The 54698-nt window shown below is 63.4% G+C and carries 58 protein-coding genes and 1 tRNA gene (1 of these 59 running past the window's edge); 33 read left to right on the forward strand and 26 right to left on the reverse strand.

Translation table 11 applies throughout. The features are described from left to right. Nucleotides 1–366: 366 nt before the first annotated feature. Entirely contained in the window at nt 367–1734 is a 1368-nt protein-coding gene (locus tag ACI0FO_RS25460) for an RsmB/NOP family class I SAM-dependent RNA methyltransferase (protein WP_416031566.1), read from the forward strand. A gap of 24 nt (nt 1735–1758) precedes the next feature. On the opposite strand, the gene ACI0FO_RS25465 is transcribed toward ACI0FO_RS25460, so the two are convergent. Next, the gene (locus tag ACI0FO_RS25465; protein ID WP_416031341.1) at nt 1759–2109 is read right to left on the reverse strand and encodes a hypothetical protein; all 351 of its coding nucleotides are present in this window, start codon (nt 2107–2109) and stop codon (nt 1759–1761) included. A 404-nt stretch (nt 2110–2513) separates the two neighbouring features. Between ACI0FO_RS25465 and ACI0FO_RS25470 the strand changes: the two genes are divergently transcribed. Genes ACI0FO_RS25470 through ACI0FO_RS25480 form a run of 3 tightly spaced genes read left to right on the forward strand, consistent with a single transcriptional unit; the run spans nt 2514 to nt 6321 of the window. Beyond that, complete coding sequence (locus ACI0FO_RS25470; protein WP_105557635.1) at nt 2514–3722, forward strand: DesA family fatty acid desaturase; 1209 nt, start codon at nt 2514–2516, stop codon at nt 3720–3722. Beyond that, nucleotides 3719–6013, forward strand: a complete 2295-nt coding sequence (locus ACI0FO_RS25475) for a UvrD-helicase domain-containing protein (RefSeq protein WP_416031343.1) — start codon at nt 3719–3721, stop codon at nt 6011–6013. Before ACI0FO_RS25470 ends, ACI0FO_RS25475 begins: the two co-directional genes overlap by 4 nt. 2 nt (nt 6014–6015) lie before the next feature. After that, entirely contained in the window at nt 6016–6321 is a 306-nt protein-coding gene (locus ACI0FO_RS25480) for a chorismate mutase (protein ID WP_416031345.1), read from the forward strand. Between the two features lie 41 nt (nt 6322–6362). Here the strand turns inward: ACI0FO_RS25480 and ACI0FO_RS25485 are convergent, their stop codons facing one another. The 9 genes from ACI0FO_RS25485 to dapC form a co-directional block, all read right to left on the reverse strand. Beyond that, nucleotides 6363–7466 carry a cytochrome-c peroxidase gene (locus ACI0FO_RS25485; protein ID WP_416031347.1) on the reverse strand — a complete coding sequence of 368 codons (1104 nt, stop codon included), beginning with the start codon at nt 7464–7466 and terminating at the stop codon, nt 6363–6365. Nucleotides 7467–7600: 134 nt separating this feature from the next. Then, nucleotides 7601–10225, reverse strand: coding sequence for a TonB-dependent receptor plug domain-containing protein (locus ACI0FO_RS25490; RefSeq protein WP_416031349.1), 2625 nt, complete (start codon nt 10223–10225; stop codon nt 7601–7603). 128 nt (nt 10226–10353) lie between these two features. Next, nucleotides 10354–11277, reverse strand: coding sequence for a FecR family protein (locus tag ACI0FO_RS25495; protein WP_416031351.1), 924 nt, complete (start codon nt 11275–11277; stop codon nt 10354–10356). Continuing rightward, nucleotides 11277–11765: an RNA polymerase sigma factor gene (locus ACI0FO_RS25500; protein ID WP_416031353.1), complete on the reverse strand. Its 489-nt coding sequence runs from the start codon at nt 11763–11765 to the stop codon at nt 11277–11279. The genes ACI0FO_RS25495 and ACI0FO_RS25500 overlap by 1 nt, the downstream gene beginning before the upstream one ends. A 124-nt stretch (nt 11766–11889) precedes the next feature. Continuing rightward, nucleotides 11890–13824, reverse strand: coding sequence for an ABC-F family ATP-binding cassette domain-containing protein (locus ACI0FO_RS25505; RefSeq protein WP_416031355.1), 1935 nt, complete (start codon nt 13822–13824; stop codon nt 11890–11892). Then, on the reverse strand, nt 13821–14717 hold the full coding sequence (prmB, locus tag ACI0FO_RS25510; protein ID WP_416031357.1) for a 50S ribosomal protein L3 N(5)-glutamine methyltransferase: 897 nt from the start codon (nt 14715–14717) through the stop codon (nt 13821–13823). The genes ACI0FO_RS25505 and prmB overlap by 4 nt, the downstream gene beginning before the upstream one ends. A 109-nt stretch (nt 14718–14826) precedes the next feature. Then, a complete protein-coding gene (gene dapE / locus ACI0FO_RS25515) occupies nt 14827–16044 on the reverse strand; it encodes a succinyl-diaminopimelate desuccinylase (protein ID WP_416031359.1) in 1218 nt (405 codons plus the stop codon). After that, nucleotides 16044–16865 (reverse strand): 2,3,4,5-tetrahydropyridine-2,6-dicarboxylate N-succinyltransferase, encoded by an 822-nt coding sequence (dapD, locus tag ACI0FO_RS25520; protein WP_105557644.1) that lies wholly within the window; start codon nt 16863–16865, stop codon nt 16044–16046. The genes dapE and dapD overlap by 1 nt, the downstream gene beginning before the upstream one ends. 24 nt (nt 16866–16889) lie before the next feature. After that, nucleotides 16890–18086 carry a succinyldiaminopimelate transaminase gene (dapC, locus tag ACI0FO_RS25525; RefSeq protein WP_416031362.1) on the reverse strand — a complete coding sequence of 399 codons (1197 nt, stop codon included), beginning with the start codon at nt 18084–18086 and terminating at the stop codon, nt 16890–16892. A gap of 47 nt (nt 18087–18133) precedes the next feature. On the opposite strand from dapC, the gene ACI0FO_RS25530 reads away from it, so the two are divergent. Then, nucleotides 18134–18220, forward strand: a tRNA-Leu gene (locus ACI0FO_RS25530). A 318-nt stretch (nt 18221–18538) separates the two neighbouring features. On the opposite strand, the gene ACI0FO_RS25535 is transcribed toward ACI0FO_RS25530, so the two are convergent. Next, complete coding sequence (locus ACI0FO_RS25535; protein WP_416031364.1) at nt 18539–18898, reverse strand: sulfite:cytochrome C oxidoreductase subunit B; 360 nt, start codon at nt 18896–18898, stop codon at nt 18539–18541. Between the two features lie 10 nt (nt 18899–18908). Further along, complete coding sequence (locus ACI0FO_RS25540) at nt 18909–20144, reverse strand: molybdopterin-dependent oxidoreductase (protein ID WP_416031366.1); 1236 nt, start codon at nt 20142–20144, stop codon at nt 18909–18911. 309 nt (nt 20145–20453) lie between these two features. Here ACI0FO_RS25540 and ACI0FO_RS25545 point away from each other — a divergent pair, with 309 nt between their 5' ends. The 6 genes from ACI0FO_RS25545 to ACI0FO_RS25570 all read left to right on the forward strand — a co-directional run bounded on the left by ACI0FO_RS25545 (nt 20454) and on the right by ACI0FO_RS25570 (nt 27998). Then, complete coding sequence (locus tag ACI0FO_RS25545; RefSeq protein ID WP_105557648.1) at nt 20454–20903, forward strand: hypothetical protein; 450 nt, start codon at nt 20454–20456, stop codon at nt 20901–20903. A gap of 283 nt (nt 20904–21186) precedes the next feature. Continuing rightward, complete coding sequence (locus ACI0FO_RS25550; protein WP_416031368.1) at nt 21187–22644, forward strand: MFS transporter; 1458 nt, start codon at nt 21187–21189, stop codon at nt 22642–22644. Continuing rightward, nucleotides 22641–24182 carry an FGGY family carbohydrate kinase gene (locus ACI0FO_RS25555; RefSeq protein WP_416031370.1) on the forward strand — a complete coding sequence of 514 codons (1542 nt, stop codon included), beginning with the start codon at nt 22641–22643 and terminating at the stop codon, nt 24180–24182. Before ACI0FO_RS25550 ends, ACI0FO_RS25555 begins: the two co-directional genes overlap by 4 nt. After that, nucleotides 24179–25858 (forward strand): glycerol-3-phosphate dehydrogenase/oxidase, encoded by a 1680-nt coding sequence (locus tag ACI0FO_RS25560; protein WP_416031372.1) that lies wholly within the window; start codon nt 24179–24181, stop codon nt 25856–25858. The genes ACI0FO_RS25555 and ACI0FO_RS25560 overlap by 4 nt, the downstream gene beginning before the upstream one ends. Continuing rightward, the gene (locus ACI0FO_RS25565) at nt 25855–27411 is read left to right on the forward strand and encodes an FAD-binding oxidoreductase (protein ID WP_416031374.1); all 1557 of its coding nucleotides are present in this window, start codon (nt 25855–25857) and stop codon (nt 27409–27411) included. The genes ACI0FO_RS25560 and ACI0FO_RS25565 overlap by 4 nt, the downstream gene beginning before the upstream one ends. A gap of 2 nt (nt 27412–27413) precedes the next feature. After that, nucleotides 27414–27998 (forward strand): glycerol-3-phosphate responsive antiterminator, encoded by a 585-nt coding sequence (locus ACI0FO_RS25570; protein ID WP_006225339.1) that lies wholly within the window; start codon nt 27414–27416, stop codon nt 27996–27998. A gap of 1 nt (nt 27999) precedes the next feature. On the opposite strand, the gene ACI0FO_RS25575 is transcribed toward ACI0FO_RS25570, so the two are convergent. Further along, the gene (locus ACI0FO_RS25575) at nt 28000–29007 is read right to left on the reverse strand and encodes a Bug family tripartite tricarboxylate transporter substrate binding protein (protein WP_416031376.1); all 1008 of its coding nucleotides are present in this window, start codon (nt 29005–29007) and stop codon (nt 28000–28002) included. Between the two features lie 246 nt (nt 29008–29253). Here ACI0FO_RS25575 and ACI0FO_RS25580 point away from each other — a divergent pair, with 246 nt between their 5' ends. Beyond that, nucleotides 29254–29514, forward strand: a complete 261-nt coding sequence (locus ACI0FO_RS25580) for a transposase family protein (protein ID WP_416031378.1) — start codon at nt 29254–29256, stop codon at nt 29512–29514. Next, nucleotides 29483–30472: an ISL3 family transposase gene (locus ACI0FO_RS25585; RefSeq protein ID WP_416031380.1), complete on the forward strand. Its 990-nt coding sequence runs from the start codon at nt 29483–29485 to the stop codon at nt 30470–30472. The genes ACI0FO_RS25580 and ACI0FO_RS25585 overlap by 32 nt, the downstream gene beginning before the upstream one ends. A 55-nt stretch (nt 30473–30527) precedes the next feature. Here ACI0FO_RS25585 and ACI0FO_RS25590 read toward each other — a convergent pair whose 3' ends face one another. From ACI0FO_RS25590 to ACI0FO_RS25610, 5 genes are read right to left on the reverse strand one after another with little or no spacing between them, the layout of a single operon-like run. Then, on the reverse strand, nt 30528–31238 hold the full coding sequence (locus tag ACI0FO_RS25590) for an immunity 52 family protein (protein ID WP_416031382.1): 711 nt from the start codon (nt 31236–31238) through the stop codon (nt 30528–30530). 10 nt (nt 31239–31248) lie between these two features. Next, on the reverse strand, nt 31249–31875 hold the full coding sequence (locus ACI0FO_RS25595; protein ID WP_416031384.1) for a restriction endonuclease fold toxin 5 domain-containing protein: 627 nt from the start codon (nt 31873–31875) through the stop codon (nt 31249–31251). Nucleotides 31876–31881: 6 nt separating this feature from the next. Next, nucleotides 31882–32238, reverse strand: a complete 357-nt coding sequence (locus ACI0FO_RS25600) for a hypothetical protein (protein WP_416031386.1) — start codon at nt 32236–32238, stop codon at nt 31882–31884. Then, entirely contained in the window at nt 32228–32734 is a 507-nt protein-coding gene (locus ACI0FO_RS25605) for a DUF4123 domain-containing protein (protein ID WP_416031387.1), read from the reverse strand. Before ACI0FO_RS25605 ends, ACI0FO_RS25600 begins: the two co-directional genes overlap by 11 nt. Nucleotides 32735–32738: 4 nt before the next feature. Next, nucleotides 32739–33122 (reverse strand): PAAR domain-containing protein, encoded by a 384-nt coding sequence (locus ACI0FO_RS25610; protein ID WP_416031389.1) that lies wholly within the window; start codon nt 33120–33122, stop codon nt 32739–32741. Nucleotides 33123–33323: 201 nt separating this feature from the next. Here ACI0FO_RS25610 and ACI0FO_RS25615 point away from each other — a divergent pair, with 201 nt between their 5' ends. Beyond that, nucleotides 33324–33716 carry a VOC family protein gene (locus ACI0FO_RS25615; RefSeq protein ID WP_416031391.1) on the forward strand — a complete coding sequence of 131 codons (393 nt, stop codon included), beginning with the start codon at nt 33324–33326 and terminating at the stop codon, nt 33714–33716. Nucleotides 33717–34002: 286 nt separating this feature from the next. After that, nucleotides 34003–34716, forward strand: a complete 714-nt coding sequence (gene aqpZ, locus ACI0FO_RS25620; protein WP_416031393.1) for an aquaporin Z — start codon at nt 34003–34005, stop codon at nt 34714–34716. 11 nt (nt 34717–34727) lie between these two features. Here the strand turns inward: aqpZ and ACI0FO_RS25625 are convergent, their stop codons facing one another. Beyond that, nucleotides 34728–35945 carry a hypothetical protein gene (locus tag ACI0FO_RS25625; protein WP_416031395.1) on the reverse strand — a complete coding sequence of 406 codons (1218 nt, stop codon included), beginning with the start codon at nt 35943–35945 and terminating at the stop codon, nt 34728–34730. A 258-nt stretch (nt 35946–36203) separates the two neighbouring features. Here ACI0FO_RS25625 and kdsA point away from each other — a divergent pair, with 258 nt between their 5' ends. Beyond that, complete coding sequence (gene kdsA, locus ACI0FO_RS25630) at nt 36204–37061, forward strand: 3-deoxy-8-phosphooctulonate synthase (protein ID WP_416031398.1); 858 nt, start codon at nt 36204–36206, stop codon at nt 37059–37061. Between the two features lie 66 nt (nt 37062–37127). Further along, a complete protein-coding gene (locus tag ACI0FO_RS25635) occupies nt 37128–37436 on the forward strand; it encodes a carbohydrate isomerase (protein ID WP_416031400.1) in 309 nt (102 codons plus the stop codon). On the opposite strand, the gene ACI0FO_RS25640 is transcribed toward ACI0FO_RS25635, so the two are convergent. Then, complete coding sequence (locus ACI0FO_RS25640; RefSeq protein ID WP_416031402.1) at nt 37433–37924, reverse strand: GNAT family N-acetyltransferase; 492 nt, start codon at nt 37922–37924, stop codon at nt 37433–37435. The two genes, ACI0FO_RS25635 and ACI0FO_RS25640, sit on opposite strands and share 4 nt — an antisense overlap. A gap of 173 nt (nt 37925–38097) precedes the next feature. Between ACI0FO_RS25640 and ACI0FO_RS25645 the strand changes: the two genes are divergently transcribed. Both ACI0FO_RS25645 and ACI0FO_RS25650 read left to right on the forward strand, forming a co-directional pair. Then, nucleotides 38098–39738 carry an intermembrane transport protein PqiB gene (locus tag ACI0FO_RS25645; RefSeq protein WP_416031404.1) on the forward strand — a complete coding sequence of 547 codons (1641 nt, stop codon included), beginning with the start codon at nt 38098–38100 and terminating at the stop codon, nt 39736–39738. A 169-nt stretch (nt 39739–39907) separates the two neighbouring features. Further along, nucleotides 39908–40165: a hypothetical protein gene (locus ACI0FO_RS25650; protein WP_416031406.1), complete on the forward strand. Its 258-nt coding sequence runs from the start codon at nt 39908–39910 to the stop codon at nt 40163–40165. 7 nt (nt 40166–40172) lie between these two features. Here the strand turns inward: ACI0FO_RS25650 and ACI0FO_RS25655 are convergent, their stop codons facing one another. From ACI0FO_RS25655 to ACI0FO_RS25665, 3 genes are all read right to left on the reverse strand, one after another. Beyond that, nucleotides 40173–40481 carry a hypothetical protein gene (locus tag ACI0FO_RS25655; protein ID WP_416031408.1) on the reverse strand — a complete coding sequence of 103 codons (309 nt, stop codon included), beginning with the start codon at nt 40479–40481 and terminating at the stop codon, nt 40173–40175. A gap of 113 nt (nt 40482–40594) precedes the next feature. After that, on the reverse strand, nt 40595–42028 hold the full coding sequence (locus ACI0FO_RS25660; protein WP_416031410.1) for an MFS transporter: 1434 nt from the start codon (nt 42026–42028) through the stop codon (nt 40595–40597). A gap of 92 nt (nt 42029–42120) precedes the next feature. Next, nucleotides 42121–42705: a TetR/AcrR family transcriptional regulator gene (locus tag ACI0FO_RS25665; protein ID WP_416031411.1), complete on the reverse strand. Its 585-nt coding sequence runs from the start codon at nt 42703–42705 to the stop codon at nt 42121–42123. Nucleotides 42706–42799: 94 nt separating this feature from the next. Between ACI0FO_RS25665 and ACI0FO_RS25670 the strand changes: the two genes are divergently transcribed. Both ACI0FO_RS25670 and ACI0FO_RS25675 read left to right on the forward strand, forming a co-directional pair. After that, nucleotides 42800–43990 (forward strand): MFS transporter, encoded by a 1191-nt coding sequence (locus ACI0FO_RS25670; protein WP_416031413.1) that lies wholly within the window; start codon nt 42800–42802, stop codon nt 43988–43990. 66 nt (nt 43991–44056) lie between these two features. Continuing rightward, nucleotides 44057–44455 (forward strand): RidA family protein, encoded by a 399-nt coding sequence (locus tag ACI0FO_RS25675; RefSeq protein ID WP_416031415.1) that lies wholly within the window; start codon nt 44057–44059, stop codon nt 44453–44455. Nucleotides 44456–44461: 6 nt separating this feature from the next. On the opposite strand, the gene ACI0FO_RS25680 is transcribed toward ACI0FO_RS25675, so the two are convergent. Further along, the gene (locus ACI0FO_RS25680) at nt 44462–45373 is read right to left on the reverse strand and encodes a LysR family transcriptional regulator (protein WP_416031417.1); all 912 of its coding nucleotides are present in this window, start codon (nt 45371–45373) and stop codon (nt 44462–44464) included. A gap of 126 nt (nt 45374–45499) precedes the next feature. Here ACI0FO_RS25680 and ACI0FO_RS25685 point away from each other — a divergent pair, with 126 nt between their 5' ends. Genes ACI0FO_RS25685 through ACI0FO_RS25695 form a run of 3 tightly spaced genes read left to right on the forward strand, consistent with a single transcriptional unit; the run spans nt 45500 to nt 47412 of the window. Beyond that, entirely contained in the window at nt 45500–46654 is a 1155-nt protein-coding gene (locus ACI0FO_RS25685) for a DSD1 family PLP-dependent enzyme (protein ID WP_416031419.1), read from the forward strand. A 37-nt stretch (nt 46655–46691) separates the two neighbouring features. Further along, nucleotides 46692–47087 (forward strand): RidA family protein, encoded by a 396-nt coding sequence (locus tag ACI0FO_RS25690; protein WP_416031421.1) that lies wholly within the window; start codon nt 46692–46694, stop codon nt 47085–47087. 52 nt (nt 47088–47139) lie between these two features. Next, nucleotides 47140–47412 carry a hypothetical protein gene (locus ACI0FO_RS25695; RefSeq protein ID WP_416031423.1) on the forward strand — a complete coding sequence of 91 codons (273 nt, stop codon included), beginning with the start codon at nt 47140–47142 and terminating at the stop codon, nt 47410–47412. Between the two features lie 17 nt (nt 47413–47429). Here ACI0FO_RS25695 and ACI0FO_RS25700 read toward each other — a convergent pair whose 3' ends face one another. Further along, nucleotides 47430–47732: a DUF2513 domain-containing protein gene (locus tag ACI0FO_RS25700; RefSeq protein ID WP_006225318.1), complete on the reverse strand. Its 303-nt coding sequence runs from the start codon at nt 47730–47732 to the stop codon at nt 47430–47432. 120 nt (nt 47733–47852) lie between these two features. Between ACI0FO_RS25700 and ACI0FO_RS25705 the strand changes: the two genes are divergently transcribed. The 5 genes from ACI0FO_RS25705 (at nt 47853) to ACI0FO_RS25725 (ending at nt 50459) form a co-directional block, all read left to right on the forward strand. Then, nucleotides 47853–48251 carry a hypothetical protein gene (locus ACI0FO_RS25705; RefSeq protein ID WP_416031425.1) on the forward strand — a complete coding sequence of 133 codons (399 nt, stop codon included), beginning with the start codon at nt 47853–47855 and terminating at the stop codon, nt 48249–48251. A gap of 95 nt (nt 48252–48346) precedes the next feature. Continuing rightward, nucleotides 48347–48667, forward strand: a complete 321-nt coding sequence (locus tag ACI0FO_RS25710; RefSeq protein ID WP_416031427.1) for a hypothetical protein — start codon at nt 48347–48349, stop codon at nt 48665–48667. Nucleotides 48668–49037: 370 nt separating this feature from the next. Then, nucleotides 49038–49241 (forward strand): cold-shock protein, encoded by a 204-nt coding sequence (locus tag ACI0FO_RS25715; RefSeq protein WP_006220190.1) that lies wholly within the window; start codon nt 49038–49040, stop codon nt 49239–49241. Between the two features lie 107 nt (nt 49242–49348). Beyond that, the gene (locus tag ACI0FO_RS25720; protein ID WP_416031429.1) at nt 49349–49912 is read left to right on the forward strand and encodes a DUF924 family protein; all 564 of its coding nucleotides are present in this window, start codon (nt 49349–49351) and stop codon (nt 49910–49912) included. Nucleotides 49913–50252: 340 nt separating this feature from the next. Continuing rightward, nucleotides 50253–50459, forward strand: a complete 207-nt coding sequence (locus ACI0FO_RS25725) for a cold-shock protein (protein WP_006225311.1) — start codon at nt 50253–50255, stop codon at nt 50457–50459. Between the two features lie 134 nt (nt 50460–50593). Here ACI0FO_RS25725 and ACI0FO_RS25730 read toward each other — a convergent pair whose 3' ends face one another. Then, entirely contained in the window at nt 50594–51139 is a 546-nt protein-coding gene (locus ACI0FO_RS25730; RefSeq protein WP_416031432.1) for a TIGR00645 family protein, read from the reverse strand. A 264-nt stretch (nt 51140–51403) separates the two neighbouring features. Between ACI0FO_RS25730 and ACI0FO_RS25735 the strand changes: the two genes are divergently transcribed. The 4 genes from ACI0FO_RS25735 to clpX all read left to right on the forward strand — a co-directional run. Further along, the gene (locus ACI0FO_RS25735) at nt 51404–52159 is read left to right on the forward strand and encodes a M48 family metalloprotease (protein WP_105557676.1); all 756 of its coding nucleotides are present in this window, start codon (nt 51404–51406) and stop codon (nt 52157–52159) included. A gap of 165 nt (nt 52160–52324) precedes the next feature. Further along, nucleotides 52325–53635 (forward strand): trigger factor, encoded by a 1311-nt coding sequence (gene tig, locus ACI0FO_RS25740; RefSeq protein WP_416031434.1) that lies wholly within the window; start codon nt 52325–52327, stop codon nt 53633–53635. A 4-nt stretch (nt 53636–53639) separates the two neighbouring features. Next, the gene (clpP, locus tag ACI0FO_RS25745; protein ID WP_105557678.1) at nt 53640–54293 is read left to right on the forward strand and encodes an ATP-dependent Clp endopeptidase proteolytic subunit ClpP; all 654 of its coding nucleotides are present in this window, start codon (nt 53640–53642) and stop codon (nt 54291–54293) included. Between the two features lie 101 nt (nt 54294–54394). Continuing rightward, on the forward strand, nt 54395–54698 hold the beginning of the coding sequence (clpX, locus tag ACI0FO_RS25750) for an ATP-dependent Clp protease ATP-binding subunit ClpX (RefSeq protein ID WP_105557679.1). Its footprint extends 995 nt past the window's final position; only the first 304 of its 1299 coding nucleotides appear in the window; it begins with the start codon at nt 54395–54397; its stop codon lies beyond the right edge, outside the window.

The raw sequence follows: 54698 nt of genomic DNA on the forward strand, positions 1-54698 counted from the left end.
CGTCCGTCATACGGCAACGGCCCGCGCGGCGACAGCCGTGGCGGTGAACGCGCATCCTACGGTTCGGAACGGCGGGACTACCAGGGCCAAGCCCAGGGGCAAGGCCGCCCGGATTCGCGTCCGTCATACGGCAACGGCCCGCGCGGCGATAGCCGGGGCGGCGAACGCGCATCCTATGGTTCGGAACGCCGGGACTACCAGGGCCAAGGCCAGGGGCAAGGCCGTCCGGATTCGCGTCCGTCATACGGCAACGGCCCGCGCGGCGATGAGTCGTCGCATGGCAACCGGGATTCGGGTTCGCAGAAGCCGCAATTCAACCGTCCGCGTCAGTCTTACGCGGCGATCCGCATCGATCAGGTGCAGCGCGTGCTGGGTGAAATCCTGCAATGGACCTATCCGGCCGATTCCGCGCTGTCGCATTGGCTGCGTCATCATCCGAACCTGGGCGCGCGTGACCGTTCCGAGGTCGCCGAAGCCGTCTACGACGTGCTGCGCCACCTGCGCCGGTACCGCCAATTCGGCGAAAGCGGCGTGGGGCCTGCCTCGCGTCGCCTGGCTATCCTGGGCCTGAACGCCACGCTGGGTGCCGAAGCGCTGGAAGAGGGCATGGACGCCGCTGAAGCCGAATGGCTCAAGCGCGTCTCGCAGATTGATCTGTCCACCTTGCCCCGCGCCGTGCGCGGCAGCATCCCCGACTGGCTGGACGAACGCCTGAGCCAGATGGACAGCCCGGAAACTCTGGTCGAAGCACTGAACCGCCAGGCCAGCCTGGACTTGCGCGTCAATCCGTTGAAGGCCGAGCGCGATGCCATGCTGACGGAATTGCAGCAAAGCGCGGGTCGCTACGAACCCGTGGCCATGCCGTTTTCGCCTTGGGGCATCCGCATGGAAGGTCGCCCGGCCATCAATCGCTGGCCGCAATTCGAAAACGGCAGCATCGAAGTGCAAGACGAAGGCAGCCAACTGCTGGCGCTGCTGGTTGCGCCGCGTCGTGGCGAAATGATCATCGATTTTTGCGCCGGTGCCGGCGGCAAAACGTTGCTGCTGGGCGCGCTGATGCGTTCCACCGGCCGTTTGTACGCGTTCGACGTATCCGCGGCGCGCCTGGCTCGCGCCAAGCCGCGCTTTGCGCGTAGCGGCCTGTCGAACGTGGTGCCGGTCGTCATCGACAGCGAGAACGACGCCCGCGTGAAGCGCCTGGCTGGCAAGGCGCAACGCGTGCTGGTCGACGCGCCCTGCAGCGGCATTGGCACCTTGCGCCGCAATCCCGACCTGAAATGGCGCCAGCACCCCGAGGCGCTGGCCGAATTGGGCCGGCTGCAGGAACGCATTTTGAACAGCGCAGCGCGTTGCGTGGCGCCCGGTGGCCGCCTCGTGTACGCCACGTGCAGCCTGCTGGCGGAAGAAAACGAGGTGCAGGCCGAGCGTTTCCTGGCCAGCCATCCCGATTTCGAACGCGTGGACGCCGCCGAGATCCTGGCAGCGCGTTGTGAAACCCTGAAGCTGGAAGGCCCCTACGTGCAGTTGCGCCCCGACGTGCACGGCACCGACGGTTTCTTTGCCGCGGTATTCGAGCGAAAAAAGAAGGGCGCGGCAGCCGCAACGGCGGAAACCGCTGAGACGGATGCGGGCGACGACGTGGATGCCGACGAGCCCGTCACCGAGCCCGTGGTGGACCCGGTTGCCGATCTTCTCCCTGAGGCCGAACCGGCCAAGGAAGACAAGCCGGCCTGACCTTTGTGTGGCCCGCGCCGGCTCTCAGGGAGCCGGCGTGACGCCGACCGTCGCGCTGAACCGGCGGGTGCCCAGCGTCTTGTTCTGGTATTTCACTTCCCAGGCCAGGGTGTCCGATCCGGGGCGGTCCGCTTGGTAGACCACCTGCGAAACCGCCACTGGCCGGTAAGCACAACGACCCGAATCGCTGGACTGGCCTCGCGTCTGCATGACGCTGGCCTTGCCCAGGGTCGGGTTCTGCGTGATTTGCACGCGCGGCGCACGCAGCGCCAAGCAATCCGCCCCTCGGATTTCGTAGTACGAAGCCAGCACGACGACGTCGCCCGACTTCATCGTCTGCGCGAACACGGGCGCGCATAGTGCGATTCCCAGCACCGATAGGGCCGAAAATAAATAGGGTCGGATTATTCGCGGCGACATCAGTGGGGCAAAAGAGACAATTTGGTCAGCAAGAAGGGCGGCAAGTGTGCGCCGCCAACGTGGCGTGTTCAAGACGAAATCCCTTTCCTGACAGGAACTTTAGTAGCGAAATGTAGCCAAAACCTGGTGCCATTGCGAATACCCCCCATCTTCAAGGGGTAGCCGGCCCAGGCGCCGGATGTCCGCAAGGCTCGGCCTCGCGATCTACCCGAAAGGGCCGCGAGAGTGGGTTTTTGTGCGCTGAAACCGGGGCTTAGTCCTTGATTTCGCTCAAAAACTATTTTGAAACTCCCTTGTCATAAGAAGACAAAGGTAAGCTAAACTTCAGGCACTTCTCAAGCGAGGCTCATAACAGCTTTATGGATTACATCCTCTCCTTCATTGCCGGCGGTCTGACCCAAGCCACTTGGTGGCAGGTCGTCGTATTCACCCTTGTCGTGACGCACATCACGATTGTTGCGGTCACGGTTTTTCTCCATCGCAGCCAAGCGCACCGCGGTCTGGATCTGCATCCGGCTGTCATGCACTTCTTCCGTTTCTGGCTCTGGATGACGACCGGCATGGTCACCAAGGAATGGGTCGCCATTCACCGCAAGCATCACGCCAAGTGCGAAAAGGAAGGCGATCCTCACTCGCCCATGCTGTTCGGCATCTGGAAGGTGCTGTTCCGCGGCGCGGAACTGTATCGCGAAGAATCGAACAACAAGGAAACCATGGCCAAGTTCGGCCACGGCACGCCTGACGACTGGCTCGAGCGCAACGTCTACAGCAAGCACAGCCTGTGGGGCGTGCTGTCCATGCTGGCTATCGACGTCGCCTTGTTCGGCGCGATGGGCGTGACGGTGTGGGCGGTGCAGATGGCCTGGATCCCCTTCTGGGCGGCCGGCGTCGTCAACGGTATCGGCCACTACTGGGGCTACCGCAACTACAACAGCCCGGACACCAGCACTAACGTGTTCCCGTGGGGCATCGTGATTGGCGGCGAAGAGCTGCACAACAACCACCACGCTCACGGCACGTCTGCCAAGTTCTCGGCCAAGTGGTACGAATTCGACATCGGCTGGTGCTACATCAACATCCTGAAGTTCTTCGGCCTGGCCAAGATCAAGAAGGTTGCCCCCAAGCTGAAGCTGGACGACACCCGCACGGGCATCGACCTGCGCACGCTGCAAGGCGTGATCACGCACCGCTACGAAGTCATGGCCCGCTATGCGGACGTGATCAAGAGCGCCGCTCGCGAAGAACTGAGCAAGCTGAAGGCCTCGCGCCAGGAAGGCAATGCTGAATGCGGCTATACCAAGCTGCATCAGGTGCGCCGCGCCATCCACCGCAACGAGGACATCCTCCAGCCTGAACAGCTTGCCGCCGTGGACAAGGCCATTGCCCAGAACAAGTCGCTGTCGACCCTGGTGCAGATGCGCCGCGAACTCGGCCGCATCTGGGAAAGCTCCAGCGCCAGCAGCGAACAGCTCCTCCATGACTTGCAGGCCTGGTGCCAGCGCGCCCAGCAAAGCGGCATCGCCGGGCTCGAGCAGTTTGCTCAACATCTGCGCCGCTACGCGGCATGATGCTAGAGAAGCTCAACCCTGAACAACGCGCCGCAGTAACGTTAGAACCGCAGCACGCCCTGGTCTTGGCCGGGGCGGGCAGCGGCAAGACCCGGGTACTCACTACCCGCATGGCCTGGCTGATTCAAACCGGCCAGGCTTCGCCTTTTGGGCTTCTGGCGGTCACGTTCACCAACAAGGCTGCGCGCGAAATGCTGGCGCGCATGTCGGCGATTCTGCCGATCGATACGCGCGGCCTCTGGATCGGCACCTTCCACGGCCTGTGCAATCGCATGCTGCGCGCGCATCACCGCGATGCCGGCTTGCCGCAGAGCTTCCAGATTCTGGACGTAACCGACCAGCTTGCCGCTATCAAGCGCCTGATGAAGGCGAATGGCGTCGATGACGAAAAGTACCCGCCGCGCGATGTGCAACGCTTCATCAACGGCGCCAAGGAAGAGGGCCTGCGCCCGCAGGACGTCGAAGCCTATGACGCCCATCGCCGCCGCCTGATCGAGATCTATCAGCTTTACGAAGCCCAATGCCAGCGCGAAGGCGTGGTCGACTTCGCCGAGCTGCTGCTGCGCGCCTACGAATTGCTGTCGCGCAATGCGCCGGTGCGCGAGCACTATCAACGCCGGTTCCGCCATATCCTGGTCGATGAGTTCCAGGACACCAACACGCTGCAGTACAAGTGGCTGCGCTTGCTGGCGGGCGGTGGCGCGGCCATTTTCGCCGTGGGCGACGACGATCAGTCCATCTACGCCTTCCGCGGCGCGAACGTCGGCAACATGTCCGACTTCGAGCGCGACTATGCGCATGGCACCGTGATCCGGCTGGAACAGAACTACCGTTCGTTCGGCCACATCCTGGATTCCGCCAACGCGCTGATCGGCCATAACAGCGGCCGGCTCGGCAAGAATTTGTGGACGGACCAGGGCGAGGGCGAGCCGGTTCGCGTCATCGAGCAACCGTCGGATGGCATGGAAGCCCAATGGATCGTGGACGAAATCCGTTCGCTGATCCATGACGGCAGCCTGCGCCGCGAGATCGCCGTGCTCTATCGCAGTAACGCGCAATCGCGCGTGCTGGAACACGCCATTTTTTCGGCTGGCATTCCCTACAAGGTCTATGGCGGCCTGCGCTTTTTCGAGCGCCAGGAAATCAAGCACGCGCTGGCGTACTTGCGCCTGATGGCCAATCCCAACGACGACACATCCTGGATGCGTGTCGTCAACTTCCCGACGCGCGGCATCGGCGCGCGCACGCTGGAACAACTGGCCGACGCGGCCCGCGCGCACGACACCAGCCTGTATGCCGCGGTGGCGCTGGTGGGCGGCAAGGGCGGGTCCAACCTGGCCCAGTTCGCGCAACTGATCCATCGCCTGATCGAAGAAACGCGCGACCTGCCGCTGCCTGAAATGGTCGAGCATATGCTCGAGGCCAGCGGCTTGAACGCCCATTACAAAGCCGAGCGCGAAGGCGCCGAGCGCCTCGAGAACTTGAACGAACTGATCACGGCTGCGGCCGTGTTCGCTTCGGAAGAGAACTACGACGGTTTGCCCGCTGGCGTGGTGCCTGAACAGGCCGCCTCGTCCACGCTGATGCCGGGCGTGGTCGACGCGCCTATCGTGGCCTCTGACGGCCTGACGCCGCTGGCGGGATTCCTGTCGCATGCGGCGCTGGAAGCCGGCGACAACCAGGCCCAGCAAGGCCAGGACGCCGTTCAGCTGATGACGGTTCACGCCGCCAAGGGGCTGGAATTCGACGCCGTCTTCATTACCGGCCTGGAAGAGGGGCTGTTCCCGCACGAGAACAGCATCCTGGAACAGTCCGGGCTGGAAGAAGAGCGCCGCCTGATGTATGTGGCGATCACCCGCGCGCGGCAACGCCTGTACATCAGCCTGGCCCAAAGCCGGATGCTGCATGGCCAGACCCGCTATGCCATGCGGTCGCGGTTCCTGGACGAGATCCCGGAAGAGCACCTGAAATGGCTGTCGCCCAAGGCCGGGCTGGCACCGGTCAGCAGCACGGGCGCTGGCTGGGGCGGGGGCAACCGCGGCGACGCCTTCGGACGCAAAGCCACCAACACCATTGCGCCGCGTCAACCGCGCGGCATCGCAAGCGGTGTCACGGTGGGCGACAAGCAGTATCGTGTGGGGCAGGGCGTGCATCACGCGCGGTTTGGCGATGGCACGATTATTGGCTTGAGCGGGGCAGGACAGGACGCGCAGGCAGAAATCCAGTTCCGCGACGTCGGCGCCAAGACCTTGGCGCTGGGTATCGCCAAACTTGATATTGTTCAAGGTTAAACATGGCCAACAACGATTCTCCGAAAGCCGAGCTGGCGTCGCTGCGCGCCGAGGTCGATGAAATCGATCAGCAGATCATGCTGCTGCTGGGCGTGCGGTTCCGTTGCACGGACATGATCGGCGAACTGAAGACCAACCACGGCATGGACTTGGTGGATCCCGAACGGGAATCCCAGCAAGTTGAACGCATTCGCCGGCTGGCCGAAGAGGCGGGCGTGCCGCCCGCATTGGCCGAAACCATCCTGCGCGAAGTGATCGACACCGTGGTCGACCACCACACCCGCCTGCGCGAGCGTCCGTACTCGTAATGCCAGGTTGGCGGCGCCCCGGGGCGCCGCCTTCTCTTTCCCTACAAGATCTTCATGAACGCCAATAAGGCGTCGATGTCGTCCGCGCTAAGATCCAGCGTCCGGATGTGCTTGGACTTGGGCGGCGCATAAGGATCCGGCGGATCGGCGGGCGTGGCCTCTCGGCCCATGCCCGCGTTGTACATCCGCAGCAATCCCTTCAAATCCGCGAACAGGCCGTTGTGCATCCACGGCCCTCCCTGCGAGACGTTGCGCAGGCTGGGCGTGCGGAATTTGCCGAGGTCGGCGGGGTCACGGGTGATTTCAAAGCGTCCCAGATCCTGATTGCGCCGGCCATAAAACGACAGCCCGATATTGTGGAACTGGTGGTCCGTCAACATCGCGCCGCTATGGCAGTTCATGCAGCGTGCTTGCGTGCGGAACAGATGCATGCCTTGGAGTTCCATGTCGTTCAGGGCGTTGCGGTCTCCCTGGAGGAATGCGTCGAAGCGCGTGGCTTGCGGACGAAGCGTGGCGACATAGGCCGCCAGGGCGCGCGCCAACCGGTCGCTGTCTATGACGCGCCCGCTTGGCGTGGACGCGGGGGCCAACATCGAAGTCGAGCCCGACGCCGTGTCTTCCGCTGCGGGGCCGAAGGCCTTCAAGAACTGCGCGGGATAGGGCGGCAGGCTTTGCAGGCGCGCGATGGCGCTACGTAAGTCGTGATTCATTTCGCGGCTGTCCTCTACCGGGCCCAGCACCTGCGCTTTCAGCGTGTCGGCGCGACCATCCCAGAACAGGCGGGGCGCGAAGGGCGCGGCCAGCAAAGAGGGCGACCGCCGCTTGCCCATCAGCCGGTCTTCCCCCACCGCCAACGGACGGCCGTCACTAAAGGCGCGCTGCGGCATATGGCAAGACGCGCAGGACACTTGCCCCTTGCGGGACAAGTGCGCATCGAAAAACAGCATCTGCCCCAGCGCCACGATGTCGGGCTTCCGGACATCGTGCGCCAGTTCATCGCGCCCGGCATTCGCCGCCATCCAGGACAACGGCGGTGCGTTCGCGGACGGCACCGTGGTCCATTCCGTCCAGCTGATACCGGGGTCGATGGTCGGGGCGGGCCACGTGGACACGGGGCCGGCATAGCGTTCTTGCAGGCAAACCATGTCCCACGCATCGCCATCGCGGCATGCCGGGGCCGGGCCGCGCTCGGCTGACGCCACCCGAGGGAATGGGCTTGCCGCCAGGACGGCGGCGGCCGCGGCCCCCGCCAAGCTGCGGCGTAAAAAGGCGCGGCCCATCAGAAGCGATAGCTGGCTTGCACCCAGATCTCGCGGCCGACCTGGTAGGTACTTCGGTTGGTCGTCAGATTCGGGTTGCTGGCGGTGATGGCCGGGGTCTTGTTCAACACGTTCAAGACGTCCAGCGTGAAGGCGACGTTGCGTGCGAAGGTGGGTTCCCAGATCAGGCGCGTGTCCCATGTCCAGTACGAGGCAAGCCGTGCGCTGCGGTAGCTTTGCAGCGATTCGGGGCGCGGGCCATAACCCACATAGACAGAGGTCATGCGCGAACTGCGCCACTGGAGGCTGTTGTCCCACGTCAGCCCGGCGCGGGGCCAGATGCCCGTCAAGGAAAGCGAAGCCTTCCTGGGCTGATGGAACGACGTAGGCGGAAGGTCGATGGCGCGCATGCGGTCGCCGTCGTAAAGAATGTACTCGTCCGGGTCGCGCGCGCCGCCCTCATAGCCCTCGACCAGGTCCGCGTTGACCTTGCGCTTCTGATAGCTCCAGTCGGCGCGCGCCGTCCAGCGGGTCTCCATCAGGTGCCAGGGTTCCAGTGTCCGCAAGGACAGGCTGATCGTGTCCGTGGTGGACTTGCCGTCGTTGAGATAGCGGTAGCCCTGGACGCTGTCCCCCGCCTTGCTGACCTGATCGCGCCCATTGCGATGCACGTAGGCCGCCAGCCCTTCCACGCTGCCCATCCGTTGCCTGACCGACAGCGCCCATTCATCGTCGTAAGGCGTGCGCAAGCCTTCGTAGGATACGTAGTAGGGCTTGGACCCGTTCGCCACCGGCTTACCGAAGCGGTCCAACACCTGGCGTCGGAGGGTGTTGATCCGTTCTTCCAGCGCGATGTTTAGCACGTCCGACCCGTAGTAGCGCGCCCAACCGCCGCTGATTACGGTATTGCCGTTGCCGAACGCGTCCCAGTCCAGGCGGGTGCGTGGCGACAGATTGCTATTGCCCAGGAAGGTCTCGCGGTCGTAGCGCAGCGCGCCGGTAAAAGCCACGCGGCCCAATTCCACTCGGTCCGACACGTAGATGGACGCGGTGTTGTATTTCGTCCCGACCGTTCCGCGCAGGTTATGCACCTTGCTGCTTTGGCGTTCGGAGCCGTTCGCGGCATGCGTGGCGATGTATGAATACGAATCGCTGAATCGTTTGAAATTCACGTCGACGCGTTGCAGATCCACCCCCGCATACGGTGCATGGGTGAAGGGGCCGGTGCGTACCGGGTCCAGGTCAACACGGCCTTTCAGCGTCCAGGTGTCCTGTTCCTTCTGCTCTTTTCCGTAGCCGCCCGTCGTGAACAACGGGATAGACGGGAATTTGTGCGTGACCAGCTCCGTTGCGTCGGACGAGCGGTTGCTGAGCGCGTTATCCCACCCCGCTTGCACCGAAGCCCGGCCGCCCTGGAACGCATGGTCCAGGTTCCAGCCCACGCCGCGCGCCGCATGGGTGTTGTCCCATTGCGTGTCGCGGAAGGTGTCGCTTGACAGGGTTTCCCGGCGGTCGCTGTACTTCAGCGTCAGGTCGGAGATGGTGTCCGCCGTCGCTCGTACCGTGAATTTGCCCAAAAAGTTGTCGATGCGGTCGTCGTAGTTGTCTTCCCCTTGCGTGGGCTGATCGCCGTCCACGCCCATGTTCCAGCGGCGGATGCTGGATTCGCGTCGCGACATGCTCAGCACCGCGCCCGTCTTGTCATTGATGGCGATGTCGCCGATGGCGGTATAGAAGCGCTTTTTCCATTCGGGCGAAAACCCCGGCTTGCCCTGGCCCCATCCCGTCTCGTCGCCTTCGGCGATCTTCTGCTGGGTCATCTTCGACGTGTTCCAGCGATAGTCCAGCTGCAAGTGGTTTTCGCCTGATGGCCGGCGCAGGCGCGCGTCCACCACGCCTCCCGTGAAGCGTCCATATTCAACGGGCACAAAGCTGTCCATCACACGGACTTCGCCCAGCAGATTGGTGTCGACGAAATAGGACTGCGCGTTGCTGGGGATATTCGCAATCTGCAGATTCAAGTTCTTGCTGGCCGGGTCGACCCGGTTGGTCGCGTCCATGCCGTCGATCTGGAACAGGTTTTGATAGGGGCTGGAACCGTGGAAGGAAATATCCTCGACATTCATCGAGCCGCGGTTCGTTGATCCGTTGGCTGGCGTATTCGTGCGCACGGCGGGATGGGTGGCCACTAGCGACGTCAGGTCCTGGTTGCCGGTCGGCTTCGTCGCGATTTCTTCCTGGCTATAGACCCGTTCGTCGCTGTGTTCACCGTATACCTTCACCGCTTCCAGACGCAGCGCCGAAAACTGGTTCGTCTTGTCGACGAAGATGATGTAGCGGCCCGGGCCGTCGCCACGCAGCGCCAGGCCGGAGCCACGCAGCAACTGGTCCAGCGCATCCAGCGGCGACAACGTGCCTCGCAGCGCGGGTGCCGATTTTCCGGCGACCGCGGCAGGCACGAACGACACTTCCAGACCCGCCTGCTGCCCCAACGCAAGCAGGGCAGAGCCCAGGGGCTGAGCCGGGATATCGAAGGCGACCGGGGTGGCGCGGGTTTGGGCCTGTGCCGGCTGGGCCAGCGTCAGCGCTGTGCAAAGGGCGACGGCGGCGACGGGAAGACGACGCGTGGAAAAGCGGGAAGACATGCGGAAGTCCTAAGCAGTAATGTCAGCCGTAGGACGTCCGCATCACCCCAACCCCTCATCGATTTTGCGATGAATAATTTATATCGATTCTCATTTACCGATTGGTGTGGGGCTTATCAACGCAGTGATCAACGCAAGATCAGCAGCCCTGGCAGTTCGGTCACCCGCACCGGCGTCTGCGCCAGCAGCAACTCCAGCGCCTGCTGTGGATCGGCGACCAGGGCGGTGCCCGATACGCGCTGCGCCTTGGCGGCCTCACCCATCACCAGGATGTGTTTGGCGCTATAGCGCGCCAACGCGTCCACTGCCGCTTGCAGCGGCACGTCGTTGAAGCTGAGCAGGCCACGGGGCCAGGTCGGTTGCGCCGTGCCGGCCTGGGCCTCGGGCTTGACACCGGCGGGGGACACTTCCGCCGCTTCGCCTGCGGACAAGGTCAGGCCCTGTTCGTCCGCGCACGGCAGGCAGCGCACAGCGACCTGGTGTGCTTGCACCGCGACCCGTGTGCCGCCGTTCACCAGATCCACCGTGAAGCGCGTGCCCAACGCGGTGGCAGAGGCATCGCGGGTGATGACAGAAAACGGCGCCATGCCGGGCTGGCGGGGCGTCGGTTCGAATTGCGCGCGTCCGCGCAGCAAGCGGACCTGCCGGCGGCCATCCGCATAGTTCAGCGCCAATGCGCTGTGCGCATCCAGCACCACCATGGAGCCGTCTGGCAGCGTAATGTGGCGCAAGCCCGCATCGGCGGCGTAGTCGGCGTGCGACCAGGGATCGGTGGACCCGAACCAGCCGGCGAACGCGGCCGTCAGCAACGCCAGCATGGCGGTGGCGCGCAACGTGCGAGCGGGTCGTTTGGTCAGTTTGCCGCGGTCGATCTCGCCCATGCGCCGCCATAGGCGCGACAAACGATCGTAGGCCGCGGCGTGCCGGGCGTCGGCTCGGTACCAGGCTTCAAAGGCGGCATGCGAAGCGTCGTCCAGCCGCTGTCCGCTTTGCCGGATCACCCAGCGGGAAGCTTCTTCCACGGGATCGAGCGGGCGGGCGCGCGTGGCCATCAGTCGGCCAGCGCCAGGTCGCACGCCAGCAGGATGCGCATCATGTGCTTTTCAACCGCGCTGACGGAAATCGCGAAGCGCTCGGCGATGGCGCGGTAGGTCAGGCCTTCATGACGGTGCAGCACGAAGACGTCCAGGCTGCGTCGCGGTTGAGCGAGCAGGGCGGATTCCAGGCGGCGCAGGGTCTGATGGGCGCACGCCACGTCGTAGGTGTCGGGGGCATGAGCGACGGGCTGCGCGGCGGCGTAGTCCGCGGTGGCGGACAGCTCGCGGGTGCGGCGGCGGTGCCAGTCCGTCGCGATGTTGGCGGCGACTCGGAACACATACGCCCGGTCATTGTCGGGACGGGTGCGGTCGTTGAATTCGGCCAGCTTGATCCACGTGTCCTGCGCGCAATCCTGCGCCACGTCGCGTGAGCCGGTGCGCATCGAAAGAAAGCCAAGCAGTTCGCGGTAGTGGCGAAGGAATACGTCCGAAAGCGTAGACATGTCGCTGGCGTCCGGCGCCAGATGGAGTCAATTTCGCGACGAAGTATAAATGATAATGGTTATTATTAATAGATAGGCCGAAGGCGGGCAGCGGGGCAGGCCCGCCGCCCGGGCAACGCTCGTCCTAGGCTTCGCTTTGATCGATTTCTTCCAGGGATCCCTGGATCTCGAGCCATTGCTCTTCCAGCTCGTCGATGCGCTTGCCGTGTTCGCCGTGCTCGGCCATGACCTTCTGGCGTTCCGCGCGGCGTGCATCCGAATACAGGTCCGGATCAGCGATCACGGCGTCCAGCGCATGCAGCTTGGTCCGCAGCTTCTCCATCTCGGTCTCGACCTTGGCCAGCCTGGATTCCAGGGGCTTACGCAAGGCCGACAGGCGCTGCCGCTGTTCGGCGTCGGCCCGGCGCTGCGCCTTGCGGTCCACGACCGGTTCACTACCTTCGGCGTTTTCACGCGCGGCTTCCGCGCGCTCGCCAGCGTTGCGGGCGGCCAGCCAGTCGCGGTAATCCTCAAGGTCGCCATCGAACTCGCGCACCGCGCCGTCCGCCACGATCCAGAAGCTGTCCACGGTGGTGCGCAGCAAGTGCCGATCGTGCGAGACCAACAGCATGCTGCCCCCGAAGTCGGCCAGCGCGGCGGCCAGGGCTTCGCGGGTTTCCACGTCCAAGTGGTTGCTGGGCTCGTCCAGCAGCAGCAGGTTGGGTTTTTGCCAGACGATCAAGGACAGCGCCAGCCGCGCCTTTTCGCCGCCCGACATGGGCCCGACTTTGCTGGTGACGGTATCGCCCGAAAACCCGAAACCGCCCAAGTAGTTGCGCAGTTCCTGTTCACGAGTTTCCGGCGCCAGGCGCGCCAGGTGCGCGATCGGTGTGCTGTCCACGTCCAGCATGTCTAGCTGGTGCTGATGGAAATAGCCGATGGCCAGGCCGCGCGAGGCGCGCCGTTCGCCGGCCTGGACCGGGATCTCTTCGGCCAGCGTCTTGATCAGCGTGCTCTTGCCCGCGCCGTTGGCGCCCAGCACGCCGACGCGGCTGCCCGCGCGCACCATCAAGGTGACATCGCGCAGGATGGGAACGGCGTTGCCCGCCGCATCGGTGTAGCCGGCGGACAGGTGCTCTAGCGTCAGCAAGGGGTCGGGCACCTGGTCAGGCGAGGGGATGCGGATGTCGATGCCGGCTTCAGCATGCAGGGGCGCCAGCACCTGCATGCGGGCCAGTGCCTTGACACGGCTTTGCGCCTGTTTGGCTTTGGTTGCCTTGGCCTTGAAGCGGTCGATGAAGCCTTGCAGGCGGGCCGCTTCGCGGGTCTGCCGTTCGTAGGCGATGTTGGTCTGGCGCAGGCGCTCGGCGCGTTGCGTCAGGAAATCGCCATAGCCGCCGCGGTAGCGCACCAGTTTGGCGTGATCGAAATGCAGGATGGACTTGGCCACCGCATCCAGGAATTCGGTGTCGTGGGAGATCAGCATGACGGTGCCCGGATAGGCGCCCAGCCATTTCTCCAGCCACAGCATCGCGTCCAGATCCAAGTGGTTGGTGGGTTCGTCCAGCAACAGCAGTTCGGACGGGGCCATCAGCGCGCTTGCCAGCGCCAGGCGCATGCGCCAGCCCCCGGAAAAGCTCTCTACCGGCAACATCCATTCGTGGGGTTTGAAGCCCAGGCCGGCCAGCAGCTGTTCCGCGCGCGAGGCCGCGCTCCAGGCCCCCGCTTCCACCAATGCGGCTTCCACTTCCGCGATCTGCGTGCCTTGCTCGTCGGTCAGCGCCGCGCGGCGCGCTTGCAGTTCGCGCAGGTGCGTGTCGCCGTCAATCACGAACTCGCGGGCGGGCCGGTCGTCGGCGTCCAGTTCCTGTTTAACGCTAGCGATGCGCCAGCCAGCGGGCAGGTTCACGGTGCCGGCGTCCAGGTCCAGGGCGCCGGTCAGCAGGGCGAACAGCGAGGACTTGCCCGCGCCGTTCTTGCCCACGATGCCGACGCGTTCGCCCGGATGAACGACGAATTCAGCGCTGTCCAGCAGCACTTTCGTGCCGCGGCGCAGAGTCAATCCAGTAGCGCGTATCACAGGGTAAGTTGCTCTCGGGTAAGCAGCAGGAGCTGGTCCGACGCCTCTTCCGTATCCAGCCACACGGGGGATAACTGCGGGAAGGCGGCTTCGAAGAAATCGCGTTCGTGGCCGATCTCGAGCACGATCACGCCGTCTTGCGTGAGGTACTGGGGGGCTGCCGCCAGAATGCGGCGCACCAGGTCCATGCCGTCTTCGCCGCCAGCCAGCGCCAACTGCGGTTCATGCCGGTATTCCTGGGGCAGCACATCCATGGAGCCGCTGTTCACATAAGGCGGATTGCAGATGATGACGTCGTATTGGCGGGCAGGCAGGCTGTCGAACAGATTGCTTGCGTGCAGGTCCAGCCGGTCTTGCAGGCCGTAGTCGTCCACGTTGCGGCGGGCCACGTCCAGCGCATCGGCCGACACATCCACCGCGTCCACATGGGCATAGGGGAAGGCCAGCGCCGAAAGGATCGCCAGGCAGCCCGATCCGGTGCACATGTCCAGCACGTTCTCAACCGCCATTGCGTCCTGCACCCAGGGCGACAAGCCCTGATCCAGCAGTTCCGCGATGGGCGAGCGGGGCACGATGACACGCTGGTCCACGTAGAAGCGATGACCGCGCAGCCAGGCCTCGTTGGTCAGGTAGGCGGCGGGCATGCGCTCGGTCACGCGGCGCTCCAGCAGGTCCAGCACGCGGTCGCGCTCTTCGCGGACCACGCGGGCGTCCAGGAATGGCTCCAGCGTGTCCAGCGGCAAGTGCAGGGCGTGCAGCGTCAGGTAGACCGCCTCGTCCCAGGCATTGTCGCTGCCGTGCCCCAGCGCCACTTGGGCGCCGTTCAGCCGCGACACTCCATAACGGATAAGGTCGCGCAGGGTCAGCAATTCTTGGCGGGCAGATTGATACATAGTCAGGCCTTTTTCCCTATGGGCTACCCCAAGGGGAAAACGCCCCCTCTGGAGGGGGCAGTTTCGTTTCCCCGCGCGCCGTCCCGATCAGGCAGCGCGTGGGGCAGTTTCACTTATCCAGCAGAAGGTTTTCCAACGTGCGCCGATAGATGTTCTTAAGCGGATCCAGCGAGGCCACTTCGACACGCTCGTTGACCTTGTGGATCGTGGCGTTGCCCGGCCCGAACTCGATCACTTGCGGACAGATCTTGGCAATGAACCGGCCGTCGGACGTGCCGCCCGTGGTGGACAGTTCCGCGGTAACGCCGGTTTCAGCATGAATCGCTTGCACCAACGCATCGGTCAATGAACCGCGCGGGGTAAGGAAGGGCTCGCCGCCCAGTTCCCAGTCCAGGTCGTATTCCAGGCCGTGTTTGTCCAGCACCGCATGCACGCGGGCCTTCAGGCTTTCCGGCGTGCTGGCCGTCGAGAAGCGGAAGTTGAACAGCGCCACGGCTTCGCCGGGCACGACATTGGTCGCGCCCGTGCCCGAGTTCAGGTTTGACACCTGGAACGTCGTGGGCGGGAAATACTCGTTGCCCTGGTCCCATTCGATGCCGACGATGTCAGCCAGCGCCGGCGCCAGTTGGTGCACCGGGTTGCGCGCAAGGTGCGGGTAGGCCACGTGACCCTGGATGCCCTTAACCGTCAGCTTGCCCGACAACGAACCGCGGCGGCCGTTCTTGCAGGTGTCGCCCAGCACGTCGCCCGAAGTCGGCTCGCCCACGATGCAGTAGTCCAGCTTTTCGCCGCGCGCCTTCAGCGCATCGCAGACGATGGCGGTGCCGTCGATCGACGGGCCTTCTTCGTCGGACGTGATCAGCAGGGCGATCGAACCGCCGTGTTGCGGATGGGCTGCCACGAATTCCTCGGCGGCCACCACGAAGGCGGCAATCGAGCTCTTCATGTCGGCCGCGCCGCGACCGTACAGCCAACCGTCGCGTTCGGTGGGCACGAACGGGTCGCTTTCCCACTTTTCGCGCGGACCCGGCGGCACCACGTCCGTGTGACCGGCGAACACGGTCAGCGGCGCGGCGCTGCCGCGCCTGGCCCACAGATTGGTGACGCCGCCCTGTGCGATGGTCTCGCAGGTGAAGCCGATGCGTTCCAGCCGGGCGGCAAGCGCCGCCTGGCAGTCTTCATCCGCCGGCGTGACCGAGGGGCGGGCGATCAGGTCCTTGACCAGTTCCAGAACGGCTCCGGATGATTGGCCTTCCTGCCGCGTCGCGTTTGCCTCCCCAGGGGAGGGGGCACGCCCTTCGGGCGGCCGTGCGGTCGTGCTGCTCATTACGCCCTCAGCAGATCATTGATGCTGGTCTTGGCACGCGTTTGCGCGTCGACACGCTTGACGATGACAGCGCAAGCCAGGCTGTGCGAACCATCGGCCGACGGCAGCGAGCCCGGAACCACGACGGAACCCGACGGCACGCGGCCGTAGGTGATCTTGCCGGTGGCACGGTCAAAAATCTTCGTGCTTTGCGACAGGAACACGCCCATGGCCAGCACCGAGTTTTCTTCCACGACCACGCCTTCCACGACTTCGGAGCGGGCGCCGATGAAGCAGTTGTCTTCGATGATGGTGGGGTTGGCTTGCAGGGGTTCCAGCACGCCGCCGATGCCGACGCCGCCGGACAGGTGGACGTTCTTGCCGATCTGGGCGCACGAACCGACCGTGGCCCAGGTGTCGACCATCGTGCCTTCATCGACGTAGGCGCCGATGTTCACGTAGGAGGGCATCAGGACCACGTTGCGGCCGATGAAGGCGCCGCGGCGGGCGACGGCGGGCGGCACCACGCGGTAGCCGCCTTGCTTGAACGCGTTGTCGCCGTATTCCGAGAACTTGAGCGGCACCTTGTCATAGAACTGCAGCGGGGCTTGGCCCATGATGGCGTTTTCGCTCAGGCGGAACGACAGCAGCACGGCCTTCTTGATCCACTGGTGGACCACCCAGTCGTCATTGATTTTCTCGGCCACGCGCAAGCGGCCCAGATCCAGGCCGTCGATGGTGTGTTCCACCGCTTCGCGCACTTCGGCGCTGGCGTCGGCGGGCGTCAGGTTGGCCCGGTCTTCCCAGGCTTGTTCGATGGTGGTCTGCAGGTCGAGAGTCATAGCGGCTCAGCTTTTAAAGGTTGATCAAACAGAAGTATGTACAAAATGGGCGATGCGTTCGGCTGCCTGCACGCAGTCAGCCAAGGGCGCCACCAATGCAATACGGATGCGGCCGTGGCCGGGATTCACGCCATGCGCCTCCCGTGCCAGGAAACTGCCCGGCAGAACGGTAACACCGGTGCGGCCGTAAAGGTCGCGCACAAAGGCCGTATCCGACCCCGGCGTGGCCGCCCACAGGTAGAAAGACGCCTGGGGGCGCGACACGTCCAGCACGCTTTCAAGAATCGGCACGACCGCGTCGAATTTCTCGCGGTACAGGCGCCGGTTGTCCTTCACGTGGGCCTCGTCCGACCAGGCCGCGACGCTCGCCGCGGACACCAACGGGCTCATCGCACTGCCATGATACGTGCGATACAGCAGGAAGCGGCCAATCAGCGCGGCATCGCCAGCGACGAAACCCGACCGCAGGCCGGGTACGTTGGATCGCTTGGACAGGCTGGAGAACGCCACCAGGTTGCGGTAGTCGTCCCGGCCCAGGCGACGCGCCGCTTGCAAGCCGCCCAGCGGCGGGTTGCCTTCATCCAGATAAATTTCGGAATAGCACTCGTCCGACGCGATGACAAAACCATGGCGGTCGGATAGCTTGAACAGCGTTTCCCACTCGTCCAGCGACATGACGTTGCCGGCCGGGTTGCCGGGTGAACACACGAACACCAGCCGCGTTTTCTTCCAGACCTCGTCAGGCACCTGGTTCCAGTCGCTGGAAAAATTGCGCAAGGGATCGGCGTTGACGAAATAGGGCGTGGCGCCCGCCAGCAGCGTGGCGCCTTCATAGATCTGATAGAACGGGTTGGGGCAGATGACCACCGAACCCGCCGACGGGTCGATCACCGTCTGCGTGAACGCGAACAGCGCCTCGCGCGACCCCAGCGCCGGCAGCACCTGGGTGTCCGCGTCGGGGGCGGGAATGCTGTAGCGGCGGGCCAGCCAGCCCGAGATCGCCTGCCGCAGCGCCGGGTCGCCCTTGGTGGAGGGGTACACGGACAACCCGCCCATGTGGTCGCGGATCGCTTGTTCGATACGTTCCGGCGCGGCGTGCTTGGGCTCGCCGATCGACAGATTGATGGGCGTCAGGCCGTCCGGCTGCGCGTTGGCGGAAGCCAACAACGCGCGCAGTTTTTCGAACGGGTAGGGGTGTAAAGCATCGAGGCGCGGATTCATGACGCAAGATTTTAACAAGCAAGCTACAATAGCGGGCTTGACCTTTAGCGAAGGTGGCGAAATTGGTAGACGCACCAGGTTTAGGTCCTGACGCCGTAACAGGTGTAGGGGTTCGAGTCCCCTCCTTCGCACCATATATTGCCTGACGTTGTTTGGTGGCTGTTTAGTCGCTGTTTGGCCGCTGTTTGGCCGCTGTTTGGCGCTACGCCGACAATGTCATAAACCCCCGAGCGCTCGAATGCGCCGGGGGTTTTCTTTTGCCTCCAGCTTTGATATTTCCCCATTAAATCGCCCACTTTGCTACGCCAACTCCACGCCGGGATTTGCGCCAGCAGGGGACATTGGCGACTTTTCACCACCGTGGGGACACATGGCGCCGAGAGGTCAGCAAGCGGTCAGCAAACGCGGTCAGCAAACGCGGTCAGCAAGCGCGGCGCCAGGGAGAGCAAGGCCTAGGGCTTAGGGGATTCGACGGGCGGGGGCGGGGGATAGGCTTGGTTCAGGTACTGCACGATCAGCGGCACTTGCTCGGCCGGAATGGGCGCGCCGTAGGTGCCGACCATCTTTTTGACTTCGGCATCCCAGAAGCCCAACGGCATCGGTGGCTGCGACGACAGGTAATCGACCGAATGGCACATCAGGCATAGGGCCGCACTTCGGGCACCGGCGCCGGTGCCGGGGTGCTGCGTAGCGGTTTCCGGGGGAAGCTGGATGTCCAGGGCGGCGGCGGATGCGCAGGCCGAAATAGCGGCCAGGGCGATGGCCAGCCTGACCAGGCGGCCGTGAGGATGACGACGGGCGGGGCGGGTCATGGGGCACTCCTTACACAGCGTCGACGCGCACAGTTTCGACCACGTTGCGCATGTACCCGGATGGGTTCCACAGCGGGTCCAAGGGTTGGGTTTCGCCCGCCGTATTGGTGGCGCGGGCCTTCAGCACATAGGCGCCGGCCTGCTCGGGCGTGAACTCGGCGTGCCACTCGCGGAAGGAATAGCGGCCCAGGTCCTCGCCCAGAGAGGCGGGGCGCCAGGTCTTGCCGCCGTCGGCCGAGAATTGCACGTCGCGAATGCCGCGGCCGCCGTCGAAGGCAATGCCGCGCACCGGCACGCGTTGGGCTTTGGCCACGCGGGCGCCGTCGGTCAGGCTGGTGATGAAGCTGCGCACGTTGTAGCGGCCGATTGGGCGCGTTTTTTCTGGCGCTTTTCCCACCGGAATGCAGGCGCAGTCGTTATCAGGAATGCGGTAGGCCTTCTGCATCCAGAAGCCGTCGAACTCGGTGTTCAGCACCTTGATGTCGGCCAGGTGCTTGACCCAGTAGGTGCCGTAATAGCCGGGCACCACCAGCCGCACGGGATAGCCATTGAGCATGGGCAGGTCGGCGCCGTTCATGGCGTAGGCCAGCATGACTTCGCCGTCCAGGGCGTGGGCCGCGTCCAGCGCCTTGACGAATTCCGGGGTGCCAGGCAGTACGGGGCGGTCCAGGCCTTCGAAGGTGATTTGACGGGCGCCGGCCTGGATGCCAGCCTTTTCCAGGATGCGCTTGAGCGGAATGCCCACCCAGCGGGCGTTGCCCATCGCGCCATTGCCCAGCTGGCCTCCACCCACTCGCGGTTCAAAAAAGCCCCGGCTGTTGCCGGAGCATTGGGTGACGGCCACCAGCTCGACGGGGTCACCGAACTGCTGCTTCAGGTCGGTCAGCGACAGCTCCAATGGCGTGCCGACCAGCCCGCCGACGCGCAGTCGGTAGGTAGCAGGGTCGATGGCCGTGGGAATGTTCCCCAGGTGGTAGCGCACGAAGAACGCGTCGTTGGGAGTGATGAGGCTGTCGTCGAACACCTCGAACGGCGTTTCCAATTGCGGCGGCCGTGAGGTCTGGCGGATCAGGGGGCGCTTCTGCGGGTAGGCGATCAAGTCGCGCTCGCCGTTTGCGAAAGGCAGCGTGACGGCGGCCGGCGCGGCCAGGCTGACCAGGGCATGGCCGGCCAGCGTGCCGGCCGCGCCCACGGTACAGGCTTGGCGCAGGAAGCGCCGGCGCCCATCCGGATCGAATGTGCTCATGCTTGTCTCCTCGTTGTTTTCCAGTACCCGGCGACTTGCGGTGCCGTCGAATCAGGCTACGCCGGGCTAGCTGACGGCCACATTAATTGTTGCGGCGTCATGCAGCGGCCGTTCCAAAAATCGCGTTATCCGCACAGTCCGCGCACGTCTTCCGATGAGGCTGGCGTTCAAGCAGCGGCTCGGCGTCCTTCGATCCCGGTCATGGGCAGCCTGGAAAGCACTGAATCAACGCAACGCGACGCTCAAGTTTTCCGCTCCGGTTGCCGTTAATGCCGATACAGCTTCCATAGGCCAAGGAAAAACAGTGCCATGTTTGATTTAATCTCTATCGTCGTAACCATCGTTGCTCTGATCGCCTGGGCAATCCACCGTCAACAAAAGCGGCATAAAGCGTTGCTGGCGAAGTTTCGCGAACACAACCAGCGACTCGGCACGTCTTTCCCCGAAACCAATGTCGACAGCGAACTGATTCTTAGCGATAAGGCCAAGAAAGTTGTCATTGCGTTTGATCCCGAAACGAGAAAACTCTGCATGGTGTCGGGGGCGAAGGATCCGGGTGAGGTCCTAGACTTTTCATACATCAGGCAATGGCAGTTGAAATGGACCGAGGTGTCCGGCAATGGCGGGCTGGCGTTCAGGAATGTCCATTTCGCCTTTTCCACCAACGACCTTAAAAGGCCGTTGATCCATATTCCCGTCATCGGTAAAGCGTATGGCGATACCTGGAATAGCCGCCTCGGCATTCTGATGGGCGCCTGACCCGAGATAATCAGCGCCCGGCAAAGGGCGGCCAATACGGCTGCCCGATTCGCATCCGCATACCTTAATACCGCTTTCCACAGGGCCAGCAGCTGCCCATCCGGCGCACCCGGAAAACCCATCGGGACAGGGTTTGTCCTGATGCCCAACCTGCTTGACACCCCCTCGCGCAGCCCATAAAGTCACCGCACAGATTTAGATAAAAGACCATCTGTAAGGTGGTCTTTTATCGCGTGCAGATTGCGTCGACCTCTTACAGAAATAATTCCAAGAGGAGACGACTGTGCAATCATCGACCGTAAAAATACGTGGCATCGACGATGTCATCGCTTTTATCGATTCCCGCCCCGGCATTGCCGGCCGCGCTGGCCTGATCTGGTGGCTGGCGCTAGGTGGGCTGTTCCTGGATGCGTTTGCCAATTCGGCATTAAGCGCGGGCTTAGGGCCGATGACGCGTGATCTGGGCCTGAAGGCGGGCCAAGTCGCGTTAATGACTTCGTTCGCCTCTTGGGTAGCCATTGCATTCAACCCGATCGGCGGTTGGATGGCCGATCGCTGGGGCCGCATCCGTCCCCTGATCATCGCCAAGTTCCTGGCGGTGATCGGCGCCGGGCTGGTGATGTTTGCGCCCAATTTCGAAGTCATCCTGGCGGGCCGCTTCTTCGTGGGGGCGGCGTATGGCATCGACTTCGCCATCGCCATGGCGGTGCTGGCCGAGTTCACGCCCGTCAAGTTCAAGAGCCGCCTGAATACCTGGCAGGGCATGTGGTACACGGCCGTGTGCACCAACCTGCTGCTGGCGATGCTGTTCTTTTCGTGGGATGTGGGCGATTCGATCTGGCGCTATTCCGTCGGCGCGACCGCGATTTTCGCGCTGGTCATCCTGGTGCTGCAGCTTAGCTACATGGTCGAAAGCCCCATCTGGTTGGCGCGCAAGGAACGGGTCGAGCAGGCCGCGCAGGCGATGACGCGGATCTACGGGCAGGCGTTCGCCGCCGCGCCGCTGGCGGAGCGGGTGCCGGTTACCAACCAGGCCAAGCGCGGACTGGCCAACGTGTTGCTGATCTTTCGCGGCGTGTACCTGCCGCGCACGATCCTGGCGGCGACGGTGCAGATCGGCCAGTCGATTCAGTACTTTGCAGTGGGCTGGTACCTGCCGTTGATCAGCGCGGCGCTGTTCGGCAAGGACTTCATCTACGCGACGATCGGTGCGCTGGTGTTCAACATTTTCGGGATCTTCGGCGGCTTCCTGTCCCCCTACATCGGGCGCAAACTGGGACTGCGGCGCGCGTCGGCATTCGGTTTCGCGATGGTGTTCGTGATCCTGCTGGTGCTGGGCACGTTCCATGGGCAAATGCCGCTGTGGCTGGCGGTCGCGTTGCCGTCGCTCTTCATCTTGTTCCACTCCGGCGGCCCGGGCGCCAACGGCAAGAGCCTGTCGTCGCTGTCGTTTCGCAGCGAGTTGCGGGCCGGCGCCAACGGCATCATCGGGGCGCTGGGTTCTACCGGCGCGGCGATCGGCTTGCTGGTGTTTCCTATTTTCCGAGAGAACTACGGCCTGGAAAGGACCTTCCTGATCTTGTCCGTGGTGCCCCTGATCGCCAGCATCATCTGCTTCGTGATCAAGTGGGACCCCACTCGCACCCCCATCAATCCCGACACGGAAACCGGCGCGCCGCAGTTCAAGGACGATGACGCGCTGGCCGCCCTGGACCCTGCCATTGGGAAAGCCTCGCGATGACGAACAACGATGTGATTCTGGCCATTGACGAGGGCACGTCGGGCACGCGGGCGGCCACTGTGTCTGCGGATGGACATGTGTCCTGCCTGGAATATCTGACGCTGCATGTCGACACGCCCCGGCCCGGCGTCGTGGAACAGGATGCCAACGAGATCCTGGAAAAGACCATCAGCGTCTGCCGGGCCACCATTGCAGAAGCGGAACGGGCAGGGCAGCGCATCGTCGCGCTGGCGTTGGCGACGCAGCGCGCTACCGCCATCTTATGGGACACGCAGACGGGCGCCGCGCTGGTGCCGGCCATGGTCTGGCAGGACACGCGTTTCGTGGACGAGCTGGACCAATTGGCGCCCGCGTGGGATGCGCGCCTGCGGGATCTCGTGGGTCGTCCGGTGGGGGTGCGGTCGCTCTATCTCTGGGCGGCGCGCCATCTGCGGGACACGCCGGAAGTGGCGCGCGCCTGGCGCGAAAAGCGCTTGGCGTTCGGTACGGTGGACAGCTGGTTGCTGTGGCATTTCTCGCAGCAGCGGCAGGTCGTTACCACGCCCACCAACGCCACGTCGGCCGGGGCCTATGTGCTGGCGGATCACCGCTACTACCTCGAGTGGACGCAGGCGCTGGACTTTCCGTTCGAACTTTTGCCGGCTTTGCGGCAGGATGCGGACGACTTCGGGCGGACGCGGCCAGACGTGCTGGGCATCGAGGTGCCGATCCTGGCGTCGGCAGGCGACCAGCATGTGGGCGCTATCGGCCTGGGCTGCCTGGAACGCGGGCAGGCGATGTGCGTGCACGGCACGGGCAGCTTTGTGGACCTGATCATCGGGCCCGAGCCGCCCGCGAATTCCGGCCTGTCCGAGGGGGCATTGACGATGACCGCCCGGCGTCAGCACGGGGTGTCGCATTTCGCCGTCGAGACGTTTGTGGCCACAACCGGCTCGGCCTTGAACTGGGTGTGCGAAAAGCTGAAGTGGTTTGCGGATGCGCGCGAAATCAGTGCGCTGGCCGCCACGGTGAACTCCTCGCAAGGGGTGACGTTCGTGCCGGCCCTGACGGGGCTGCGCGTTCCCCGGATGGAGGCGGCCGCGCGCGCGTCGCTGACTGGCGTATCCATGGCAACGACGCAGGCCGAAGTGGCCTACGCCATTCTGGAAGGCATCGCGCATTCCGTGGCCAGCTGCATCGAAGCGGATGAATCCGTGTCGGGTGTGCGGGTATCGGAACTGGTGGTGGGCGGCGGTCTGTCATGCAGCGATCCCCTGCTGCAAATTCAGGCGGACCTGATTGGCATCCCCATTCGCCGCATGCAGGAGTCCGATCGGGCCAGTTTGCGCGGCGTCGCGTATCTGGCGGGTTCTTCCGGGCTGTTGTGGCCCTCGCTACGCGAGGCGTGCCAGACCATCGCGACGGACGCGGTATTCGAACCGGCCATCGACGCGCAAGAGCGCGCGCGGCGACGGGCCTTGTGGCATGCGCGGGTGGGTTCTGAATTGGGCCACGTCAAGCAGTTCAAGCAGGAAAAAGAGGAGGCGTTGCACAAATGATCGGTTGGCTATCCAGAAAGCCCAGGAAGGACCGGGCCGATATGACGAACACCGAGCCATTACGTCTGATGCGGCAAGAGCAATTGGACAGGTTGGGCAGTGAGCAGTACGACATGCTGATCGTGGGCGGCGGCATTACGGGCGCCTATGCGGCGTTGGATGCCAGCCTGCGCGGCTATCGCGTGGCGGTAATCGAGAAGGACGATTTCGCGTCAGGAACGTCTTCCAAGTCGTCGAAGATGGTGCATGGCGGGTTGCGCTACATCGAACAGGGCAATCTGGGCCTGGTGCGGCATTCCTTGCATGAACGCCAACGCCTGCGCCGCAACGCGCGGCATCTGGTGCAGCGTCTGCCGTTCCTGTTTCCGATCCTGGAGCGCGACGGGGTATTCGACAAGCGCCTGGCCAAGGCCTTTGAAAGTTTGCTGTGGACCTACGACATGGCGGGCGGCTGGCGCGAAGGCATTCTGCATCAGAAATTGACTGCCGCGGAAGTGCTATCGCATTGCCCGACCTTCAAGGAAGAAGGGCTGTTAGGCGGATTCCTGTACTTCGATGCTCGGGTGGACGACGCGCGCCTGACACTGGCGGTGGCGCGCACCGCGGCCTTTCATGGCGCGACGGTGATCAATCACGCGAAGGCGATCGAGGTAACGCGCAACGCGCAGGGCAAGGTGGACGGTGTGATCGTCCAGGCCGGCCAGCAAGAGATCCGCGCGCGCGCCGGCGTGGTCATCATGGCGACCGGCGTGTGGTTGCGTGATTGGAGCGGGGCGAAGCGGGGCGATGCGTCCGCGTTGCAGGTGCGTCCCGCCAAAGGCGTGCATGTGGCGGTGCCCTGGCTCAAAGTGCGCAACGACTGCACGGTCACCATTCCGGTGCCCGGCCGCAGCCGCCGCGCCACCATTACGCGGTGGGGCAACGTGTCCTATCTGGGCACGACCGACGAAGATTATGACGGCGATCTGGACGATGTCTATTGCACGCGCCGCGAGCTGGACTTCCTGCTGGAAGGCGCGCGGTCCGCCTTGAAGACGGACCTGCAGCCCGAGGACGTCGTGGGCAGCATCGCCGGCTGCCGCCCGCTGGTCGGCCCGCCGGGCGGCAAGACGCTGGAGATGAAGCGCAACCACGAAATCCGCGTGAGCGCGGATGGCCTGGTCACGATCGTGGGCGGCAAGCTGACCACGTCACGGCACATGGCCGAGCAAACGATCGACGCCGCCCAGCGGGTCATCGGCCAGCGCAACCCTTGCCAGACGAAGAAGGCCTACCTGCTTGGCGCGGCCGGTTACGACCCGCAGGCCATCGTGGCCTCGGGCGGCATGTCGGCGCATTTGGGCGAACGTTATGGCACCGAGGCGCGTTTTGTCAGCGACTTGATGCAGGCGTCGCCGGCGCTGCAGGCGCCTATTGTCCAGGGCCTGCCCTATACCGAGGCCGAAGTCCTCTACGCCGTGCGCCACGAGTTGGCCGCGACGGTCGAAGACGTGCTGTCGCGCCGGATGCGCGCCCGCCTGATGGCACGCGACGCATCGGCGCTGGCCGCGGCGCGAGTGGGGCAGATCCTGCAAACCGAACTGGGCCTTGCGCCCGAACGCATCACGCAGCAGGTCAATGACTACCTGGCTGCCGTCAAGCACGAAAAATCCGTACTCATGGGAGACAAGGAATGATCAGCAAAGAAGCCATCAAGCGCGGTTACAACCGAGGCAACTATGTCGTGGGCGCGCATACGCCGCCCGCTTATGTCGCAGCGCTAAGCACGGCCGGCACGGAACCGGGGATGCAGCGCGATCCGGTACGCGTGCCGGAGGCGCGGGTCGACGCTTTGCGGCAGGTGGCGGACGAGGTCCTGACCGACACCGCCAACGTCGTGGCCTGGACCCGCGACTGGTGGGCGGCATCGATGGTGTCGGAAACGGGCGGCAAGCCCGCTACGCCGCAGGCGGTGATCGTCAAGGTGTCGACGGTAGAGCAGGTGCAGGCCGTGATGCGTATCGCCAATGCGGACGCCATTCCCGTCACCGTGTCGGCGGGCCGCAGCAACGTCACGGGCGCGGCCTTGCCCGTGCGCGGCGGCATCGTGCTGGACGTTTGCCAATTGAACAAACTGATCGGCGTGGACCGTGAAAGCCAGATCGTCGAGGTCGAGGCCGGCATGTTCGGCGATGTGTTCGAGGAGACGATCCAGAAAGAGCATGGCCTGACGATGGGCCATTGGCCGTCGTCGTTTGGCATCAGCACCGTCGGTGGCTGGGCAGCGTGCCGTGGCGCAGGCCAGTTGTCCACCCGCTACGGCAAGATCGAAGACATGGTCTTCGGCATGGACGTGGTGCTGGCCGACGGCAGCCTGATCACCGTGGGCGGGTACTCGCGCGCGGCGGTAGGGTCCGACCTGCAACAGGTCTTCATCGGGTCGGAAGGCACGCTGGGCGTGATCGTGCGCCTGCGCCTGAAGCTGCACCGCCTGCCGGATTACGGCCGCGCCATCGCGTATGGCTTCAAGACGTTCGCCATCGGCCTGGACGCGTGCCGCGAAATCATGCAGCGCGGCGCCAACCCGGCGGCGCTGCGGCTGTACGACGAGCTGGAAAGCGGTGTGCAATTCAACCGGCCCGACCTGAACGTGCTGCTGGTGGCGGACGAAGGCGCGCGTCAGATCGTGGACGCCGTCATGGCAATCAGCCAGGGCGTGTGTGAGGAACTGGGCGAAAAACTGGATGGCGAGGCGGTCTTCGAGCGCTGGCTTGAAACCCGCTACCTGACCGGCAAGAGCGCCGAAGGTTTCAAGCGCAGCCCTGGTTTTGTGGCCGACACGCTGGAAATGGCGGGCCGCTGGAGCGACCTGCCTGCCATCTACGCCGAGGTGGTGGCCGCGGTCAACGCGGTGCCCGGCACGCTGGCCGGTTCGGCGCACCAATCGCACGCCTATGTCGACGGTGCCTGCCTGTACTTTTCATTGCGCGGCGAAGTCGAAGTAGAGCGGCGTGCCCAGTGGTATCGCGCCGCCTGGGATGCGGCCAACGCCGTGTTGATTAAATATAATGCCGCGCTTAGCCACCATCACGGGGTGGGCCTGCTGCGGGCGCCGTACATGCAGGAATCGTTGGGCGGCGCCTTCGACGTGCTGCGCGCGATCAAGCGCACGCTGGATTCGCAGAATATCCTTAACCCAGGCAAGCTGGGGTTAAGCGACCAGCGCTTTTACGGTCAGGAAGATCGATAACCATGGATAGGTCATTCGGGGCATGTCTGGCGCGTCATCCGGTCATTGCGACGATGTACGGGCTTGAGCAGATCAATACCTTCGTGGGCAGCGTGGCCGAAATTGGCATCGTCGCCAACGTCGAATTGCGCAAGCTGGCGCCGGTGATCGCGGCGCTGAACCGGGCGGGTAAGTTCGCTATCGTGAACATAGACAGCTGCGAAGGCCTGTCGCAAGACAAGGGCGGCGTGGAATACCTGGCGGACATCGGCGTGGCCAGTCTGGTGTCCACGCGGGTGGCCACCATCCAACGCGCGAACCGGGCGGGCATGGTCACGATGCAGAAGGTGTTCGTGACCGACCGTTCCACCTGGCCGCGCAGCGTCAAGGCCCTGGAGCAAAGCGACCCCAATCTGGTTCAACTGATGCCGGCGCCAATGCTGACGCACATGGCAGAGCAGGACCTGAAGGCGCTGCCTCCCATCGTGGCTTCGGGATTCGTCTGCAACCAGACGGATATCGGCATCGCAATGAAGCACGGCGCGGTGGGCGTATCGACCAGCGACCACGCCCTATGGAGCCTGGACCCGCGTCAACTCAAGGGCTGACTCAGTCCAGCTGCGCGCCGGATTTTCGCACCAGTTCCTGCCACACCGCATACTCGCCCCGGTAGTTGGCCAGGAACGCCTCGGGCGTGTTGCCCAGCGCGATGAAACCCATCGCGCTCAGGCGTTCTTGCATGTCCGGCGTGCGCGTCATGGTCTGCATCAGGCCGGCCAAGCGGGCTACGACGGGCTTGGGGGTCTGGATGGGTGCCGCGATCGCCACCCACCCCACCACCCGGTAGGCGTCGTCCGTCAGGCCTTGCTCGGCCAGGGTTGGTGAATCGGGCAGCACTTGCATGCGCTGTTCGCCGGTAACGCCGATCAGTGCCAGCCGGCCGTTATCCACGTAGGGTTTGGCGCCCAGGGCACTGGCGAATGCCATCTGGATCCGCCCGCCGATCAGGTCTTGCAGCATCGGCGATTCGCCCTTGTAGGCGATGTGCGTCATGTCGGCCCGTTGCGTTTCGCTCAGGTAGGCGCCGCCCAGATGCGCGTAGGAGCCTACGCCCCAGGAACCGTAGGCCAGCTTGCCCGGGTTGCGGCGCACGTAATCGAGCAGTTCCGGGCCGTTGCGGGCGGGCACGCTCGGGTGCACCACAAGGGTCACGGGCGCCATCGCAATTTGCGAGATCAGCACCAGATCGCGGCCCGTATCGTAGGGCAGGCTCTTGTACAGGAACTGGTTCAACAACAGCGATGAACTCAGCGACACGGTCAGGGCATAGCCGTCCGGAGCCGCCTTGGCGACCGCGTCGGTGCCCATGATGCCGGACGCGCCACCGCGGTTCTCGACCAGCACCGGTTGTCCGACTGCGGCGGACAGCCGTTCGGCCACCAGCCGGGCCACGATATCGGTGGCGCCGCCAGCGTTATAGGGCACCACGATTTTGATGGGTTTGGCTGGCCAGGCGTCTTGGGCGAAACCGACACGGGGCAGGCTAAGCGCGGCCAGGCTCCAGGCGCTTTGCTTGAACCACTGGCGGCGCGGCAGGCTAGGGGCGTGCGCGGTCATGGGCTTGTCTCCGGAAGTTGCGCGTTTGTCCGCCAGGGAGAGGCCCCGACGCCATCGCGCTTATCCTGCGATTCTTGTCTTCAGGCGTTTCTTTGACAATGCTGTCTACGGTTGACATGGTGTCAAAGATAATTTGACGGGGTGATTGAATCGGCATTGTTGACTGGATATTTATGGGCCTTCGCCGAAGTGTGTGGGTAAGTCTGCCAAGAGGGGAGAAGCGCGTAATTGCGGTTAAATATGCGCATGAACGATGCGAATCTCTACGCGAAAATTCTCGGTCTGCGCAAGCCGTGGCGGGTGGTGAATGTGACGGTGAGCGAGGCGTTGAAGACCATAACGGTGTTCATCAGTCCGGAGCCGGGCAGCCCATTGCGATGCCCACATTGCCGGCAGATCTGTCCTGGATACGACAGTCGAGCGCGCCGTTGGCGGCACCTGGATACCTGCGAGTATCAGACGTGGATAGAAGCCGATGTTCCCTCGGGTGCAATGCCCGGAGCATAGCTGTGTGCAAGTGAGCATCGCCTGGGCCAGCAGCCACAGCCGCTACACTAAGAAGTTTGAGATGATGGTGCTGAATTGGTTGCGTGAGATGACGATCCACGCGGTCAGCCGCCGCTTGGGGTTAAGTTGGAGCGCGATCGACGGCATTCTGCGTCGGGCGGTAACCCGGGGGCTGCTTCGGCGCCGCGTCGCCAGCGACACCCACATTTGTGTTGACGAAGTGGCGTTTGCCAAGGGGCGGGATTACGTGACAATCGTCTCGTCGGCGCAGCGCGTGCTCGCGGTGGAAGATGGCCGAGCGGCCGAGAGTCTGCGCCGGTACTTCAAAGCGCTGGGGCGTCGGCGTTGCAAGCAACTGCAATCGGTGTCCATGGACATGAGTGGCGCGTATATCAAGGCTGCGTTGGACAGCCTGCCTGATGCCCCAGAGAAAGTGGCGTTTGATCACTTCCTCGTGGCCAAGGCGCTCAGCGAGGCCGTAGATAATACCCGCAAGGGCGAGTTGCATCGGGTTGATTATGGGTTGCGCCGAGATATCCATCGCAGCCGCTACGACTGGCTACGGCGCGGCTCGCATTTATCAGACTTGGCGCGTGCACGCATGCAGGCGTTATCGGCCAGCTTGTTGGACACGGCTATGGCCTGGATGCTCAAAGAAAAGGCGCGCGGGATATGGCATACGGGCTATCACCCGAAACAGTCGGCCAAGGCGTGGCAGGTGTGGATCGAAGCGGCGCGCAGCACTGGCATCACAGGCTTACGCGGAGTCGCAAATCAGATCGAGGCGCGGCTCTGGAGCATTCTCAATGCTATGCGTTTGAAGGTGTCCAACGCCGGAGCTGAAGCCCTGAATAGCCAGATCCGAGTAATGCGAGTGAAGGCTCGTGGCTACCGAAACAAGAACCGGTTCGTGCAGGGCATCCTATTTCATTATGGCAAGCTCGATATCTCCCATTGACTGTGAGATTCCGCATTGCCACAACGCTGCTGCCGGGCACACAGCGCGCCAGGAGCTATAGGTCCGCGTAGCGCGGCAACAAATCCTGGTCCACCAGACGCATCTCGATATGGTTCGCCAACTCGACGTGGCTGGGATTTTCCAGCGAAAACACCTCGTTGGCGGTGCTGACGATGATGGTGCCCGTCTGCTTCTTTCCGGCGGCGGGCACGGGAATCAGCGCCTGAGCCTCCGGCACTTGCTGGGCGGTAATCACTTGCGGAAGGTACAGCATCCAGCCCACGCCAGGTTTGTCGTCAAAGACTTTATGATCAACATACCCATTTGGAAAGATGGAAACGTAGTACGGGAAGAACACCTCAACAATGGTCGAGACAATGTCTTTGATCGACGACACGGAATCAAACAGCTTTTCATCGTAAAGAGTACTGCTGAGGGCGTCAGGCAAGAGCTTGTCACCAACGTGACACGCAATTGACGCTCCCTTGTTGTCATCTTCGTTGCCATCCCAGAGAGCCACGTGGGTGTCGGTCGCATCTTTTCTATATTTTTCTTTGAGTACCGCAAGCAGCGCAGGCGATGCTGCGCCGCCTTCAAAGGCAGGATATAGAAACGCCTCATCAAGGCTGTTGCCTTGGGAATACCATGAACCTAAATCCGTGGTCTTTTCAGCCATCGCCGATGTGATGATTTGCAGACGACGCAGGATCTCGGCGAAATCGTCTGACCTGAGCGACTTGTCTCGAAATTGAGATCTTATTTCCATAGTGCAACTCTTAGGGAAAGTACGTGGATGCAACGCCGTTTATCTCAAGCGCCGAGGCCATCATCGCCCGTGTTTTAGGAGTTTGAAAGTACCACATCAGCTTGGTCGGAGGGTTCGCCCTAACGGCACGCGCTTGCCGACGGACAGTTGCTTCCATGTCCACAAATCCGCCGAACCATTTTGCCGGTTTGCCATTGTCTAGCACGAACTGATCGTAATCGCCTTTGGCCTCTTGTAGCAGGCACTGCGCCGATATAAAGCCGTCAAAGTCGATATCAAAGGGGGTGCCAAGGGCAACCCCGATCCAGTTCCATTCATCACTCCACAGGCAGTACTCCGTGTCGTAGTCGTACCCGGTAACCCGAGCCTGGTATGCGTAGGCGTTCCAGTTCACGCCGTGCCGGCGCCTGACTTTCATCCCGAGATCAGGCGGGCACTTCTTACATGGTTCCCCGGTTCTAGGTAAGGCGCGATCAGTGGGCTTGGCTTCACTGTCCTCGCGCGGCGTATCGCCCGGCAAGGTGGCCACCCCGCCCAGTACCGCGCCCGCTGCGGCGCTTGCGGCGGCGCGCGCGAGCGCTGCCGCAATGGCCTCTGCGATCCAGCCTGCTATGGGAATTGCCAACGGTCCTGGCATGTTGCTTTACTCCGTCTTTTGCGAGTCAGCGCTATGGCGCAATTGCCATCGCATCACCTGCATGAAGTCATGAAATCGTTGATCAGCCGGGCGTCCAGGCTTGTCCATCCAGCGACGCAAGCCAGGTTGCTTGTAGAACCCCGGCACCAGTGCTTCGGTTCTGAGGAAATCAACCAGATTTGCGTCCTCTTTAATTCCCATGGCACGTGCCTGTGCCAATGCCGCAGCAAGTCGCTCTGTTAGCCCGGCTGGGGCGAGGCCGGGATAGTCCCGCAGGATGTCCTGTTTGACGGTCTGAACAAAGCCTTTTGCGTCAATCGCGCAGAGGCCTTCGACCTGTTGTGGCGTGAGCTCAAGCTCCATGATTCTGGTGAATCCTGATAAGTTGTCCGTTACGTTGCACCAGCCAATCTTGCGCGGGCGCAAAGAACGAAGCTCGTTGAGCGGGCGTCAGCAGTACGGCGATTTCGTCCGTGATTCTTGCATCGTAGTAGCGCAGTAGAGCGGTAGAGCCACTGGGCATGCGCACATTTAGTCGCGCACGCAACGCTAGCGCCAAGTCGTCCACTGCATAACCACTGAAAATCCAGAGGCACCCCACCGCGCTGTCGCCCAGCCGTTGCAGCGGAGCCATATGAGAATCTCGGTCGCCCGTGCAGTCAAGCAACCAAGGGCCAGCGTCAGCCAGCGCCTCGTCTGGCGTTCCGTCGAACAATGCGACGCAGGATGCGGAGCGGAACAAAGCCTGATCGGCCGCGATCTCGGCGTATAGCAGTCCGTCAACCAGGCCGTAGAGCCGCAATGGGTAAGGCGTCTGCTGTTGACGAGTGGCCAGGTATTCCTCTACTTGAGCCGTCACCCTACTACCCTCGTGCCACGGTCGTTGCGGCCGTGCGCGCGGCGGACTCCAGGCATTCCAGGCAGAGCGCCTCACTCTGCGGCGTTGGACTACCAGCGGGCTCAGACAATCCCTCAGCGTCGCTGATACGCGCCACCATCTGCGAGGCGATCAACACCGCGCCGCATGCGGTGCGCATCCCTTCTACGGCGGTGTCGTTGCCCATGAAGGAATGATTGCGCCCGGGATCGGGCAAGATGGGAAAGGCCCCTTTGCATTTCGGGCACACGACCTTGTGGCCCACCAGGGCGATTTCCCGTCCGAGAAGCATCGAAGTGGGGTGGCCTTCTACCACTGTGCCGCCGTGCGAAGTTCGATCCCCTCTTCGGATAATGGCTCGTTCAGACATGCAGCCTCCGTCATCATCGGAGACCAATTTTGCATTCTTAGAAAAATGTCGCTGCCACTGGGAATCTGATTATTCAAATCCCGGCGTTTCTCATACCCACACAGATCGGCGAAGACCCATATTTATCCAGTAATTTGATTCAATGCGTTGTCATTCCACCCCGCGGTGTCGCAAGCCCCGCTTACCCATGCAAGGCGAATCATGAAGTTTGGATACACCATCGTTTATGTGCCCGACGTGGCGGCGTCACTGGCGTTCTTCGAACGCGCGTTCGGTTTCCCGCGCAGGTTCCTGCACGAATCCCAGACATACGGTGAACTCGACACGGGCGACACCACGCTGTCGTTCGCCGCGCACGAATTGGGCGCTATGAATTTCACCACCGGACACGTCGAAGCGTCGTCCTCCGCGAAGCCGCTGGGCATGGAAGTGGCGTTCGTGACGGACGATGTCGCCGCCGCGCACGCGCGGGCGGTTGCGCTGGGCGCCACCGAACTCAGCGCGCCGGCGGCCAAGCCTTGGGGCCAGGTTGTGTCGTATCTGCGTTGCCCGGACGGCACGCTCGTGGAGCTGTGCACGCCGGTGCACGGCTGATCCGCCAAGGCGGATCCGCGCAGGTCGCCGCCCGCCGGACGGCAACAATACCGCGCGACGGGGGCGGCTGGGGTTTGTGCCGCCAAGAGCCGTATCGGGCAGCGCGAGAAGCCCGTGCTTTCAGGCATCGCCCGTTTGCACGATCCCCGGATTCCGGCCGGCGTCTTACCGTCAGCAATGCGCCGGCGCTGAGCCGATTCGGATAAGAACTGTCAAGATTTTCAGTTCTTTAAAGTCATCATCGCCGTTGCGAGATACCTTGGACTTTTCTATTCGGAGAGTTGACATGTATTCGCTTTCAAAGCGTTGCGGCGCGGAATTTTTCGGCACGTTCTGGCTCGTGCTGGGCGGGTGCGGCGCCGCCGTGCTGGCGGCCGGATTCCCGGAATTGGGTATTGGTTTCGCGGGCGTTGCGCTGGCATTCGGCCTGACCGTGCTGACGATGGCATTCGCGGTGGGCCATATTTCCGGCGGGCATTTCAACCCGGCGGTCACGGTTGGCCTGGTGGCGGGAGGGCGTTTTCCCGCCAAGGAGATCCTGCCCTACGTGATCGCGCAGGTCTTGGGCGCGATCGTGGCGGCGGCGGTGTTGGCGTGCATTGCCAGCGGCAAGCTGGGCTTCGACCTCAAGGGCAGCCATTTTGCCGCCAACGGTTACGACGCGTATTCGCCTGGCAAATATTCGCTGCTGTCCGCGTTGGTAACCGAAGTCGTCATGACGGCGGGATTCCTGTTTGTGATCCTTGGCGCCACGTCCAAGCGCGCGCCAGCCGGTTTTGCGGCCATCCCGATCGGCTTGGCGCTGACCCTGATCCACCTGATCAGCATCCCTGTCACCAACACGTCGGTGAATCCGGCGCGTTCGACCGGGCCGGCGCTGTTCGTGGGGGGATGGGCGGTCGAGCAACTGTGGCTGTTCTGGGTCGCCCCGATTGCCGGCGCCATTCTCGGCGCCGTCGCCTATCGCCTGGTCAGCGATTCGGCGGCGGAAAAGGGCTAACCCGCAACGCGCTAGGGCACCTCGTCCAGCTGCGCCAACTGCGCGTCGGCAGGAAAACCGAGCGTGCGGTACCTGACCGGATAGCCCGCTTCTTCGGACAGCAGGGGTTCCAGCAAATGCGCCGCCTGTTCCCAGGACACCACCCGGACGTCGCCAATTTTGTCGTCGCCGTCCGGGCGCACCAGCGCCAGCCGGTCGACCTTGGGCAGGGACGTGTCCACGCCCCGGGTCCATGATGCCAGCGAGAACGATGTGGCAGGATCGTCGTCTTGCGTGAAGAGGTTGTAGTTCGCCACGAAGATATCCATGCCTTGTTCTTCATGGATATGGTCCAGGGCTTCTTTCTGGGCGTCGTATTCCGACTTGTCCAGCAGCCGCCCCAGATGCGCCAGGCGATGCGCCAGTGCTGGGCTGGCGGGCTGATAACGCACGGGCTGGCGGTCGTCATAGTGGTACATGTGCGCGCTGACGACGCGTCCCTGTTGCAAGGCTTGAAGGCCGAATTCCGCCATGGCGGTCAGTCCGTCGTCGTCGTTGTCGCCGGTAACCAGCAGCACGTCGCGGGTCGGCATCATGAACACGGGGCGGCCACGCACCGGCACACGCTCCAGCATGTCGGGAAGCAGGGCGCGGCTGATGTCGTAGCCGTCCGCCCACCCGCCGCGGAAGACACCGGGCGTCAATTCGGAAAAGTGGTCAGGCGCGTCCCGCAGGTTGTCGATCGAGATCGCCAGCGCCTGCTCGAAGGTCAACGCCCATGCGGCCTCCGGGCCATTGGTCAGTGTGGAGATGGCATCCGGATGGTCTAGCGCCAGCAGCACGACGCAATCGTCGCCAAAGGGACGGAAGGCGGGGTGGAATGCCGAATCATTGCCTTCCGTGCGGACGTGGTTCAGGCGCACGTCTTCCAGCGCGCTACGGCCTCGGATCACGGGTCGGAGCATCGGCCGGGCCACCGAAGCCTGCTGCGGCGTGCCTTGCGCGCTGCTGGACAGCGCCGATACGAACCCCTGCAGCGCGCGCTTCTGTGCGGCACCCTGGGTGTTGCAGTAGGCGTGGTAGGCATTGTGCAGATTGAAGTACGAGCCTTCGCCCAGCAGCAGCCGGAATTCATCCGCCTTGTAGGTCAGCGCGTGCGCGAAGCCTTCGCGCCGCGCCGCGGCGACGAACAACTTGGCGAACTGGTCCGGCGAGGGCTTACGCCTGAAGAAAATGTCCAAAAAACCCATAAGAGCTCGCCTTTGATTCAAGTGCCGGACAGCGCGACGGCGCTCCGCGACGGGTCATTGTGGCCAGTGAACCCCATGACGTCCAGCGATAACGCCCCGGCTCGGTAAACGGTAAGTTGGAAAGCCCGGCGCTCGTGGTCGGGTGCCCGCCGAGAGCACCGCAACGACGGGGAATACGCGGTGCAAGGTGAAAAGCGGGCGGGGCAGGTTGTACATTACGCACTGTCACCTGCTTTATCTCTACAGGATTCCTTCACCATGACCGCCCCAGAAGTCGTTATTTCCCCGTCGATCCCTTGCGCCAATGATCGCCCCTTTGTGTTGTTTGGCGGCATCAATGTGCTGGAATCGCTGGATCTGGCCCTGCGGGCCTGCGAGGAATACCAGCGCGTAACCCGCAAGCTGGGCATCCCCTACGTGTTCAAAGCGTCGTTCGACAAAGCCAACCGCTCGTCCATCCACTCATACCGTGGCCCGGGGCTGGAAGCGGGCATGAAGATCTTCGAGGCGGTCAAGAAAGAGTTCGGTGTGCCGATCATCACCGACGTGCACGAGCCCTGGCAGGCCGCGCCGGTGGCCGAAGTGGCCGACATCTTGCAGTTGCCCGCGTTTTTGGCGCGACAGACGGATCTGGTCGTGGCGCTGGCGCAGACGCAACGCGTGGTCAACATCAAGAAACCCCAGTTCCTTAGCCCGACCCAGATGCTGAACATCGTCGAGAAGTTCACCGAAGCCGGCAACGACAAGTTGATCCTGTGCGACCGCGGCACCAGCTTCGGTTACGACAACCTGGTCGTGGATATGCTGGGTTTCGGCGTGATGAAAAAGGTGACGGGAAACCGCCCGCTGATTTTCGACGTGACGCACGCGTTGCAGCAGCGATCGGCGTTGGATGCCGCATCCGGAGGGCGCCGCGAGCAGGTGGCCGAGTTGGCGCGCGCCGGCATGGCGGTGGGCCTGGCCGGCCTGTTCCTGGAAGCGCACCCCGATCCCAAGAACGCCAAGTGCGACGGTCCCAGCGCCTTGCCGCTGGACAAGCTGGAGCCCTTCCTGACGCAGCTCAAGCAGCTGGATGACTTGGTGAAATCCTTTGCCCCCATCGACATCGAGCCGTGACGTTGTCTGTCATCCCGACTACGTCAACTTGTTATACGATCCAGGCCACACGTTAGGGAGGCCTGGATGTCTTTGCATGTGATCGTCGCCGTTCGAAAAGAACCCGTCAGCGGGCATATCGCCTATGTGCGTTGGGGCCAGGCCGAACGCGGCGTGCCCGGCTGGGTCACCGAACCCGTGACCGCCGCGGCGTCCGAAGTCATCGAAGTCATCAAGGATGGCGGGGACGTTGAAACCGCCTTCAGCGTGGAAGGCACCCGTGTGGCCTTGCGTCCGGTACGGGTGCTTGTCGATGACGACGGGCGCGAGCACCTCGCATCCGTGCCCGTGCCCAGTTCCACCCTGCACACGCTGTTCGATCTGCCCGAATTCTAGGCGGCGCGGCGGCCTTCGGCAAAGGCGCGCAGCGCATCGTCGGTCAGGCGGTAGCGCACCCACTCGTCCATGGGCAACGCGCCGATGGACCGGTAGAAATCGATTGCCGGTTTGTTCCAGTCCAGCACGCTCCATTCCAGCCGCCCGCAGTCGTTGGCCACGGCTTCCTGCGCCAGATGGCGCAGCAGATCGCGCCCGGCGCCGATGCCGCGATGTTCGGGCGTGATGTACAAATCTTCCAGATAGATACCGTTCTTGCCCAGCCAGGTCGAATAGCTGTAGAAATACACGGCGTAGCCGATGGCTTTGCCGTCCGCCAGGCACATCAACGCCTTGGCCGGGGCTTGCGGGGCGAACAAGGTGCTGGCGACGTCATCGGCGCTGGCGATGACTTCGTGCGCGGCGCGCTCGTAGACGGCCAGTTCGGTGATGAAAGCGTAGATTTGGGCTGCATCCGAGAGCGTGGCGGGACGGATGGTGATATTCACGTTGACTTCCTCCAAATAGGACGGCCATGCTACCCGCTAATGAGCGGGGTTGCAGGCGCGCGTGGGCCGGGTCACCGGGAATCTCCCCACTTGCGCTGGGTGGAGCGCGGCGCGACCCTGGCGGAGGAATCCGCCCTCGCGTCCGGACATGTACACAATGGGGATCGTCCTCTATGGCTGAGTCTGGTTCTGCCGCTGGTGAAACGCTATCGCCCTTGCCGCGCAAGCGGCGGCGGCTCTCCTGGATCTGGCTCGTGCCCATCGTCGCGGCGGTGGGCGGATTGCTGCTGGTGCTGCAGGTCTGGCTGAACGCGGGTCCCACGGCGGTCATCCATTTCCAGACGGCCGAAGGGCTGGAGGCGGGCAAGACTCAGGTGCGCTACAAAGAGCTTGCCGTCGGACTGGTCGAACGCCTGGCCCTGAATCCGGAGCGGTCAGGGGTGGACGTGACGGTGCGCCTGGACAAAGGCGCTGGCGGCCTGCTGCAGGAAGGCACGGTGTTCTGGGTCGTCCGGCCACGCCTGACGCTAAGCGGCGTGTCCGGCTTGAGCACGTTGCTGTCGGGTTCCTATATCGGCCTGGATCCGGCGGGACACCGGGAAAAGGACGCGCCGCGGGCGAAAAGCCAGTACGAATTCACCGGCTTGGAAGTACCGCCCGAGGTCGCTCAGGACCGCGCCGGCAAACGCTTCACGCTGCACGCCCGGGACCTTGGGTCTTTGGATATCGGGTCGCCCGTTTACTACCGCCGGATCGCCGTGGGCCAGGTGGTGGGGTACCGCTTGTCCAACGACGGGCAAGGGGTGGATGTGCAGGTGTTCGTCGATGCCCCTAACGATGCCTATGTCAATGCGGGCACGCGCTTTTGGAACGCCAGCGGCGTGGACTTCAGTGTCGATGCCCGCGGCCTGCGGATGCGCTCGCAATCGCTGCTGTCGGTGGTCGTCGGTGGCGTGGCATTCGATACGCAGGAGCAGCGCAACCCCCAGCCGGCAGCGGCGGGTGCGACGTTTGCCATCTATCCGAACGAAGAGGCGGCGCGCGCGGAACCCGATGGCGTGCCGCTGCGCATCCGGATGCGTTTCGACCAGTCGGTGCGCGGCTTGGTGGTGGGCGCGCCCATCGATGCCTACGGCGTAACGATTGGCAAGGTGGACGCGATCAAGCTGGATTTCGACCGGACCACCCAGCTGTTCTACGCCGTCGTCTCCGCCACGCTCTATCCCGAGCGCCTGGGTGGGGAGACGGTCCGCGAGATCAAGGAGTACGTCGGAACCGACCTGCACCATCCCAGTGGCAAACTGTTGGCGGCGCTGATCAAGCGCGGCACGCGCGCACAGCTGCGCATCGGCAACCTGCTGACTGGCCAGTTGTATGTGGCGATGGTCGAGTTTCCGAACGCCAAGCCGGTGACGTTCACCATGGAGGACGAGCCCTTCATCCCGACCGTGCCGAACAACCTGGATCAATTGCAGCAACAGCTCAGCAACATCGTGGCCAAACTCGACCGCGTGCCGTTCGACGCGATCGGGGCCGAGCTTAGCGGGGCGCTGCGTGCGGCATCGAGTCTGGTCAGGCGGATGGACACGCAATTGGCGCCCGAGGCACAGGCCTTGCTGCGGCAGGCCAACCGGTCGCTAGCCGCGGTTGGCGGGCTGGTGGCGCCGGATTCCGCCTTGCCCCAAAGCACGGACACCGCATTGCGCGAATTGGCCAGGGCGGCCAGGTCGCTGCGGGAACTGGCCGATTACCTACAGACGAATCCGGAAGCGTTGCTCAAGGGCAGGGCGCGGGATGCGACGAGCGGCCGGTAGCGCTGTGCGTGCGGTATTTTCTTCACTCGAAGCCGAACGCTTGCCGCAATGTCGGCAGTGGGCCGGCGGGCATGCCGGGACGAGTCCGGGCACGGCACTTGCTGCAAGCGCCCGACGACCAGCCGCTGGAGGATGGGCGCTGGCGTGGTATCGGAGTGGGGACAATTGCATGGACCACAATGAAATGATGGTGCGCATGATCTCGCAGCCCGTGGCGCCGGGCAAGGTCGACGGTTGGGACGGCATACTCTCGGCCTATGCGGACTGCCTGTTGCAAGTGCAGGCCAAACTCTCGGACGCGGATGTCAGGCGTTTCCTGGAAGTCGGTGCGCTGGTTTTTCGCACCTGCTGTCAGGAAGAGGCGCGGCAGCGCTGGACGGCCGAAGAGTTGGCGGCATTCCACCGTAAGCGCGAATTCGGCGTCTAGCGGGACGTCAATACAAACATTGGCTAAGGGCGAACTTGCGCCCGAATGCCCGGACTTCGTCGCCGTCGACCGAGGCGGCGACGTCCCAGTGGCTGCCGCGCGTCACTAAAAAAGACTGCCCCAGCAGGGCATGGCGTAACGCAAATTTCCAGAACGCGGATTCCGCGCCGACCGGCTCCAATTCGTGCGGCCCGATCATCAGGCGCGACGGCCGTGGCGTGGCGCCCATCGACCATCTGAAGGCGATCGCCATGAAGGCGAAACGCGCCGAAAGCGAGGAAGGTTGAACGCAAAGCAGTCGGATCTTGTTGCTCATGGACGTCACCCTGTTCAGGTGTCGTCAGCGTAGCAAAGACCCGTGTGACGTTCCATACCGCGTTTGGCGGATTCCAGCCGCGATGTTCGAACATTCGCTGGTACCAGGCGGGTTCAGGGTTTGCCTGCCGTGCGCGGCGTCACGCGGGCAAGCAACAACAATGCCAGCATCGGCGCGACGGCAAAGGCAGCGAACAGCCACCGCGCCGCGTGCTGCGCGCCGTCGACGCCGCCGGGATCCGCCAGCCCCGCGCTATTGGTGACGACGCCCGCCAACGCGGCGGTCACGGCCGACGCGTAGAGCTGCACCGTGGTGATGGAGGACGATGTCAGCGTTTCTTCGCCCTTGGGCGCCGCGTTGAATATCCGGGTCAGCAGATGCGGCCACGCCAGCCCGATGCCGAACCCCACGCCTGCCAGCGCGACGATGTAGGCCGCCAGGCCCCACGCGGATGACAGCATGCCGGTCTGCGGCGTCATGATGGCCAGGGCGATCAGCGACGCCAGAATCACTGCGGGGCTCGTGCGCACCAGCCGATCGGCGGCCGCGCCCGTGCGCGTGGAACTGGGCATGGCCGCCAACGTCCAGCCCGCTGCCATCGCCGCCGTCATATAGCCTGCCGAGAGCGGCGACAGCCGGTGGATCACTTGAAGGAAGTACGGCACGAAGATCTCGGTCGTGATGGCGGCCACCACCAGGCACATCACGGCATACAACGCGCCCAGCGGCGCGCGCACGGAATAGGCGCCCGTTGGCAGCAGGCGCCGTTTGGCGCGCGAGTCCACCTTGGCGATCAGCATGGCTAGCGCCAGTCCCCCCGCGATGCCGGCCAGGTTCCAGCCCAGGTCCGTCGACAGGCTGGCCAGCGTCACGGCCAGCACGGAAGTCACCAGCAGCGCGAGCGTACCCAGGGGTAGCGTCGAGGGCGGGGCAGGGGGCACCGACGACCGGCCGCCCACCTTGAGCGCCACGATCAGTGCCAGCGCCGCAGCAACGGGCAGCAACGCCCAGAACGCCAACCGCCAGTGGCCGGTCTGGGCGAAGATGCCGCCAATCGCCGGCCCGCACAGCGTGGCCACGCCCCACATGCCCGACGCCAACGCCATGGCGCGCGACCAGAGGGGCGCATCGAACACAAGCCGGATCAGCGCATAGCTCAGGGCAAAGAGGATGCCGCCGCCCAAGCCCTGGATGCTGCGGCCGGCCAACAGTACCGGCATGGTCGGCGCCAGAGCGCAGGCTACCGCGCCCGCGGTGAAAATGCCCACGGCCAGCAGGTAGGCGGCGCGCGGCCCCAGGGTTTCAATCAATTTGGCAGATAAGGCCGATCCGATGATGGAGGTCACGACGAACAGTGTGGTGTTCCAGGCGTAGTACCCCAGGCCGCCGATGTCCTGGATGACGCTGGGCAAAATGGTGGTGACGATATAGACGTTGATGGCATGCAGCGCCACACCGCCGGCCAGCGCGATCGAGCGCAGCGCGTTGGCGCCATGCAGCAGATCAGCCCAGGAAGCGCTTGAATCAGGGGTTGTGCTGACGGCCACAACGGTCTCCGGTGTTATTTAAACAAGTTATTTCTTTGATAATACGTGCGCCGCACCGTATGCACAACCGAAGGCTTGTGATTCGTGGGGTCTTATGGCCGCAGCAGCCCGCGTAGCAACAGGTCCAATGCTTGCAAGGCAGGCGCCAGGCGGGCGGCATCATCGGGCGCATCCGCGATCCAGAATGCGCTGTCCGTCAGGCTGCCGTTGATCAACCGTGCCAAGGCCTGCGGGTCCGCGTCGTCGATCGTGCGCGCCGCCATCAACTGCTGCAGCAGCTCCGCAAGCGATGCGATGCACTGGTGCTGCGCCGCGTCGGACGCCGGGCCCAACACCGCCCGCCCGTCCTGCAGCACGATGCGGCGGATTTCGGGCTCCGTCGCCATCTGCAGATAGGCGCGGCAGCGCCCTCGGAAAGCGTCCCACGGCAAAGCTGCCTGCGATGAAATGGCAGTCAGGCGCTGATCCATCTCACTGTCGATTTGTTCGACGACCGCGGCCAACAAGCCTTGTTTGTCACCGAAATGGTGATACAAAGCCCCTCGCGTCAGCCCCGCGGAAGCGGTCAAATCGTCCATGGACGTGGCGGCGTACCCGGTGTGCTGGAAGGCGCGTCGGGCGGTCGCCAGCAATTTGGCCCGGGTGGCTTCGATCATCTCGGCGCGCGAACGCGACATGCAGTTCTCCAGTGACATACGGCGCGTATGTTAATTGACATACGCAATGTATGTGAATACGATCTCGCCGTCTACCCGCTTCAAAAGGTTATCGGTGTCCAATCCGTATCGTGTGTTGTTCAAGGCGCCGGGCGCCACGGGTTTCGTGTTGGCGGGCGCGATCGCGCGCCTGCCCTTGCCGATGATCGGCATCGGCATCATCACGATGCTGTCCGAAGTACGCGGCGCCTACGCGTTGGCGGGCGGGGTCGCCGCGACCTTCGCGTTGGCCACGGCCTTGCTTGCCCCGCGCATCTCGCGTCTGGTGGACCGGCATGGGCAGGGGCGGGTGCTGCCCGTCGCAGCGGGCATATGCGTGGTGGCGCTGATCGCCCTGGCCGCCTGCGTGCAATGGGGCGCGCCGGATTGGATGCTGTTCGTCTTCGCCGCATTGGCAGGCACCTTGCCCAGCATGCCGGCGATGATCCGCGCGCGCTGGACGGAAATCTACCGCGACCAACCTCAACTGCGCACCGCCTATGCGCTGGAATCCGTAGCCGATGAACTCAGCTTCATCGTCGGGCCGCCGATCGCGGTGGGCCTGAGCGTGGCGCTGTTTCCCCAGGCGGGCCCGCTGACCGCGGCGTTGCTGCTGGCGGTGGGCGTGACGGCGTTCGTCCTGCAGCGGGCCACCGCGCCTGCCGTGCAAGTCAGGCAAGCCGGCCGCGAGGCCTCGGTCCTGCGCATGCCCCCCATGCGTTCGCTGATCGCCATGATGTCGGCGATGGGCGTGATCGTCGGCACGATCGATGTGCTTAGCGTCGCGTTCGCCCGCGCGCAGGGCGTGCCGGCGGCCGCCAGCCTGATCCTGTCCGCCTATGCCTTGGGTTCTTGCGTGGCGGGGCTGGTGTTCGGCGTGCTGAAATTCCAGATGCCGCTTGCCCGGATGCTGTCCATCGCCGCGGCGGTCACGGCGTTCACGACCTTGCCGCTGCTATGGGTGAATGACCTGGTTACGCTTTCGCTGGGCGTGCTGTTGGCCGGACTGTCGTTTGCCCCCACCATGATCATCGCCATGGCGCTGGTCGAAAGCAGCGTGCCCGGGCGGCGCTTGACCGAAGGGCTAACCTGGCTGGTGACAGGCTTGGGTGCGGGCGTGGCCGCCGGCGCCGCGATGGCGGGCTGGGTAGTCGACCACTACGGCGTGCGGGCGGGATTCTGGACGGCGGTCGTCGCGGGCGCGGTGGTGCTGCTGGTGTCTTTGCCGGGGGCGCGGGCCGGCGTGGCGGGGCGCGTCCCGTCTTGACGAGGGCGGCTCGATAGAATGGCGGCTCCGGCGCGCTGTGGGGCGCGCCGCCCACAGGAGCACGCTATGTCTAGAACCGTCGTCAATCCCGACACTGTTTTCAACACCGTCCAATACGGTTTCAGCCAGGCCGTCATCGTGACGGGGCAACGCAGGATGCTGCTGTCGGGCCAGGTTGGCGTCGACATCAATGAACGCACGGTAGGGCCGGGCTTGCAAGAGCAGACCGACGCAGCGCTGGACAACATTCAACGCGTCCTGGCCGCAGCGGGCGGCACGCTGGCCCAGGTGATCATGCTGCGCATCTATATCTGCGAGACGGCACGCGAAGACCAGGAATTGATCGCGCAGGCCCTGCGCGATCGTTTTCCGGTAGACCCTCCGCCGTCGTCGTGGATCATCGTCAGCGGGCTGTCTCTGCCCGAATGGCTGGTCGAAATCGAAGCGGAAGCAATGTTGGACTAAGGCGATTCAGCTTTTCTCGCGCCAGGGCGTGGTGGCGAACGCCGCGCGCAGATGGGCCAGGAACCCCGAGGTACGGGCCGACAGATCCTGGCGCGACTTCACCAGCGCCACGACATTGGCGTCGGGCAGATTCCAACCCGCCAGTACCGGCACCAGCGACCGGGCCTTCACATGTTCGGCCACATCCCATTCCGACCGCGCGACGATGCCGTGCCCAGCCAGCGCCCACGCCACCGCGGCCGCGCCGGTGTTGCTGGACAGCACGGGGGCAATACGCACGCCGACCGCCGGCCCGCGGCCGCGCTTGAAGCGCCACAAGGTCACGTCCTCGTCGTTTTCACGCAAGGCGATGCAGTCATGGTGGCGCAGGTCTTCGGGCTTGGCGGGCGCGCCGTGCCTGGCCAAGTAGGCAGGCGACGCGCACAGAATGCGGCGGTTGGGCGCCAGCGGGTAGGCGACCAGCGTGGAATCGCGCAATTCGCCGATGTGCACCATCACATCCCAGTTGTCGGTGGCCAGCCGAGGGGGGCCGTCGGACAACGTCAGGCTGGCGGTGATGTCCTCGCTGCTTTTGCGGAAACCGGCCACCAGCGCGGCCACATAGCGTTGGCCGAAACCCAGCGGCGCCACCACGCGCAGATGGCCAGCCACGACGCCGCGCCGTCCCGCCAGTTCATCGGCCAGATCGCCCAGTTCGCCGCAGATCTGTCCGGCCCGCAGCGCCAACAGCCGGCCTTCGTCGGTGAGTGCCGTGCCGCGCCCCGACCGGTTGACCAGTCTGACGCCCAGGCGCTTTTCCAGCGCGTTCAGCCGCTGCGTGACGGCAGGGGGCGTCACGTCCAGGGCGCGCGCGGCTTGCGCCAGCGATGGCGTGGCCGCCAAACTCATGAAAAAGCGCAGGTCGTCGGTGGTGATCATTCAGATTCACATTAACTGAAAATTAAGCTGCTATTAAACATGCAAGGGTCGCGGCGCGCCATACTTGCTGCAACGGGACGCGGGCTCGCCTGCCGTCCTTTCGATCTGACCTGCCGAGGCCCCCCAATGACTATTTCCCGCCCGCCCACGCCCCTGGATGCTCTGGATACCCCTTGCTTGCTGCTGGACGAAACCCGCATGACGCGCAATATCCAGCGCCTGAATGCGCTGATGGCCGGCCATGGGGTGCAATTGCGGCCGCATTTGAAGACGCCTAAATCGATCGACGTGGCGCGCCGGGTGATGACCAGCCCGCAGGGGCCCGCTGCTGTTTCCACGCTGCAAGAGGCCGAGCAGTTCGCCGCAGCCGGCGTCACCGATCTGCTCTATGCCGTCGGCGTGTCGCCGTCGAAGCTTGATCGCGTGCTGGCCCTGCGCGAGAAGGGCGTGGACCTGACCGTGGTGGTGGACAGCGTCGAGGCGGCCCAGGCCGTTGCCAACCGCGCCAAGGCCGCTGGCGGCCCGGTGCCCACGCTGATCGAGATCGATTGCGACGGGCACCGCGCCGGGGTGCAGCCGGGCGACCATGAGCATCTGCTGTCCATCGCAAGCGTGCTGCATGCCGCGGGCTGCCTGCGCGGTGTCATGACGCATGCCGGCGAGTCCTACGGCTGCCGCAGCGCCGAGGCCATCGCCAACATGGCCGAACAAGAGCGCTGGGCCGCGGTCAGCTGCGCCGACGCGATTCGCCAGGCGGGCCTGCCGTGTCCGGTCGTCAGTGTCGGCTCGACGCCCACCGCGCACTTCGCCCGTCACCTCGACGGCGTCACGGAAGTGCGCGCTGGCGTCTACGTATTCTTCGACCTGGTGATGGCGGGGCTAGGCGTATGCGCGGTCGACGACATCGCGGTCTCCGTGCTGACGACCGTCATCGGCCATCAAGCTGACAAAGGATGGATCCTCGTCGACGCAGGCTGGATGGCCATGTCGCGCGACCGAGGCACGGCAAAGCAGCCGGTGGATCAGCTGTACGGCCTGGTGTGCGACGTCGACGGCAAGGTCTATCCCGACCTCTTGCTGGCCGAAACCAATCAGGAGCAGGGCATCATTACGCTGCGCGCCGGAAGCGGGGCGCGCCTGCCTGATCTTCCCCTGGGGACGAAGCTGCGCATCGTGCCGAACCACGCATGCGCGACGTGCGCGCAACACGACGCCTATCAAGTGGTGCGGCGGGGCGAGCCCGGCGTGGTGGCCCGCTGGGAACGCTTCCGCGGCTGGTAAGCCGCTGCCATCCTCTTCGCATCAACAGGAAACGACCATGGAATTGATCCACACCCCGGATGCCACGCCGCCCGCCGGACATTACTCGCAGGCGGTACGGGCGAACGGTTTTGTCTTCGTGTCTGGCCAACTGGGCTTCCTGGCACCCGCGCAGGCCGGCGTCAAGCCGCAGTTGGCGACAGGGGCCTGCGCCCAGACCGTAGAGGCCTTGCGCAGTGTTAATGCGATTCTGACCGCTGCCGGTGCATCGCTGTCCACGGTGGTCAGCGTCACGGTGTACATCCCGGACATCGGGTTGTGGGACGAGGTCAACCGGGTCTATGAACGCGTCTTCGGCGATCACCGGCCGGCGCGCGCTGTCGTGCCCACGCGCGGCCTGCATTACGGCGCGCTGGTCGAGATCAGCGTGGTCGCGGTGGTCGTCCCGGGCTGATCCGACGCCTATAATGCGGGCGCCTCAATGCCTTCGCGGGGAGAACGTTCGCATGCAGTACGAATATCTGTTCTGGTCCATGGCCGCGATGGTAGCGGCCGCGCTGGTCGGCGGCTCGCTCTGTGGCCGCCTGGGTTCGGTCAAACAGGTGCTGGCAGGGGTGGTGGCGCTGGCCGCCGCGGTCTTCGTGGCCGTGTTCCTGCTGTCGCGCCACGGTGGCTTCAACGACTTGTCGGTGATGCTGTCGATCGCCGCGTTCATGTTCAGCCTGGTGATCGGCACCGCCGCGTCGTTGCTCACGCGGCGCATCTTGCAGCGCCGCTAAATTGCAAGCCTTGCCGCTTATTCTTCGGCGTCGAAGTCTTCAGCGTCTTCTTCGTCGTCCTCGTCCTGTTCCAGGGCGTCGTAGCCCTTCCAGGTAATGCGCCAGCGCGTCGCGGCGGCGCTGGCTGCCGTTTCGCTCACTTGCTTGACCAGGCCGGCGTCCGACAGCAGGTCCAAATGATGCGCAATGGTCTGCAAACCCTGTTCTTCAGGATGCGGGGCCAGGGCGGCATTCTTGATGTCGTGCGTGCTCAGGTTGGGGCCGGGCGCGTCGCGCAGGGCGCCCAAGATCGTGACGACCAGATCGAAATCGCGTTGCATGATGTTCACCGTATTGAAAATGGGTAGGCCGACAATAGCAGAGTTCCGTGGCGTCGATGCGACAGTGCGCAAGCCCGGGTTACAGTCCAGGGTTCTCGACAACGAAACACACAGAACGCTATGAAGAAACCCGCTGAACGCGATTGCCTCGCGCTGATTCCCGGCTATTCGGGCCAAGCCGCCAAGCTCTTTCTTTCGCGCGGCGAAGACGACCGCATCGCCGGCGTGACGGTCTATGACCTGCTGGGGCATGTCAAGCAGCAGGGCGATGCCGACGCTGCCGCCGCCTGGATCGGCTCGTGGCTGGCCGAAGAGGCCGGCAACCGCCGCGCCCGTCGCACCCAGCTATTGGCCCAGATGTTCATCTGCAAGTTGGCTGGCGACGAGAAGGATGCCTTCCTGGCAGCCCAGAAGCCGCTGATCCGCGTCCTGGCCGAAGCCGGGGTGCGTTGCCGTAGTGTCGCCGCCACGTCTGGCGCTGCGCGGAAGTCCCTGGGCCCGAATGTCAAGAAGCATTAGCATAAGGCTGTTATAGTCGCGCCTGGGCGTGAGATTGCACCTTCACGGTGCGTGCGCTCAAGCGGGCCCCGCCCGCTGATCAAGGAAGATTGAACATGGAAATAGTAAGTCGGCACCTTGCCGACGTGACGGGCGGCGTCGAGCTGCTCACGACGATTGATGGCGAGCCCATCAGCGTCTATGTCGTGGTGGGCGTAACCGATCTCAACGCGATCGCGGACATCGTTCCCATCCAGAAAGTCGAGGCTGGGGCGGATATACACGCTTCAAATGTCGACAATGTTGATAATGCGCAAGAACAAATCGACCAGGTCCTGGAAAATATGAATCCCGGCGACGTGGCGGTTTTCCTTTGCTCGGGTTCCGATGCTTTTGGCGCGGCACTCGATTTGTTGGGTTTACCTATCGACCAGTAAGCCTGACGGCAAACCAAAGTGCCTATCTGAACGGCGTATGAAGGGTGTACGGGTTTAGACGGCATTTATATAAGCCTTGATTGTTTTTTTATGATGTATGGGTGTTTACACCTATGCAGGGACAAGTTTTGCCTATGAAAACGTGCAAATTTTCAACGCAGTTTCTCTTTGTTGCATTATTGGCACGTATTTTTTAGGATTATGTTGACTTGTGAGGGGAACATAACGATAGTGTCGGCACACGATCACAAGCGTTGCGATTTTCGTTCAGTGCCGTGCCTTTTCCGGCTCAGCGTTATTGTTCTACTGTCCCCTCCTTGATTGATTCGTGACCTCCGGGCATTTGCCCATTATCTCTAGGAAATACAGTATGGAAACCGGCGTCGTTAAGTGGTTCAATTCGGAAAAAGGCTATGGCTTCATCACCCCGGAAGCGGGTGGTAAGGATCTGTTCGCTCACTTCTCCGAAATCCAGGGTTCTGGCTTCAAGTCTCTGGAAGAGAACCAGCGCGTCAGCTTTGTGACGGCCAATGGCCCCAAGGGCCCGCAAGCCACGAAGATTCAGGTCCTGTAAAGGTCTGAGTTTTCAAAAAAGCCCCTTCGGGGGCTTTTTTTGTTTCCGCGCGGTATCCTTCCGGGGGCCGGCCGCAGTGCCGCTTCTTCATCCCCCAGGATCCCGCCATGACTTCCCCCTCCCTGAACCCACTAGCCGTGCAGCCGCAAGACGTGGTCGCGTTCTGGATGGATGCGGGTCCGCAGCAATGGTTCAGCAAGAGCGAGGCATTCGACGCCGAGTTTCGCCGACGCTTTGAAGCCGCGCACTGGGCCGCGGCCTCGCGCCAACTGGACGACTGGCTGGAAGACGCGGACGGCGCCTTGGCGTTGATGATTCTGCTGGACCAGTTCCCGCGGAACGCCTACAGAGGGACGGCGCACATGTTCGCCACCGATCCCTTGGCCCAGTACTTCGCCGAACGCGCGATTGCTTCCGGCCACGACCTTGCCGTCGACCCGAAGCTGCGCCAATTTTTCTACCTGCCTTTCGAACATGCGGAAAGCCTCGTGTCGCAGAACCGCGGCGTTGCACTGATGGAACGCGTGGACGCCGATTCCTTGCGCTGGGCCGTCCTGCATCGCGACATCATCAAGCGCTTCGGTCGCTTCCCGCATCGCAACGCGGCGCTGGGTCGCCAGACGACCCAGGCCGAACAGGAGTTCCTGGAGGCCGGTGGTTTTTCGGGCTAGGGCGCGCGGCAATGCGGGCCTGGTCGAACGAACCCCTTGCATGGGCAGGTATTGGGATGTATCCGTTCATGCCAAAGTGAAAATTTTCTTTGGCGCAGCACGTTTGCAAGGCCTGCCACCGCCGTTTTCGCGCTCCCCAGGCGTGCCGGCTTTCCGCTTCCATCATTCGCATATTTGACGTTTTTCGGAGTTCGCCAATACACTGGGTTCAGCGAGATTTTCAAGCGACGCGGTCTGCGTTAACTTGTCGCCGTCAGTGGTGCTGCGGTTGCTTCCTCTCCCATCCTTGATGATCTGGCGCCCCGCGAGCAATCGCACTTTCTAGGTTCAAGGACACTCCATGGCAACCGGCATCGTTAAGTGGTTCAACGCCGAAAAGGGTTATGGCTTCATCATGCCCGACGACGGCAGCAAAGACCTTTTCGCCCATTACTCCGAAATCCGCAGCGAAGGGTATAAGTCGCTGCAAGAAAACCAGCGCGTCACCTTCGAGGTCGGCACCGGCCCCAAGGGCCCGAGCGCCAAGAACATCAAGGTCGCGGCCTGATGTTTTCCGGGTAGCGCGCCGGGCTAGTCCCCGGTGTTCGGCCCATAAAAAAGCCCCCATGCGCGATGCATGGGGGCTTTTTTTGCCTTGGCAGGCAGCAAGCGCACGAAGCGTGGGAGCCTTTTTTCTCGTTTTTAGTGCTTTTGCGGAGCGGTCGTCGCCAGCTTGTCCACCAGCGCGATCCCCAGTGCCGACAGGATGAACAAAGCGTGGATGATCGTCTGCCACATGACGCCCGCTTCGGTGAAACGGGCGTTAGGCGTGCCGATCGTGCCGGCCTCGATGAAAGTGCGCAGCAGATGGATCGACGAGATGCCGATGATGGCCATCGCCAGTTTCACCTTGAGCACGCTGGCGTTCACGTGGCTTAGCCATTCAGGCTGGTCCGGATGGTTCTGCAGGCGCAGGCGGGACACGAAGGTCTCGTAGCCGCCCACGATCACCATGACCAGCAGGTTCGAAATCATGACCACGTCGATCAGCCCCAGCACCAGCAGCATGATTTCCATTTCGCCGAAGCTGTTGGCGTGCGTCACCAAGTGCCACAACTCTTTCAGGAAGAGCATGACGTAAACGCCTTGCGCGACGATCAGCCCAAGGTACAGGGGCAGTTGCAGCCAGCGCGAGCTGAAGATCAGGCTGGGCAACAGGCCCAGGCGGGGAGGGGGAGTGTTATTCATGTTGGGTGCGAGCCATGTGGGGTGGGGCAATGAAAAGTGCGGCGGCAATTCTATCAATGCCCAGCCGCGCCAGGCATCAGTTTTTTATGAGCGCTGAATGACAGGGCAGACCGCCTGTTACCACGCTTGCGCACAGTTTGCTGGGCAATTGTGTAAGCGAAACTGCCATTTGCGAAACTCTGTGGCGAAACGCTTTGTGCGCTTTCGGCATGGATAGAATTGCCGCCTCACTCGCATAGAGCCAGTCAAGAGGAGTTTGTTCCCATGAAGATCCGCTACACCGTTGCCGCGTTGACCGTTGCGCTTGCCCCTTATTCTGCATCGCATGCCTTCGATATCGGCGGCCTGGTGGGCGCCGGCAGCAAGGTCGTGCAAGCTGCCACCCTGAGCGACGCTGAAATCAAGACCCTGTCGGACAAGGCATGCGCGCAAAGCGATTCGCAGGAAAAAATCGCCGCGCCGGGCAGCAAGTACGACGCGCGCCTGCAGAAGATCGCCAAGTCGCTGGGCGGCACGGTCAACGGCCAAAAGGCCAACTACAAGGTCTACATCACCAAGGACGTCAACGCCTGGGCGATGGCCAACGGCTGCATCCGCGTCTACAGCGGCCTGATGGACATGATGACCGACGACGAAGTGCTGGGCGTGGTGGGTCACGAAATCGGTCACGTGGCGCTGGGACACACCAAGAAGGCCATGCAGACCGCCTACACGGTGTCGGCGGCGCGTGACGCTGCGGGCGCTGCTGGCGGCGCGACCGTCGCAGCCCTGAATTCCTCGCAACTGGGCGACCTGACCGAGAAGTTCATCAATGCGCAATTCTCGCAATCGCAGGAAAGCGACGCCGACGACTATTCGTTCGACCAACTGCAGGCCAAGAAGCTCAATACCCGTGGTCTGGTGACGGCATTCCAGAAGCTGGCCGAGCTGGATGGCGGCAAGAGCGATATGATGAGCTCGCACCCGTCCTCGGCCAAGCGCGCTCAGCACATCGAAGATCGCATCGCCAAGGCTAAATAAAGGCGCCGAAAAGGCGTTCTCCCTCCCTTTTCGGGCGGAAAACGGGGCGCGAGCATCCGGGCAAATCCGGGGCTCGCGCCCTTTTGCGTCAGGGTTCCGGAAGTTTCCGGTAAAATGCCGCGTTTATCCGCCCGTAATCTCATCTCTCGGAAAATAGGTCTTTTAATGCAGCCTGTGGTTGAAACCCTCTCCGGCCTGGAGCGCCGTGTTGATCTGGCCGTCTCGGTGGCCGACGTCGAAAAGGAAGTCCAGGCGCAATTGAAGCGCGTGGCTCGCACCGCCAAGGTCCCCGGCTTCCGCCCGGGTAAAGCTCCGCTCGCCATGCTCGAGCGCAGCCATGGCCCCAGCATCCGCTACGACGTGATCAATAGCCAAGTTGGCCGTGCGTTCGAACAAGCCATCGATGGCGCCAAGCTGCGCGTCGCTGGCGCCCCGAACCTGGAACCCAAGACTGAAGGCGTCACCGACGACACGCTGGCGTTCACCGCCACGTTCGAGGTCTACCCTGAAGTCGTCGTGCCGGATCTGTCGTCCCTGGCGGTCACCCGTTTCGATACCGCCGTCACCGACGCCGAAGTCCAACAAACCCTGGACGTCCTGCGTAAGCAGCGCGCCACGTTCGAAGCCCGTGAAGGCCGCGCCTCGCAAGACGGCGATCGCGTCACGCTGGACTTCGCCGGCACCATCGACGGCGTGCCGTTCGAAGGCGGCAAGGCCGAAGACTTCCCGTTCGTGCTCGGCCAAGGCCGCATGCTGCCGGAATTCGAAGAAGCCGCCCGCGGCTTGAAGGCTGGCGAAACCAAGGTCTTCGAACTGAAGTTCCCTGACGACTACCAAGGCGTGGAAGTCGCTGGTAAGACCGCCGAGTTCACCATCACCGTCAAGGAAGTGGCTGAAGGCGTCCTGCCCGAACTGAACGGCGAATTCGCCAAGTCGCTCGGCCAAGCCGAAGGCGACATCGAAAAGCTGAAGGCCGACATCCGCAGCAACATCGAGCGCGAAGTCAAGGTCCGTTCGGCTGGCCGCACCAAGTCCAGCGTCATGGACGCGCTGGTCGAAGCCGGCAAGTTCGACGTGCCGAAGGCGCTGGTCGACAACGACGTGCAAGGCCGTGTCGCTGCTGCCCGCGAAGAGCTCAAGCAGCGCGGCATCCCGAACGCCGAATCCGTGCCGATCCCGGCTGAAGCCTTCTCGACCGAATCCGAACGCCGTGTCCGCCTGGGCCTGCTGGTGTCGGAACTGGTCAAGCAAGCCCAGCTGCAAGCCAAGCCCGAGCAAGTTCGCGCGCGCATTGAAGAATTCGCCGAGAACTACGAACAACCCGCTCAGGTTGTCAGCTATTACCTGGCTGACCGCCAGCGTCGTGCTGAAATCGAGGCGATCGTGCTCGAAGACAACGTTGTCGCGCACGTGCTGGAAAAGGCTAAGGTCACCGACGAAAAGGTGCCTTTCGATCAGTTGATGGGGATGGCGTAACACTATGCAGAGATTCACCGATTTCTATGCGGCAATGAATGGCGGGTCTTCGGTGACCCCCACCGGCCTGGGCTACATTCCCATGGTTATCGAGCAGTCGGGGCGCGGCGAACGCGCCTACGACATCTATTCGCGTCTGCTCCGCGAACGGCTCATTTTCCTGGTGGGTCCGGTCAATGACGCAACGGCCAACCTGGTTGTGGCGCAGTTGCTGTTCCTGGAATCGGAGAATCCTGACAAGGACATTTCCCTGTACATCAACTCGCCCGGCGGGTCGGTGTATGCGGGAATGGCCATTTTTGACACCATGCAGTTCATCAAGCCGGACGTATCGACGCTGTGCACCGGCCTGGCGGCCAGCATGGGCGCCTTCCTTCTGGCGGCTGGCAAGAAGGGCAAGCGTTTCACGCTGCCCAACTCGCGGATCATGATCCATCAGCCGTCGGGCGGCGCCCAAGGCCAGGCATCGGACATCCAGATCCAGGCTCGCGAGATCCTGGACCTGCGCGAACGCCTGAACCGGATCCTGGCCGACAACACCGGCCAGTCGATTGAACGCATCGGCCTGGACACGGAACGTGACAACTTCATGTCCGCCGAAGATGCGGTATCGTATGGACTGGTGGACAAGGTGATGACCTCCCGTTCGGAAGGCTGACTTCCCGGTTGATCCAAACCCGCTGCCATCAAGTTTGAGTAAGCGCATGCGCTGGACCTTTATCCGGTCTGGCGCATCTTTACCTGAGATACGAAACAAATATGCCTGAAAAAAAGGGATCGGCAGACGCAAAAGTGCTGCATTGCTCGTTTTGCAATAAAAGCCAGCATGAAGTCCGCAAGCTGATCGCGGGTCCGTCGGTATTCATCTGCGATGAATGCATAGACCTGTGCAACGACATCATTCGCGAGGAAGCGCAAGCGACCGCGCGCGCGGCTATTCGTTCCGAACTGCCTACTCCGGCCGAGATCAAGACCTTCCTGGACCAGTACGTCATCGGGCAAAACTCGCCCAAGCGCATGCTGGCAGTGGCGGTCTACAACCATTACAAGCGCATTCGTCACG

The sequence above is a fragment of the Achromobacter marplatensis genome (assembly GCF_049060505.1).
GTDB lineage: Bacteria > Pseudomonadota > Gammaproteobacteria > Burkholderiales > Burkholderiaceae_B > Achromobacter > Achromobacter marplatensis_A.

Excerpts from the sequence above, each read along its gene's own strand:
- ACI0FO_RS25470 (WP_105557635.1), top strand. The coding sequence starts at position 2,514 with ATGGATTACATCCTCTCCTTCATTGCCGGCGGTCTGACCCAAGCCACT.
- ACI0FO_RS25475 (WP_416031343.1), top strand. The coding sequence starts at position 3,719 with ATGATGCTAGAGAAGCTCAACCCTGAACAACGCGCCGCAGTAACGTTA.
- ACI0FO_RS25480 (WP_416031345.1), top strand. The coding sequence starts at position 6,016 with ATGGCCAACAACGATTCTCCGAAAGCCGAGCTGGCGTCGCTGCGCGCC.
- ACI0FO_RS25485 (WP_416031347.1), bottom strand. The coding sequence starts at position 7,466 with ATGGTTTGCCTGCAAGAACGCTATGCCGGCCCCGTGTCCACGTGGCCC.
- ACI0FO_RS25490 (WP_416031349.1), bottom strand. The coding sequence starts at position 10,225 with ATGTCTTCCCGCTTTTCCACGCGTCGTCTTCCCGTCGCCGCCGTCGCC.
- ACI0FO_RS25495 (WP_416031351.1), bottom strand. The coding sequence starts at position 11,277 with ATGGCCACGCGCGCCCGCCCGCTCGATCCCGTGGAAGAAGCTTCCCGC.
- ACI0FO_RS25500 (WP_416031353.1), bottom strand. The coding sequence starts at position 11,765 with ATGTCTACGCTTTCGGACGTATTCCTTCGCCACTACCGCGAACTGCTT.
- prmB (WP_416031357.1), bottom strand. The coding sequence starts at position 14,717 with ATGTATCAATCTGCCCGCCAAGAATTGCTGACCCTGCGCGACCTTATC.
- dapE (WP_416031359.1), bottom strand. The coding sequence starts at position 16,044 with ATGAGCAGCACGACCGCACGGCCGCCCGAAGGGCGTGCCCCCTCCCCT.
- dapD (WP_105557644.1), bottom strand. The coding sequence starts at position 16,865 with ATGACTCTCGACCTGCAGACCACCATCGAACAAGCCTGGGAAGACCGG.
- dapC (WP_416031362.1), bottom strand. The coding sequence starts at position 18,086 with ATGAATCCGCGCCTCGATGCTTTACACCCCTACCCGTTCGAAAAACTG.
- ACI0FO_RS25535 (WP_416031364.1), bottom strand. The coding sequence starts at position 18,898 with ATGACCCGCCCCGCCCGTCGTCATCCTCACGGCCGCCTGGTCAGGCTG.
- ACI0FO_RS25540 (WP_416031366.1), bottom strand. The coding sequence starts at position 20,144 with ATGAGCACATTCGATCCGGATGGGCGCCGGCGCTTCCTGCGCCAAGCC.
- ACI0FO_RS25545 (WP_105557648.1), top strand. The coding sequence starts at position 20,454 with ATGTTTGATTTAATCTCTATCGTCGTAACCATCGTTGCTCTGATCGCC.
- ACI0FO_RS25555 (WP_416031370.1), top strand. The coding sequence starts at position 22,641 with ATGACGAACAACGATGTGATTCTGGCCATTGACGAGGGCACGTCGGGC.
- ACI0FO_RS25560 (WP_416031372.1), top strand. The coding sequence starts at position 24,179 with ATGATCGGTTGGCTATCCAGAAAGCCCAGGAAGGACCGGGCCGATATG.
- ACI0FO_RS25565 (WP_416031374.1), top strand. The coding sequence starts at position 25,855 with ATGATCAGCAAAGAAGCCATCAAGCGCGGTTACAACCGAGGCAACTAT.
- ACI0FO_RS25570 (WP_006225339.1), top strand. The coding sequence starts at position 27,414 with ATGGATAGGTCATTCGGGGCATGTCTGGCGCGTCATCCGGTCATTGCG.
- ACI0FO_RS25575 (WP_416031376.1), bottom strand. The coding sequence starts at position 29,007 with ATGACCGCGCACGCCCCTAGCCTGCCGCGCCGCCAGTGGTTCAAGCAA.
- ACI0FO_RS25580 (WP_416031378.1), top strand. The coding sequence starts at position 29,254 with ATGAACGATGCGAATCTCTACGCGAAAATTCTCGGTCTGCGCAAGCCG.
- ACI0FO_RS25585 (WP_416031380.1), top strand. The coding sequence starts at position 29,483 with ATGTTCCCTCGGGTGCAATGCCCGGAGCATAGCTGTGTGCAAGTGAGC.
- ACI0FO_RS25590 (WP_416031382.1), bottom strand. The coding sequence starts at position 31,238 with ATGGAAATAAGATCTCAATTTCGAGACAAGTCGCTCAGGTCAGACGAT.
- ACI0FO_RS25595 (WP_416031384.1), bottom strand. The coding sequence starts at position 31,875 with ATGCCAGGACCGTTGGCAATTCCCATAGCAGGCTGGATCGCAGAGGCC.
- ACI0FO_RS25600 (WP_416031386.1), bottom strand. The coding sequence starts at position 32,238 with ATGGAGCTTGAGCTCACGCCACAACAGGTCGAAGGCCTCTGCGCGATT.
- ACI0FO_RS25610 (WP_416031389.1), bottom strand. The coding sequence starts at position 33,122 with ATGTCTGAACGAGCCATTATCCGAAGAGGGGATCGAACTTCGCACGGC.
- ACI0FO_RS25615 (WP_416031391.1), top strand. The coding sequence starts at position 33,324 with ATGAAGTTTGGATACACCATCGTTTATGTGCCCGACGTGGCGGCGTCA.
- aqpZ (WP_416031393.1), top strand. The coding sequence starts at position 34,003 with ATGTATTCGCTTTCAAAGCGTTGCGGCGCGGAATTTTTCGGCACGTTC.
- ACI0FO_RS25625 (WP_416031395.1), bottom strand. The coding sequence starts at position 35,945 with ATGGGTTTTTTGGACATTTTCTTCAGGCGTAAGCCCTCGCCGGACCAG.
- kdsA (WP_416031398.1), top strand. The coding sequence starts at position 36,204 with ATGACCGCCCCAGAAGTCGTTATTTCCCCGTCGATCCCTTGCGCCAAT.
- ACI0FO_RS25635 (WP_416031400.1), top strand. The coding sequence starts at position 37,128 with ATGTCTTTGCATGTGATCGTCGCCGTTCGAAAAGAACCCGTCAGCGGG.
- ACI0FO_RS25645 (WP_416031404.1), top strand. The coding sequence starts at position 38,098 with ATGGCTGAGTCTGGTTCTGCCGCTGGTGAAACGCTATCGCCCTTGCCG.
- ACI0FO_RS25650 (WP_416031406.1), top strand. The coding sequence starts at position 39,908 with ATGGACCACAATGAAATGATGGTGCGCATGATCTCGCAGCCCGTGGCG.
- ACI0FO_RS25655 (WP_416031408.1), bottom strand. The coding sequence starts at position 40,481 with ATGAGCAACAAGATCCGACTGCTTTGCGTTCAACCTTCCTCGCTTTCG.
- ACI0FO_RS25665 (WP_416031411.1), bottom strand. The coding sequence starts at position 42,705 with ATGTCGCGTTCGCGCGCCGAGATGATCGAAGCCACCCGGGCCAAATTG.
- ACI0FO_RS25675 (WP_416031415.1), top strand. The coding sequence starts at position 44,057 with ATGTCTAGAACCGTCGTCAATCCCGACACTGTTTTCAACACCGTCCAA.
- ACI0FO_RS25680 (WP_416031417.1), bottom strand. The coding sequence starts at position 45,373 with ATGATCACCACCGACGACCTGCGCTTTTTCATGAGTTTGGCGGCCACG.
- ACI0FO_RS25685 (WP_416031419.1), top strand. The coding sequence starts at position 45,500 with ATGACTATTTCCCGCCCGCCCACGCCCCTGGATGCTCTGGATACCCCT.
- ACI0FO_RS25690 (WP_416031421.1), top strand. The coding sequence starts at position 46,692 with ATGGAATTGATCCACACCCCGGATGCCACGCCGCCCGCCGGACATTAC.
- ACI0FO_RS25695 (WP_416031423.1), top strand. The coding sequence starts at position 47,140 with ATGCAGTACGAATATCTGTTCTGGTCCATGGCCGCGATGGTAGCGGCC.
- ACI0FO_RS25700 (WP_006225318.1), bottom strand. The coding sequence starts at position 47,732 with ATGCAACGCGATTTCGATCTGGTCGTCACGATCTTGGGCGCCCTGCGC.
- ACI0FO_RS25705 (WP_416031425.1), top strand. The coding sequence starts at position 47,853 with ATGAAGAAACCCGCTGAACGCGATTGCCTCGCGCTGATTCCCGGCTAT.
- ACI0FO_RS25710 (WP_416031427.1), top strand. The coding sequence starts at position 48,347 with ATGGAAATAGTAAGTCGGCACCTTGCCGACGTGACGGGCGGCGTCGAG.
- ACI0FO_RS25715 (WP_006220190.1), top strand. The coding sequence starts at position 49,038 with ATGGAAACCGGCGTCGTTAAGTGGTTCAATTCGGAAAAAGGCTATGGC.
- ACI0FO_RS25720 (WP_416031429.1), top strand. The coding sequence starts at position 49,349 with ATGACTTCCCCCTCCCTGAACCCACTAGCCGTGCAGCCGCAAGACGTG.
- ACI0FO_RS25725 (WP_006225311.1), top strand. The coding sequence starts at position 50,253 with ATGGCAACCGGCATCGTTAAGTGGTTCAACGCCGAAAAGGGTTATGGC.
- ACI0FO_RS25730 (WP_416031432.1), bottom strand. The coding sequence starts at position 51,139 with ATGAATAACACTCCCCCTCCCCGCCTGGGCCTGTTGCCCAGCCTGATC.
- ACI0FO_RS25735 (WP_105557676.1), top strand. The coding sequence starts at position 51,404 with ATGAAGATCCGCTACACCGTTGCCGCGTTGACCGTTGCGCTTGCCCCT.
- tig (WP_416031434.1), top strand. The coding sequence starts at position 52,325 with ATGCAGCCTGTGGTTGAAACCCTCTCCGGCCTGGAGCGCCGTGTTGAT.
- clpP (WP_105557678.1), top strand. The coding sequence starts at position 53,640 with ATGCAGAGATTCACCGATTTCTATGCGGCAATGAATGGCGGGTCTTCG.